Consider the following 57,671-nt stretch of genomic DNA (forward strand, 5'->3'; position numbering starts at 1 on the left):
GAAAAGCTAGCTCACGCTAGCTTTTTTTATTTTCCTCTCTCAATGTAAAACTTCGTTTGGTTGTCATATCTGAGTCCTTTTTCTCATACGTATGAACTAGTAATTGTTCCACACTTCATCTAGAAATAAACCTCTTTCCAAAAGGTATTACAAAAAGAGAGGTGACACATAATGGGTGTTATTGCTTATAACGAAGCAGATGTAAAGTTGTTAGCTAGACTGATGCGTGCTGAAGCCGAAGGAGAAGGGCAACAAGGAATGTTAATGGTCGGAAACGTTGGGGTAAATCGTGTCCGCGGAAATTGTTTAGACTTTAAAAGTATTCGTAATTTACGTCAAATGGTGTATCAAAATCCTGGTGGTTTTGAGGCAACACAAAAAGGATATTTTTATCAAAGAGCCCGTGAACAAGATATCGCCTTAGCAAGGCGAACTATTCAAGGACAACGTTTTTGGCCCGCTAACTTTGCCTTATGGTTCTTTAGACCTGAAGGTCCTTGTCCACCAACTTGGTATAACCAACAAAACTCTGGTCGCTTCAAAAAGCACTGCTTCTTCCAACCATCTGGTGAAGACTGTCCTAGCGTATATTAAGAGATGAAAATGAGGAGGGATTTTTGAATGGCACAGCAACAAAATCCGTACTATGGAACAGGTTTTTATCAACCATCTGGAACTTATGTCCAACCACAACAAATGACTCAACAACAACAGCAAGCAATGCAACAACAAACAGCTCAAGCTGCGCAAGCTCAATATGCAATTTCTCAAGGCATGTTACCTCTAGAGCAATCCTATATTGAAAATATCCTTCGTTTAAACAAAGGTAAGCAAGCTACAGTTGTAATGACTTATGAACGTGGCAGTTCCCTTGGTACACAATCTTATACAGGTATTATTGAAGCAGCCGGCCGTGACCATATCGTTATTAGTGAACCGCAATCAGGAAAACGCTATTTACTATTAATGATCTACTTAGATTACGTAGAATTTCCAGAAGAAATTACGTATTTACCTAGTCAACAAGCAACTTATACTCCAAGACCATAAAAAAAGCTGGCAAATGCCAGCTTTTGTTTTTTATAATCCTTTTACAACTGCAGTCCCTACTAGAATCCACGCCACAATAAACGCTACACCACCAAGAGGTGTAATTGGGCCAAAGAACTTAATGCCTGTCGTACTTAATGCATACAAACTACCTGAGAACATAATAATCCCAGCTACCATTAGCCAACCAGCAGTAGTTAAAAGTGATGATTGAACCTTATCCATCAATAAAGCAACTACGAATAATCCACCTGCATGAAACATCTGATATGTAACGCCTGTTTTCCAAACTTCTAACATTTTCGCAGAAATTTTATTTTCTAAACCGTGTGCTCCAAAGGCCCCTAACGCAACAGATAGCCCCGCTGCAATACAACCTAGTAAAAAGAAAATTTTCATCTTAATTCCCCTTTTTTACCTTTATCATAAGCAATTTTTTCATATAAGCCAAACGATTTAATTCTTAAAAATCAAATAAAGAATTACCATTTGCACCTTCTTCTTTTATATACACAGGTTCTCCAGAAACTGGTATAACTGGTTGAACTGTTGTTATAGGCTGTGATCCAATTACTTGCGATTGAATTTGCGGCTCCCTATACGTAGAAGATTCAACCTGTTCATCTAATAGTAAATCGCATAAAGCACGCACAACTAATAAATGTTCTTTTGACTTTTGTCCTTCGCTACTTTTTGCCTTCGCAATTTCATTCGCCATTTTATTTAAAATCTTGTCACTAGATATTTGCATTCCTTATCACCTCGTACTTTGTAATTCTTTCTCAAATTGTCCCAGTTTCTCTACTGAACCAAATACTATTATCATATCATGTTCTTGTAGTTTTTCCTGCCCTGTTGGATTATGTATAATATTCCCATTTCTTGAAATCGCTAATATCGTTACATCAAACTGATTCCTTACATTACTCTCTAGTAACGATTTACCGACTAGTATTGAATCTTTGCCAACTAGAATTTCTTCAATGACAAATGACTGTTCTACTCCATACAACACTGTATCAATATAATGAACGGTTAATGGATTTGCAATACCTTTTGCTATATGAATACCTGCCATACTAGATGGATTAATAACCTTATTTGCACCAGCACGCCTTAATTTCTCTTCAGTTTCTGGCTTTTCAGATCTCGCCACAATTTTAATCGTATCGTTTAATCCTCTTGCTGTTAATGTAATAAATACATTTTCGGCATCATTTGCAACAATAGCAACTAAACCAGCTGCTTTTAAAATTCCGGCATTATGTAATACTTGATCTTCCGTTGCATCTCCATGTACAAATAAAAGCTTTTCCTGCTCCAATATACTTTCATCTTTATCAACAACGACAAATGGAATGTTCTTTTCTTGCAATTCATGTACAACTTGAAGCCCCACTCTACCGCAACCACATACTATAATATGATTTTTCAACTGCGCTATTTGTTTATCCATCTTCTTCCTCCGTACTGCATGAAATAAATTCCCTTCAATAATCATAGCTGCCACTACCCCAATTGCATACGTAACAATACCTACACCAACAGGAATAATAAGGAGCGCAAATACTTTCCCTGCTTGCGTTACAGGAACAGCATCTCCGTATCCAACAGTCAATACAGTAATCATCGTCATCCAAAATGCTTGAAACAAACTAATCTCTTCAATTGTCATAAATCCTATCGTTCCTAGAATTACAACAAAAGTCATACATATAACTGCTATCCATAATTGCTTACGTGCATTCATACCGTGTTTCAACTCTTTTCTCTATCTACAATCTTTGCCAGTGGAAATAAAATACGTATATACTAGATACGGAATCTATGAAAGAGGTTGATATAATGAAGACATTTCTTTCCGCCTTACAATGGGCACTATTTATTTTAGCTGGAAGCCTTATTGTACCAATTAGTGTCGCAACTAGTTATGGTCTTGATGGCGCTGAAGCCATTGCATTCGTACAAAGAACATTATTTGTTCTAGGCTTTGCAGGTCTCTTGCAAGCTATATTTGGGCATAAACTTCCTATTCAAGAAGGTCCTGCTGGCCTTTGGTGGGGAATTTTCTCCCTTTACGCAAGTTTAGGCGTCGTATTATTTGGATCAAGCAATGAGACACTTAAAGTTCTTCAATATGCTTTCTTATTAAGCGGTATTATTTGTATTATTCTTAGCGTTTTTGGACTTATTGATAAACTCGTTCGCTATTTTACACCGACAGTCATTGGAACGTATTTATTTCTTCTTGTCGCGCAACTCAGTGGCTCCTTCTTAAAGGGAATGTTTGGCCTTGATGGAAAACATACAGAAGTACAACCTAACGTATTTATTCTTTCACTCATTGTTATTTTACTATCCTTTTTCATCATGAAGCTACCTATTATTGGACAATATTCCGTTCTTTTCAGTATCATATGCGGCTGGATATTATTCGCATGCTTCGGATTATCTAATCCAATAACACCAGTGACAGACATAATTCGTTTTCCGTCCTTATTTGTTTTCGGCATGCCTCGTGTTGAATGGAACATGGTAATTACGGTCATATTTGTTACACTCTTACTTCTAACAAATATGTTAGCAAGTATTCGCGTTGTACAAAAGGTTGTCTCTAAATATGAAGAAAATGCTGCATCAGATCGTTTTAAACAAGCCGGCATTATAACAGGAATCAACCAATTGCTAGGCGGCCTGTTTTCAGCTATTGGGCCTGTCGCTATTTCTGGATCAGCAGGTTTTATTGCAACGACTAATATTTATAAACGTCTCCCTTTTATATTAGGGTCAAGCTTTATTATTGTCGTTAGTATATTCCCAAAGATTACTTCATTCTTTGCAGCGATCCCTGTTGCAGTTGGTTATGCCGCTATTTATCCTGTATTCGCAAGCATGATTGGCCTCGCCTTTCGAGAATACGAAACTGTCCAGGATAAAGAACAATTATTTAAAGTAGCCGGTCTTTCAATCTTCACAGGAGTCGGAGTTATGTTTGTTCCAGCAGGAGCATATTCCACACTTCCACCATTTCTAGCATCGTTTTTAAGTAACGGTCTCGTTCTTGGATCTGTAATAGCCATTTTGCTAGAAATACTATTTTCTCGTTCCACAGCAAAACAAATATCGTAAATTGGAAAACTTCCATTATTGCACTCTACCTTTAGAGTTGTTACGATAAAATCAAACTTGAATCATTGGGGTTTTATCCATCCCCAATGATTATTAACCGATATTATGAGCAACACACTCATAATGATTTATCTACTTCTTTTCAAAGAGGTTTGATGTCTTACTATTATTCCTCAACATCTTCATGAACATGTATTTTGATTTCAATTAAAGAAAGGAATTTTCTATATGACTTATAAAATGATTGTTTTAGATTTAGATGATACTTTATTACGTGATGACCATACTATTTCACCTCGTACGAAAGAAGCGTTAATGACTGCACAAGAGCAAGGGGTAAAGGTTGTACTTGCTTCTGGACGTCCAACATTCGCAATGCGTACAATTGCAAAAGAATTACATTTAGAAGAGTACGGTAGCTTCATTCTTTCCTTTAATGGCGCAAAAATTATTAACTGTAAAACAGATGAAGAGTTATTCAGTAGTACGTTACCCCCTGAAATCGTTCACAGTCTATATGATATTAGTAAAGAAGAAAATGTATGGATTCACACATACATTGGCGACGATATTATCACTGAAAAAAACAACTCTTATACTGAAATTGAAGGTCAAATTACGGGTATGCCAATCGTAGAAGTAAATAACCTGAAAGAATCTGTACAACAACCAGTTGTAAAAGTATTGATGGTAGAAAATCCAGAGCATTTACAAACGGTAGAAGCAAAACTGCAAAAACAACTAGAAGGCCAATTAAGCGTGATGCGTTCGAAACCATTCTTCTTAGAATTTACTGAAGCCGGTGTTACAAAAGGAACGAGCTTAAACAAACTGATTCAAAAGCTTGGCATTAAGCGTGAAGAAGTTATCGCAATGGGCGATAGCTATAACGACCAAGCAATGATTGAATTTGCTGGTCTTGGTGTTGCAATGGGCAATGCACCTGATGATATTAAAGAAATTGCAAACTACGTAACAGATACAAATATGAATGATGGTGTCGCAAAAGTTGTAGAGAAATTCGTTTTAAAAACGGATGTACTTGTTTAATATTTTCATTCACAAAACCTATTTGAAGTCAAATACTTCAAATAGGTTTTTATTTAAATTCTCATGCTTTTGTGACTATATTTTGAACTTTGCACTATTCTCGTAGTGTAAACTTTCTTTTTGTATATAATGAAACAAAATAGACTATTTTATTTTGAAAAAGAATACAAATTTACTATATACAAGCATACGTTAAAGGAGGCTACTTTATGTTATCTACACCAATCGGACGATTAAGAGCAATTGGACTAGTTGAGGGTATTTCTTTCCTATTACTATTATTTGTAGCAATGCCATTGAAATATTTCGCAGGATTTGCAACAGCTGTTAAAATTACAGGTATGGCTCATGGTGTTCTGTTTATTCTATTCATCTTTGCAGTAATTCAAGTAACAATCGTACACCGTAAATCAATTTTATGGGCACTTGGAGCATTTGTTTCATCAGTTATCCCATTTGGTACTTTTGTACTAGATGCAAAATTAAAGAACGAACAACAATAATAAAAAGGTAGTTAACGACTGTTAACTACCTTTTCTATTTATAAATTTGGAATTTCCCAATCAATTTCTCTTTCTCCCATATTAGCTAAAATCGTATTTACTTTAGAGTATGGCTTACTACCAAAGAAACCACGTCTTGCCGATAATGGGCTTGGATGTACAGATTCGATAATATGATGATTCGGATTCGTAATTAACTTCTTCTTCGCCTGCGCATGGCGCCCCCACAATATGAAAACAACTGGCTTTGCACGTTCGTTCAACAGTTCAATCACACGATCTGTGAAGTGCTCCCATCCTTTTCCCTTATGAGAATTTGCTTCGCCTTGACGAACTGTTAATACAGTATTTAGTAGTAATACTCCTTGTTCTGCCCATTTTACTAAATAACCGTTATTCGGGATTTCATAACCATATTCATCTCGAAGTTCTTTATACATATTTAACAATGATGGTGGTGTTTTAACATCAGGTTGTACAGAAAAACTTAAACCATGCGCTTGATTCGGTCCATGATATGGATCTTGTCCTAAAATAACAACCTTTGTATTTTCATAACTTGTATACTGAAGAGCGTTAAAAATATCTTCTACCTTCGGATAAACAATATGCGTGCTGTACTCTTCTGTCAAAAAACTGGATAGAGTACGATAATACTCTTTCTCAAATTCTGGTGCCAATAATGGTCCCCAATCATTCTTTAAAACATTTTCCATACTGTCACTTCCTGTCTAATTAATTCAACATATCCTGTTTTGTAAATACTAAGAACGAAATAATAAGGGAAACAACTGCCCAAACAGTTAAATTCATCAAAGAAAATCCCATTGATAAGCCTTGTAATGCAGGTAATTTTCCTGATAAATAATCCGTTAATGATAAATTCACGCTAAAAATATATTTCGCACCTTCCCAAGATGTTGCGAACGAGCTTAAGATACCGCCTGCAATTAATGCAGCTAGCATAACGCCCATACCAGCTGGTGTATTACGAATTAAAACAGAGACCATAAATGATATAGTTCCGACAACGATAGCAACAAACCAGGCTAGTCCATACGCCATTAAGATGTATTGCCACTGCGGAATAAGATGCACAAAGTTCGTATTTAACGTTTCCTTATCAATGACGAATCCTGTTAAAACAGGTAAATTCCATCCCGAGTATCCAAATACAAGCCCTGATAATATGTAAGCAAACAAACCTACAAGAAACAGTATGAGCGAAATGAAAAATAACATCGTCACGTATTTACTAAGGAGTATTTTCCAGCGCCGAATCGGCCGCGTAAGTAACATCTTCATTGTCCCATCACTTCGTTCTCCTGAAACGATATCAATAGCGACAATCATTACGAGAAGCGGAATAAACAATGTAATTCCTTGTTCAATAAATGCTCTGACAAAAGTCGGTGCACCCGGTGCCATTGGGTTAATATCATGATCTAAATAATATTGTTGTTGCTCAACTCTTACCTTTAACCAATCACGCCATTCTTCTGGCAACCTAGAATTGTTCAACCGGTTCTGAGAATCAACAATTTGCTGTTGCAATGAAACCTTCCAATCAGTTGTACCGAGTCTTTTTTGTGTCGTTTCTATTTCACGATACTGCGCGTACACAAAAAGCGGGATCAAGATTGCTAAAATAAGCATGACAACAAAAATACGTTTCTTACGGTAAATCTTTTCTGATTCATTTAAAACTAGATTCGCAAATTCACGCATGCTGCTCACCCCTTGTGAGTTCAATAAATAAATCTTCTAGCGTAAATACAAGCTCCTTAACGCTATGTACATCTATTTCATTTTCTACAAATTTTTTATTCCAACTACTTATAGATGCAATATCCATGCGGCATAGTAATCGCTCGCCTTTTACACTCACTTCTCTTATTTCCTCGGCCGCTTCTAGCATATCTTTCGCCTTAGAAATTGGTGTAACAATCCATTCTACACGATCACTTGCTGTTTTAATTAATTCTTCAACCTTGGCAACTGTTATCATCTTTCCTTTATGAATAATAGCAACGCGATCGCATATCATTTGCACTTCACTTAGCAAGTGACTTGAAATAAACACGCTCATATTTTCTTCTTTCACAAGCTTATGTATAAATTCCCTAAGTTCTCTAATCCCTGCTGGATCTAAACCATTCGTTGGCTCATCTAATATAAGCAATTTAGGATTCCCAAGGAGCGCCTGTGCAATTCCAAGGCGTTGTTTCATACCAAGTGAGTACGTTTTTACCTTGTCATGAATTCTTTCATCTAAATGAACCATTTCAGCAATTTCAATAATACGTTCATCTGATATATCACCTAACATACGAGCAAATTGCTTTAAATTTTCCCATCCTGTTAAATATGTATACAACTCTGGGTTTTCAACGATACTCCCAATTTGACGCATCGCTTCTCTGAAATTTTCCTTAATCGAATAACCACCGATAGAAATCTTACCTTCTGTCGCCTTAATCAATCCGACTAACATTCGAATAGTAGTCGTCTTTCCAGCACCGTTTGGTCCTAGGAACCCGAACACTTCTCCTTGCTTTACATCAAAGGAAATATTCTCTACAAGAGTCTTGTTTCCAATTACCTTCTTCAAGTCTCGTACGGAAAGTATCGTCGTCATTTTACCCCTCCTTGTTCTAGTTTTAATTTACTTACAACATTTTGAACTAAACGTTCTGCCATATACGTATAACCTACTTCATTCGGATGAAAATGATCAGAGTATAATAAATCTTTCCCGCGGTTTTGGAATAAATCAAATGTCGGTGTAATATACACATTTTTATCGTTTAGCGCTAACTTCTCTAAAGATGCATTCCAGTCCACAACAATGTTTGAAGACCCTTTTAAATCTTCTACATCTTCAAAAGGATTGTATAAACCAAGCCAAAAAATCGGACTATCTGTATTTAATTTACGAATTTCTTCTATAATTTTCTTTGCTTCATTTTGAAACGTTTCTGTGTCAGGACGATACGTCTCTAAATCTATTTTCCCAAGCGATTCCCAGCCCGGGAACAAATCATTCCCACCAATCGTTAACACGATTACATCTGCTTGCTTAATTGAATATTGAGCGCCACTACTTTCAATTTGTTTTAATAAATCGGGCATTTTTGCACCACTAACTGCTAAATTTGTTAATGCAATTTTTTGCTTATAATCTTTTTGTAAATCCTCTTTCATTCGCCCAACATAGCCAATTCCTTCTTTATCACCAACGCCACGCGTTAATGAATCACCTAAACTAACGATTTGTAACGTTCCCGTTTTCTTTTTCTCTTTTGCCACTACATCGGTCTTTTTAATTAAATTTGAAGCTTTCGGATTTAATACATCATTTACACCTGAAACAAAGCCATATGCAAATAAACAGAAAGATGCAATTGTAATGAGTAGAATTACTTTTACTACTTTTGATCTCATATCAAAACCCCTTTTAGCCCTCATAGATTGTCCATAATTATACCAAACGAAATTTTGAAAAGCGATTTTCACACCTTCTCAATTATGTCGTTTCTCTATCTACTAACTCTGGTAATAACTCTATATGCTTCACATCTAATTTCTCTTCATTAATCTTTTCATATAATAATTCAAACGCTTTCATTCCAACGTTTTTACTAGAATGCGAAATCGTCGTTATACCCAATATATCTGCCACCTCTTGATCATCACACCCGATAATCGTAATATCCTCTGGAATACGAAATCCTTGTTTTTTTGCTTCTGTAACCATCCCCGCTGCAATATGGTTACAAGATACAAGGAACGCCGTCGGTTTTACTGACATATGAGCCCATTCTCTAATTACATTGCGTCCATCTTCCACTGTAAAACATCCCTCAAATTTCCAGGTCTCTAACGATGTTACGATACTCTGTTGAAGCGAATCTTCGTACGCCTTCTTTCGTCTTTGGCTATTAACGCTATTACTTCTTCCAATACAATATCCAATACGTGTATGACCGGCATCTATTAAACTTTTCATCCCACGTGAAAATACTTTGTAGTAATCGATATGGACACTTGAAATATACTTCGAATCTATTTCTTCACACATAACAATCGGGCCGAATTTCGTATATTCTTCAAGCTTCTCCTTACTATTTGTCCGAGAACAAATAATAACCCCATCAAGCTTTTTCATTTTTAACATATTTAAAATTTCTAGTTCTCTTTCTTCGCTATAATTTGTCTGGCAAAGCATCATATTATAATTATTCTTTGCTGTTTCTTTTGATATCCCCTCGATAATAGCACTATAATATTGATCATTTACGTGTGGCAATAAAACGCCAATTACATTCGTTTTTCCTTTCACTAAATGAATTGCATTCACGTTTTGCGTGTAATTTAATTCTTCTATAATTGCTAAAATTTCTTTTCGTTTCTGTTCATTTACGTACGGATGATTATTTAGTACACGTGAAACAGTTGAAACAGATACTCCAGCAAGTTCAGCAATCTTTCTTATATTTGTCATCTCATTTTCCCCTTCTCACAAAAATTCTCCCTTGACCTGGTAAGCTTTCCACAATATATCCTTTCCTAGCAAATACATGTAGAAAGGATATACAACTATGCTTCGATTCAAATTAGAATATATATTTTTCATTGGCGGTTTACTCATTCTTGCCATCGGTATTAATATGATGACAACAATTACTTCCTTTGGACTTAGTCCTTATGATTCCTTCTTTATTGCACTATATCAAAATTTTGGGATAAGCATTGGTTTTTGGATTTTCATGATTAACTTTGCCTTTACACTTATCGTACTCTTTTGGAATAAAAAACAAATTACAATCGGTACAATTGTAACGATGGTTCTTATTTCTCTTTTTGTTGATTGGATTGGTTCCATTACAACTATTATGGACGCTATCCGCTCTCTTCCAAAATATATAACACTTATTTGCGGAAATCTATTCGTTGGAGCTGGAATTGGTCTTTACGTCTCTACAAACCTTTGCGCGGCGCCTCAAGAAGCTTTCGTTTTAACGGTTGCTGAAAAGAAAAAATGGACGTTTAGAAGAACAGAGATTTCATTAGCCTTTTTATTTTTAACGTTAAGCTTTTTATTAGATGGACCTATCTATTTTGGAACAATCATCTTATCCTTTACAACAGGCTGGATTATCCAAGCATTTATTCAAGTTGGTACGCAGATTTTAAATAGAAAAGAGCCTATTAAGCAAGCTGCTTAATAGGCTCTTTCTGTTTTATGGTAAGAGATACTACTTAGCATCCCCTTCAATTCGATAGTTCGCTTTCAAACAATCGATTTCTTCATACCCTTGCAACGTATGTAGAATATAATCATAATCAGCAAGAGACGCACGATGCGTTACAATTACAATTTCAGCCTTTCCTTTCTCTTCAAGCGGCATTTGAATAATCTTTTCAAAGCTAACGCCACGCTCAGAGAACAATGAAGTAATTTTTGCAAATACACCAATTTCGTCTTTTACATGCAGTCTTAAAAACTTTTTCACGACAATTTCGTCTGGCTCTTTTAATACTTTTTGATATTGTGGGACTACAGCACTATTTCCTGTTACCCCTAATCTAATATTTTGCATTACAGCAACTAAATCCGAAACAACAGCTGTCGCTGTCGGTAAACTTCCTGCGCCTGGTCCATAAAACATCGTTTCTCCAACTGCTTCACCGTACACATACACAGCGTTATATTCATTTTGTACTGCCGCAAGAGGATGTGTATTTGGAAGTAAAGTTGGTTCAACTGTAACCTCCAATTTTTCACCATCTCGTTTTGCAAGACCGATTAATTTAATTGTATAACCTAAGCTCTTACTGTATTCAATATCTTCCTCTGTAATAGAGGTAATCCCTTTTACTTTCACATCTCCAAGCTCTACATTTGTAGAGAAACCGAGAGTAGCTAAAATCGTCATTTTTCTTGCTGCATCTAAACCTTCTACGTCTGATGTTGGATCTGCTTCTGCAAATCCAAGTTGTTGGGCTTCTTTTAACACGTCGTTATATGCTCTCCCTTCGTCTGACATTTTCGTCAAAATAAAATTTGTCGTTCCATTTACAATTCCCATTACTTTCGTAATAAGATCTGAAGAAAGTCCTTCTACGATACTGCGTAAAATTGGAATTCCCCCTGCCACACTCGCCTCATAGAATAAATCAGCCTTATTATCTTTTGCTGTCGCTAATAATTCAGCTCCATGTAATGCCATTAAGTCTTTATTTGCAGTTACAACATGCTTTCCACTTTTTAAAGCTCGTAAAATATATGATTTTGCATCATCAATGCCACCCATCACTTCGATGACAACATCAATATTTGGATTATCTAAAATTTCATTTGCATCTTGTGTTAATAGAGTAGAAGGTACCTCTACCTCTCTCTCTTTCTCAATGTTTTGCACTAATACTTTCGTTACCTTAACTGGACAACCTACTTGGTGTATGAGTCGTTCTTGATGATCCGTAATAATACGAACCACACCACTGCCAACTGTCCCAAGACCTAATAACCCAACTTGAATTTCTTTCATAGTACTGTCCACCCCTCAAAAATTGTGTTTAGATGAAATTATATGAGTAAAAAATCTGAAAAACAATGTATTTTGAACATTCGGAAAAATATAAGTTAATCTTTACAAGGAAAACGTTGCCACGTGTTACACAATCTTTCTTTACAATATATAAGGGGTTTCTTGATACACGTAATAATTCAACCAATTAGAAAACAATAAATTACCATGACTCCTCCACCTAACAAGCGGCTTTTCATCTGGATTATTATGTTTAAAATAGTTTTTTGGCACATCAATATTTAATCCCTTGTCACGATCTCGTTCGTATTCTTGTTTTAACGTCTCACAACTATATTCGCTATGTCCAAGGGCAAAAACTTGCCTTCCTTCTGGCCCAATAACAAGGTGAACACCTGCTTCTTCAGAGTTTGCTAACAATGTTAATTCTTTCACTTCTCTAATATCATTCTCTCGTACTTCTGTATGACGAGAATGCGGAGCAAAAAACAATTCATCAAATCCTTGTAACAATTTCACATGTTGCTCGCAAACCTCATGTTCAAATACACCGAACATTTTTTCCTTAAGGGGATACTTTGGAACACCATAATGATAGTACAAACCAGCCTGTGCCCCCCAGCAAATATGGAGCGTAGATGTTACATTCGTTTTTGAATACTCCATAATACGTTTAAGCTCTTCCCAATAATCTACTTCTTCAAAAGAAAGAGTTTCAACTGGTGCTCCTGTAATAATGAGCCCATCAAATTTTTCATTTTCAATATCACGAAACGTTTTATAAAAGCTCGTTAAATGGTCCTGCGCTACATTACGAGACAGATGTGATTCCATATGAAGTAAATGAACATCTAATTGCAACGGTGTGTTTCCAATTAAGCGAAGTAATTGTGCCTCTGTGTCTTGCTTCGTTGGCATTAAATTTAATATAGCAATTTTCAAAGCGCGTATATCTTGTGTTTCTGCTCGCTCCTTCGTCATTACAAAAATATTTTCTTTTTGCAACACTTTGCGAGCCGGTAAATCTTTATCAATTATGATCGGCATGTGTTTTGCCTCCAACTAGAGCTGCTTCCAAATCTGCAATAATATCAGAAACATCTTCTATACCAACCGATAAACGAATTAAATCAGATGTAACACCAGCTAAACGCTGATCTTCAGCATTTAATTGTCTATGCGTCGTACTAGCGGGATGTATAACGCAAGTTCGTGCATCAGCTACGTGCGTTACAAGAGTTGCTAGTTTTACATTTGCGATAAATTCTTTTGCTGCTTCTAATCCCCCTTTAATACCAAATGTTAAAACCCCACTAGCACCTTTTTTCAAATACTTTTGTGCTAACGAGTAATTTTCATTACTATCTAATCCCGGATAATTCACCCATTCAATACGTTCATGATTAGCAAGCCACTTAGCAACTGCCAGAGCATTTTCGCTATGACGCTCCATTCGTAAATGCAAAGTCTCTAAGCCAATATTGCTAATATATGCATTGAATGGGCTCATACAATTTCCATAATCTCTTAATAGTTGAACACGTGCTTTCACAATATATGCTGCTGCACCAAAGTTTTGAACGTAACTTACACCGTGATAACTTGGATCTGGTTCAACAAGCTCAGGATATTTTCCATTTGTCCAATCAAAGTTTCCACCGTCAATTACAATACCGCCTAAAGAGCTCGCATGCCCATCGATATATTTAGTCGTAGAATGAACAATAATATTTGCCCCATATTCAAACGCTTGGCATAAATAAGGAGTTGCTAATGTATTATCAACGATAAAAGGTACCTCTAATTCTTTAGCGGCAGCTGAAAATTCTTTGAAATTTAAAACATTCATCGCTGGATTTCCTAATGATTCTGCATAGATAAGTTTCGTCTTATCGTTAGCAAGTGCCGTAATTTCATCTGCCGTTAAATTTGGATTAAAGAACGTAACATCAATGCCAAGCTTACGTAAACTCACCCCAAATAAATTAAACGTTCCCCCGTAAACAGTTGAAGAGCAAAGTAAATGATCCCCACTACTACAAATATTTAAAACTGCGAGCATAATAGCTGCTTGCCCAGAAGCCGTTGCAACAGCTCCTACACCGCCTTCTAAATCTGATAACTTCTGCTCAAATGCGGCTAGAGTAGGGTTTCCAATACGCGTATAAATATATCCTTCTGCCTCTAAGTTAAATAGAGCTGCTAAATCATCCGAAGTATCGTATTTATACGTTGTGCTTTGATAAAGTGGTAAAACACGTGGTTCACCATTCTTTGGCGTATAGCCACCTTGCACACAAATCGTTCCTTTTCCCCATGATTCTCCCATCTCTCATTCTCCTTTCTTTTATACAAAATAAAAAACTGCCCCTTTCCTGAAAACAAGAAAGGAGCAGTTTGAAAACACGCTCTAAAGGCTCTTTCTTATCTCTCAGGATTACTACCTGCAGGATTTGGCACAATTCCGTTATACGGCTGTTGCCAAGGTTTCATCGGGCCTGTCCCTCCACCTTTTCTTGATAAGACTATGCAATTACCGTTGATTTTATAGCAATAATTTCCTAATGTCAAACAGTTTTTTCTGAATGTTCTAAAATAAATGTTAACAGTTTCATATAAAGCAACAAAAGAAATATATTCTAGTCTATTTCAAAAAAGACCTTTAAAAAACTCAAATCAGTCTATAAAATTAAATAAGTAATTTAACCTATAAATTCAAATTCTCTAAAATTCAGCCTATATGTTGAATAGGCGGTCCTCTCAAAAAGATACTATATATATTCAATCCATTTTCCACTAGTATATTTCACTTTTTCCCTACTGAGATTTACATAACGGAGGTATAACATGACAAATAAAAAAGATATGCAGTACATACTTGCTCTATATGGCATTCTTCTAGGATCTATAGTAGGAGCTACAGTCTGGTTATTTTTAGTCACAATAAATATTGGAATCCACTTTATTTGGAGATACTTGCCTGAAGTTCTCTCTTATCCCTCTTATTACACCCTTTGCGTAACAATAATTGGCGGGGTCCTCGTTGGTCTATCACAAAAATATTTCGGTATATATCCACGCCTTATGCCTGAAGTGATGACTGAATATAAAAAAACTGGTCGAATCGAATATCGCTTTGTCCATCAGGCTACTTTAACAGCGATTATTGTTTTGATTTTCGGAGCTAGTCTTGGTCCAGAAGCCGCACTAGTTGGAATTATAGGCGGACTGTGCACATGGGTAGGGGATCGCTTTAAATTTGCCTTAAAGGGTATGAATGAGCTAACCGAGATTGGAATTGGCGCTACTTTAAGTGTCATTTTTAACGCACCATTATTCGGTTATTTAGCACCGAATGAAAATGAGGGGGAACAAATTGCTGCTTTTTCTAAAGGAAAAAAGGCAATTGTATACTTAGCTACTACTTTCGCAGGTTTTTCTGTTTATTTACTACTGAGTAAACTCGATAATCGTGGATCCTTTATTGTTGATTTCGGGGAAGGTGCACTTTCTTTCAATGAATGGATCGCATTTCTTCCACTTGCTAGTATCGGTGCTATAGTTGGTTTCTTTTATTTCAAGTTAGAATTCACATTAGAGAAGTTAATTCACCCTTTTAGGGAATACAAGCTGACACTCGGAATTATCGGTGGCATTTTATTAGGAATTGCAGGAACTTTTCTTCCGTACACATTATTTTCAGGGGAACATCAATTAAAAGAGTTAGTTGTTGAATGGAGCCATTTATCTTTTTGGATACTAATTCTTTCAGGGATTTTAAAGTTGTGTATTACTGCCGTTTGTTTGAACACAGGGTGGCGGGGTGGACATATATTCCCAATTATATTTTCCGGATCAAGTATTGGATACGCTATAGCATCTATTCTTCCTATAGATCCAGTAGCATCCGTTGCTATCGTAACGACAGCAATTTCGAGCTATGCGTTACGAAAGCCAATAGCTATAACATTACTATTACTTATGTTTTTCCCGCTTAATTTACTATTGCCAATGCTTGGTGCAGCTGCTATCGGGAATGCCTTTCCACTCCCAAAACATAACGAAAATACAAATTAACAAAAATAGACATTGGAGACGCAAGCTCCACTGTCTATTTTTTTATTACACATGCTGCTTTAATAACGCTTCTAACTCCTCAAAATTATGCACTTCATATGTCGGTATAATCCCACTATCATTTAACTTCCTTTCTGGATTAAACCAACAAGTATCAATTCCCGCTACATATCCACCTTTAATATCCGCGCTTAACGAATCCCCAATAATCAGCCCTTCTTCAGGTGCAAAGTTAGGAATCCGTTCAAAAACATAATCAAAATACTCTTTCATCGGCTTTTGAAAACCTGTATCTTCCGAAACAAAAACATCTTTAAACAATGAATGTAACCCTGCATTACGCAAACGTTTATCTTGCGTCTTAGAAACACCATTTGTCACTATATACAACTCATACTCCCCTTGAATTTGATTTATAAATTCAAACGCACCTTGCATGAGTTGATTTCCTTCTTCTAAGTAGTTACGGTAATTATTTTCGAATAATATTCCATCTACTTCTTCTCCATACTCTTTAAACAACAGAGAGAATCGTGTATTTACAACTTCATTGCGTGATAGTTCCCCTTTTTCAAAAGCATCCCAAAGACCTTTATTTATTTTTTTATAACGAGCCTCTATCTCGTCTGTTAAAGGGATTCCCTTCTCTTCAAAAAGCACCCGTAAAGCCACTTTTTCAGCCTTTTGGAAATCTAATAATGTATCATCTACATCAAATAGCAATGTTTTATATTTTTTCATAAACTCATCACACTCTCTTTTCTACAAAAACAAATTTACATAAATCGTATCATTCCTTCTTGTAAAGATAATAGGAGATATCTCATACTATAAATAGGGGTGAAAATATGAAAATCAGCAAAAATGAGGAAGAAATTTATCAATACATGCAAATCCATCAATTCCATACCCTATTTTCATTTCATGTCTTGCCATATGTAGAGCTACATTCTTTTCAAACGAAAGAGATGATATGTAGCGAAGGAAATACTCTCCCTTATCTCTATTACTTAATTTCTGGGAAGGCAAAAATATATATGAGTCATAAAAACGGGAAGGTTTCATTAATTAATTTTATTCAAGCACCATCTTTTATCGGGGAATTAGGATTAATAGGAGTAGAAAATATTACTAAGTCCGTTGAAGTACTAGAAGATTGTGTTTGTTTGGCACTTCCTCTTAAAGATTGTCAGCAACTTTTATTACAAGATGCAACGTTTTTACAGCACTTATGCAAATTTATTGGAGAAAAGACAATTACTCGCACTGAAAATTACGCAAAAAACTATAGTTATCCTTTTGAAAATCGATTAGCTGCTTTTATTTTATTAACAGAACAAAATAATTGTTATATAGAAAAGCATACTGAGGCCTCGGAATATTTAAATGTCAGCTACCGTCATCTTTTATATGTATTAAATCAGTTTTGCCAACAAAATTACTTAAAAAAAGACGGAAGAACCTATTACATACGAGATCGAATTCAATTAAAAAAACTTGCTGATGAACTAAAAATATAAAAAAAGCAGCATTAACGTTTACATGTTAATGCTGCTTTTTCGAGTGACGATTATAATTTTAATTAAAATTTACTTGCTACTTTAGCTGCTTCTTCAAGACCTGTAGCAATGATTTCTTCCGCTTTATCTGGGAATTGGTTATGTCCTTCAATAATTACTGTTTCCATGTTTATTGCGCCGAAGAAGCCCATCATACTTGCTACATATTTAACAGCCATTTCTACCTCAGCTGCTGGACCTTCTGAATATACGCCGCCTCGTGCATTTAATAATGCAATCTTCTTATCACCGATTAGGCCAACTGGACCCTCTGGCGTGTATTTGAACGTTTTACCAGCACGGTTTAAATAATCAATATATGTGTGTAGCACTGCTGGAATCGTTAAGTTCCATAATGGGAAGCCGAAAACAACTTTATCAGCTTCTAGGAATTGATTTAAATACTTATCAGCAACTGCTACTGCTTTTGCCTCTTCTTCTGTTAAATCAAATCCTTTACCTGCCTTGAATGTACCATTGATCATGTCTACACCTACATATGGTAATTCTTCTTTATATAAATCCAGTTCTACTACTGTATCATTTGGGTGTGCTTCTTTATAGTTTGCTAAAAATGCCTCATATAATTTTACACTAACTGCTTGTTCCGCTGGACGGTTGTTTGCTTTAACGAATAAAACTGTTTCCATTATTTCTTCCTCCTAGTACTCACTCTTATGTTGTTATATGCTTTCAAAAAAGGTATCCCTTGTAATTGTTGTTTTGTTGCTTACAAATATATTTTATCTTTATATCAAGACAATTTCGTCCTCACATAGACGTATTTTTCCATAAAAAAAGTCCACCTTCTAAAGGCGAACTAGGTCTTACGACTTTTGTCTTATACAATTCCATTTTTCACTGCATATAACGCCGCTTGTGTACGATCGGATAAATTTAATTTACTCAAAATGCTACTTACATGCGCCTTAACTGTCTTTTCTGTAATAACTAACACAGATGCAATTTCCTTATTGCTCATCCCTTTTGCTAATAGTTGCAACACCTCATTTTCTCTCGCTGTTAGCACATCTACTTGAATAGAAGGTTCTTCTTCCTTTTCTTCTACAGGTAATGTTTGAGAGAGAAGAGCATTTGCTATATCCGGATGTAATTGAATATTACCTTTATATGCACTTCGAATAGCCTCAACAAGCTGATCCGGTTCTACATCTTTTAAAATATACCCACTTGCTCCAGCCCTTAATGCAGGTAACACATGCGCCTGATCAGAAAAGCTAGTTAACACAATTACTTTCACATTTGGATACTCTTTTTTAATATATGCCGTTGCCTCAACACCATCCATTTCAGGCATATATAAATCCATTAATATAACATCAGGATTTGTTTCTCCTACTTTCACTAACGCTTCTTTCCCATTATTCGCTTCTCCAACTAAATCTAAATCTTCCTGTGTGCTTAAGAAAAACGCTAATCCTTTTAAAACGACTGTATGATCATCAACTAACAATACTTTTATTTTCACAAACTTCCCTCATTTTCACATCATAATGGTACATTTACTTTTACGCTCGTTCGTTTATTACTACTTACAATTTTAATTGTTCCACCAACTAATTCTACTCTTTCACGCATCGTAGTCATACCTAGTGATTTCTTTTCTTTTATATTCTTTTCCACAAAGCCCTTTCCTTGATCAACTATTTCTAATGATACATTTTTCTCATTCACTGTAAAATAAATCGTCGCTTCTTTTACACCTGCATGCTTACTTACATTGTTCAGTGCTTCTTGGCCAATGCGCCATAAAGCTTCTTCTACTACACGATGTAAATCACGAACACCCGTAACTTGCTCCCTAATTTTCAGTCCCAAATTTTCACCGTACTGCTTTAGAGCTGGCAATAATCCTTTTTCTAATCCTGCTGGACGAAGCTGCCAAATTAATGTCCTCATTTCTTTCAAAGCTCCTTGTGCAAGTTCACGCATCTCATACAAAGATTGATCTACCTTTTCATTTTTACCTTTTAAAACTGCCTCGGCGCCTTTTGTCATAAAGGTTAATGAAAATAATTTTTGCGAAACAGAATCATGTAAATCTCTTGCTAATCGGTTTCTTTCTTCCATTCGTACAAGTTCACGGCGCTGCTCGTTTAACCTCAAATTCTCTATTATTAACGAAACATGGTTTGATAGCGCTTGAATTACATCTATTGTATTAGCATCAAACTCTCCATTATTCAAGCTAACACATAAAACACCAAATATATGGTTTTGAATATGTATTGGCGTAGCAATAACAGTTTGATTTAGATGCACATTATGCCCTATTTGATGTTTTATTAGAACTGGTTCATCTTGCTCTAACGCCTTGTTGGCCGCCTCTTTTACATCCTCTTGTAACTCTTCCTGAACGTAAGACGCTCGCAGAGATAATTCTTTTTCCTCCCTAATAAAAAGCGCTACTTGATTCCATTGAAATACTTCACCTACGTGATTTACCACCTTTTCAGGTAATACATTAAACTTATGAATCGTTTTTAAATCTTGAATGAAACGCTCTAATTTCACATAATAATGTGCTCTTCTTTTTTCATTTTCATATAATTTTGTTCGCTTTAAAGCCGTACCAATTTGGAAAGCAACCGATTGGAGTAATACTAATTCTTCTTCCGAAAAATGTGTTTTACCTGGACTTGCAACATTTAACAACCCAAATTTTTCTCCTCCAGCTTTTAAAGGAACCGTAGCATGATGAAGAATGCCCTCCGTATCTCCCCAATTATATTCAATTGCATTATTAATTCTTTTACATTCAATAATATTAACGGCTCTCTCTAATTTCCCATCTACAAAACCTCGTAAACACCAACACTCACCTTCGCACATCGGGCGTTTATTTTCATATGTAAGTGCCTCTGGTAATTGGTAATCAATCAACTTCGTATACTTCCCATTTTCATCTGCAAGAAAAATCCATCCTGTCGTTAAGCCTGTCACACTTAGTAATTTCTCTAGGACAGCTTGCAATACATGATACGTATCATTTGATGTATTTAATGTTTCTGCAATTTCCTTTAATATAACTAATTCATTTGTACGATTATCTCGAAACATACTCATTCTCCTGCATACAAGATTTTAAATAGCTCTTAAAATAAATCATCTACTTTTCACTTTGTACTTATTCGTAACATTGATATAATGGTGAAAACATAGTTTTCATTATATCACTTGAGGGGGCTTTCATAATGACATTAAATAAAGCACTTACTATCGCTGGTTCTGACACAAGTGGCGGTGCTGGTATACAAGCAGATTTAAAAACATTCCAAGAACTTGGCGTATACGGAATGACATCTCTTACAACAATCGTAACGATGGATCCACATAACGGTTGGGCACATAACGTATTTCCAATCCCAGCTTCTACATTAAAACCACAATTAGAAACAACAATTGAAGGTGTTGGCGTAGATGCTTTAAAAACAGGTATGCTTGGATCGGTAGAAATTATTGAAATGGTTGCAGAAACAATCGAAAAGCACAATTTCAAAAATGTAGTAGTTGACCCTGTTATGGTATGTAAAGGTGCAGATGAAGCATTACATCCTGAAACGAACGATTGCTTACGTGACGTTCTTGTGCCAAAGGCATTAGTTGTAACGCCAAACTTATTTGAAGCTTACCAATTAAGCGGTGTGAAAATTAATTCTCTTGAGGACATGAAAGAAGCAGCGAAGAAAATCCACGCTTTAGGTGCCAAATACGTACTAATTAAAGGCGGAAGCAAACTTGGTACGGAAACTGCAATCGACGTCCTATATGATGGAGAAACATTCGAACTTCTAGAATCAGAAAAAATCGATACAACCAATACACACGGTGCAGGTTGTACATATTCTGCTGCAATTACAGCAGAACTTGCAAAAGGAAAACCTGTGAAAGAAGCAGTAAAAACTGCTAAAGAATTCATCACAGCTGCTATTCGTTACTCATTCAAAATTAACGAATACGTAGGTCCAACTCACCATGGTGCATATCGTAAATTCGTTGTATCAAAAGAACTTGTCTAATATGTAAATAAAAAACACTCACAAGGTTCATACATTGACTCTGTGAGTGTTTTTTATAAGCTTTATGTCTTCTGGTCATCTTATCTTTAAGATGCAGAGCTGACCTTATTTCTACCATTTCGTTTCGAGTAGTATAACGCATCATCCACCGCTTGAATAAATTGCTCCGATGACCCTTCATACTCTGAAACCCCTACCGAAACCGTAATTTTTATTTTTGTTCCATCTAACAATTGAAATGGGTGACTTTCAACAGCTGTACGAATTTGCTCGCCCATACAAATTCCGTAAGCTAATCCCTTATTCGGTATCAAAAGCGCAAACTCCTCTCCACCCTTTCGAAAAGCCAAATCTGGAAATTGTGAAGTTTCTCGTAAAATACATCCTACTTGTTTTAACACTTCGTCCCCTGCAGGATGCCCGTACGTATCATTTACATACTTAAAGTGATCAATATCTATAAGTAGTAAACAAAGCGAATCATTTTTCATGTTCTTATTACTAATATGACGATTCATCTCTAAATCAAACTGTCTTACGTTTCCTAAACCTGTCAATGCATCTATCGTTGCGTATTGTTTCATCTTTTGAAATAACTCATTGGATTGTAAAACATAGTTTGTACTTACGAATGTTATGTAACCTGTAGTAATACTTGAAATTAAATATAGTACAACTACAGATATATCATTAAATAATATATACATCGGTACTATCAAAATAGAAAGGCAGTATACGTGTAACCATACTAACTTTAACGTAATCGAAGTTTGTATTCTTGCAATAAAGATAACACCAATTCCACTTAGTAAAATTGTATAGCAAGCCAATTCAGAAGCTAAAGAGTACTCAGTAAAAATTAGCCGAGTAATTAAAATTATAGTAACTGTTATACTACTAGCTACCGGACCTCCAACTATAATTGCCAAAATAACGGCTAAATAACGTAAATCCAACATAATATCTTCAATGTGTACACCAAAATGCATTAACAGTACACCTAATATTCCAGTAAAAATACCGATTACACACTTCTGCAAAAAAGAGAATCCTTCTTTTAACGGCTTATCTCTTAAAAGCTGACCTCCAACAAAAATAAAGGAAATAATAATTGTTGTATTTACAAATAAGTCCCTTAACATAAAATAATCTCCCTACTTTTCCATCTATCCCCTTCCTCACTTTATTGTATACGAAATCCCTATAATTCCCAAAGTTTTTGTTTATTTTTTTTGCTGTTCCACGTGAAACAGCAAAAAAAATAAAAAGGGCGAAAACCCGCCCTTTTTCATTAACAACAGCGTGATATTTTTCCACCCTTTGCGTTAAATCTTGCTTCTTGTGCCTCAGCAAAAAACTGCTTTTGACATACAATCTCTTCTTCTGGATGATGCTTTTTCATATGCTCTACGTATATTTCATAACTTGGTACCCCAACGAGCAAACTAATAAAGCGCTTCCTTTCCCCCCATACTTGCCACAGCTTTTTAAGCATAGTTCCTCGACTCACTTTCATCTCTAGGAATATATGGTGCCTCTTTTAACGGCATTGGCTTATTTCTTAATACTTGTATCCAAATTCGAAGTGCTGAAATTAACACAGCGATTACAACTATCATAAAAATCCCACAAAGCGCTGCATCGATATAATCATTAAAAATAATTTGCTTCATTTGAGCAACATTTTTAGCTGGTGCTAACACTTTCCCTTCATCTAGCGCTCCCTGAAACACCTTCGCGTGAGATAGAAATCCGATTTTAGGATTTTCATGAAATAGCTTTTGATAACCCGCTGTCATTGTTACAATAAGCAATCCCACAGTTGGAATAAGTGTTACCCAAACGTACGCCTTTTTCCCCATTTTGAACAAAATTGTCGTTCCAAGTAATAATGCGATACCCGCTAACATTTGATTTGCAATACCGAAAAGTGGCCATAATGTATTAATTCCACCGAGCGGATCTATTACCCCTTGGTATAGGAAATATCCCCACCCTAATACACATAACGTTGTAGCTATTACATTCGCTAATGTAGAATCTGTTTTCGCAAAAGGCTTATATACATGCCCTAAAATATCTTGAATCATAAATCGTCCTACACGAGTTCCTGCGTCAATCGTTGTTAAAATAAATAGGGCTTCAAAAAGAATGGCAAAATGATACCAGAATGCCATCATCGCCGTTCCACCTATTACTTGCGAGAAAATATATGCCATACCTATTGCTAACGTCGGTGCGCCACCTGTACGTGATAAAATTGTTTGCTCTCCAACATTTACAGCAAGTTCTTTTAATTCATTTGGTGTAATAGCAAATCCCCATGAAGAAATAACTTGAGCTGCCTGCGATACATCCGTACCAATAAGTGCCGCCGGACTATTAATCGCAAAATAAGTTCCTGGCGTTAATACACAAGCTGCAATCATTGCCATCGCTGCTACAAACGACTCCATTAACATTGCTCCGTAACCAATTGGCTGTGCATGTCCCTCTTGCTCAATCATTTTTGGAGTTGTACCAGATGAAACGAGAGCATGGAATCCAGAGACCGCACCACAGGCAATCGTAATAAATAAGAACGGGAATAAATTACCAGAGAAAACAGGACCAGTTCCATCAATAAATTGCGAAACTGCTGGCATTTGTAAATTGGGTGCTACAATTAAAATACCTATCGCCAATCCAACGATTGTTCCAACTTTTAAAAATGTACTTAAATAATCACGTGGTGCTAATAGCATCCAAACTGGTAATGCAGATGCGATAAATCCATATACAATAAGCATAATAGCAATTGTTTCACCACTAAATGTGAACATACTTGCAAGTGTTGGGTTTTCTGCTACATACTGTCCTCCAATAAGAGATAAAATAAGTAGGATAATACCAATTACTGACCCTTCTCCAACACGACCAGGCCTAATATAGCGCATATAAACTCCCATTAAAATAGCGATAGGAATCGTTGCTGCTATTGTAAACATTCCCCAAGGACTTCCGATCAGTGCCTTTACTACGACTAACGCTAATACTGCTAATAAAATAATCATAATTCCTAAAATACCTATCATTGCAATTAGTCCTGTAACAGGTCCAATCTCATCCTTAATCATTTCTCCTAACGATTTACCATTACGTCTCATCGAAGCAAATAAAATGACAAAATCTTGGACAGCCCCCGCAACAACTACCCCAACAATAATCCAAATGGTCCCTGGTAAATATCCCATTTGTGCTGCTAAAATCGGTCCTACTAAAGGTCCCGCCCCAGCAATCGCTGCAAAGTGATGTCCAAATAATACCCACTTATTTGTCGGAACATAGTCTTTCCCATCGTTTAATGTATGGGCTGGTGTTTGCCGATTATCATCTAAATTAAAAACCTTTCTCGCTATAAATCTACTATAAAAACGATAAGCAACCGCATATACACATACGGCAGCTACTAAGAGCCATACAGCATTAATGGTTTCACCTTGTGATAAAGCTATTACCCCAAAAGCACCTGCTCCTACTGCTGTAATAACGCCCCAAAGTAAGATCGATTTCAATGTCTTCACATACAATTCCCCCAATACTATTTCTTAGTGGAGATTGTACTAAATTTTCTGAATATTTAACTTGAATCCTCCTTATCATGAAGGATTTTCAGTTTATCATGTTAAAATACTCTCATTACCTACTATAATTCAATGTTATTTCGAAGGCGTTTTACATAATTACGACTGACTGGAATCGGTTGCTCATCATACCTATCTAAATACAAATTATACGTTCCATTATAATAAGGTTTCAGTTCTTTTACATATGACATATTAATTAAATAGCTTTTATGCACACGTAAAAAATCATATGCATTTAGCTTATTTTCTAATTCCTGAAGTGTATATGTTGAAATATACTGATTATTCGTTGTGTAAATTGAAACAGTTTTATTTTCTTTATTTTTACTTACATATACGATATCTTCTGGAAGCATATATCGTATACCTTCTTGACTTTCTATCGGTAGTTTCCGCAAATAACTCTTTGCTTTCTCACCTTGTTCTTTACCTATTTTATATAAAAGAAATTGTAAATCTTCTTCACGAAATGGTCGTAATAAATAATAAAATGCTTGGAAACGAAAAGCTGTAATAGATTCCTCTATGTTTTCACCTACAAAAATAAATTTTGTATAGCAATTTATTTCTCGTAATAAACTTGCATATTCAAAACCAGTACCATCTAGTAATTTGGAACTTAAAAAAACAAAGTCTGGTATATGTTTTTTCATCATAAATAAAGATTCTGTTCCTGTCTTTGCTTCAAAACATTCTACATTTCTCATATTTTCAGTGAATTTTTCAGCTAACTCTCTTCTCTCTTCTGCCTCTTCCATGATCAGTAAAATTTTCATTTCTTCAACCACCTAATTCTTTGTCCATATGTCCTGCTGTATACATTCGCTTTTATAAGAAATAATCCCTTTTTCTTACTATACCATTATTTATCTAAAAAAACAGAAAAAAGGAAACCCCTTCGGTTTCCTCTCCCCCTTTATCCTACATTAACTGCCTAGAAAGAGCCGAGTAGTGTAGGGTAATAAACGATCAGGCATACATTTAAAATTTCACTTTATACTAATTCTCGTTGCTTCGTTTCTTGTCCAAGTATTACTACAGCGAATACACCAATTAAAATTGATCCGCAGAAAATCGTAAATATTAATGATAGTGAAGCTTCTGAGGCAACTAAATACCCCACTAATAGTGGCCCAAGAATACCACCAATACGCCCAAATGCTGCTGCCATTCCTGCACCTGTACCACGAATAACGGTTGGATACTGCTCAGGTGTATAGGCGTATAATGCTCCCCAAGCACCTAAGTTAAAGAAGGATAGTAACATACCTGCCACGATTAATACTGTTAATGAATCCGCAACCCCAAACAAATAGGCACTGCAAGCTGTCCCGATTAAATACGTAACCAAAACAAATTTACGACCGAGACGTTCAATAAACCAAGCAGCAGTGAAATATCCTGGAAGTTGAGCTAATGTCATAATAAGTACGTATTGGAAACTTTTTATTAAACTAAATCCTTTTAGCACCATTACACTCGGTAACCAAAGGAACATTCCATAATAGGAAAAGACAACACAAAACCATAGAATCCATAGCATAATTGTTGCTTTACGATATTCCCCAGACCAAACTGATTTTATATTTTCAATAACAGATGGTCTTTTTTCAACTTTTTGAAACCTTGGGGAATCCGGTAAATTCCATCTTAAATATAAAGCATATAGTGCTGGAACTGCACTCAATACCATCGCAACTTCCCAACCATATTTCGGAATAACAAAATACGAGATAAGAGCTGCAATTAACCATCCACCTGCCCAAAAACTTTCTAATAACACAACAATTTTCCCACGCTCATGTGCTTCAACACTCTCTGATACTAGTGTAGAGGCAACCGGAAGCTCTCCGCCAAGCCCCATACCAATTACAAAGCGTAAAACGAGAAACATCGCGAGTGTCGTCGTTAACGCAGTTAAACCACTACCGATAGAAAATAATAATAATGTAATAATAAAGACTGATTTTCGCCCTATTTTATCTGATAGTATCCCAAAAATAAGCGCTCCTACTGCCATACCGATTGAGTTAATACTACCTATCCAGCCCATTTCCTGGCTCGTTAATCCCCAATCCTTTTGCAAGGCTACCATTACAAATGAAAGCATTCCAACATCCATTGCATCAAATAGCCATCCAAGCCCAGCTATACCAAGTAGTTTGCGCTTCGAAATTTCTTTTACCTTACCCACTAGAAGTCCTCCTCACACAGGTGTCTTTACACATCATTTTACATGTGTGAATTGTATAAGTAAAATACTTTTGTGTAAAAAATTTCTCCTTCATCATTCCCAAAAAGTAAAACGTCTATCCCGATTGGTGAGGGCTAATAATCAGTAGGAATGCCTCACTGATTAAAGTTTCAATTTATTAAAAATGAACAAATAAAAAAAGCAGCGATATTTCGCTACTTTTTCGAACGCATTACTTCTTTTAAAAATTCCGCTAATACTAACTGACGACGCCAGCGTGTTGGATTACTGCATAATCTATAAAACCACTCTAAATGAATCGCTTGAATCCATTTTGGTGCACGTTTTACTTCTCCAGCCCATACGTCTAAACTTCCACCCACTCCAACAGCCATTTTCGTTTCTAAACGATGCTTATTGTTTTGGATAAAGTTCTCTTGTCTCGGGAAACCGAGTGCAACAAGTAATAAATCTGGTTTTGCTTCTTGAATGCGAGAAATAATATTCTCTTCGTCTTCTTGTTTAAAATAACCATCTTGTGTACCGGCGATGGATACAGCTGAATATGTCTTTGTTAAATGATCTGCTGCAGCTTGTACAACATGCGGCTTTGCACCTAATAAGAAAACAGATACTGGTTTACTATCTTCTGATAACTTCGCAAGTAAATTACACATTAAATCAAAACCTGCTACACGCTCTTTTAAAGGTGTACCAAGCATACCACTTGCCTTTACAACCCCAATACCATCAGGTGTAATTAAATCTGTATTCAATAATGTTTGATAGAACTTTTCATCCTTTTTTGCGCACATAACAATTTCAGGATTTGCTGTTACTACCTGAAACGTATGAGTTCGTTCCGCTTCTAGTTGTTCTTTTAAATATTGGACCGTTTCATCCATTGTCATTGTAGAAAAAGGAACGCCTAGAATATCAACTGTTTGTACTGCCATAGTTAACTATCCTCTCTATCATTACAAGTTTTTCGCTATTAATTGCTTATATGTTTCTTTTGTATCTTCATATAGTTTTTGAAGTGAGAAGTTCATAGTAGCATGCTCATAAATATGTTTACCCATTGCTGCTAATTCTCCAGTTTTCCACTTATCATACGCTTCTTCTAAAGCTAATGCTAATGCCTTTCCATCACCTGTTGGCACAATCCATCCGTAAGTTTCATCTACGATTAATGGCTCAATTTCTCCAGCCCTAGTCACAATTGATGGTACGCGTTGGTTTGCCGCTTCTAATAAAACTAGTGGGAACCCTTCACTATGGGAAGTTAATAAATTTACATGTGACGACGCAAATAATTGTTTTACATCTTGACGATGTCCTAAAAACTCTATTTTATCGTTAATCCCTTTTTCAGTAGCTAATGACTTTAGATTTTCTTCTAATGGGCCATCGCCAACTAATAATACTTTAATTTTCTCTAATTTTGTTTGTTGTAACGCATCGAATAAAACTTCATGTCCTTTGACAGGATGTAATCGTGCTACTTGGATTGCCGTAAATACATCTTCATCAATATTGAACATTTCTTTTTTATTATAGCCTTCTGCTTTTTCCTGATCGTATTCAATTCCATTATAAATAACATGCATCTTGTCATTTGAAATGCCTAGTGCTGCCAAGCTTTTTTTCAATCTATTTGTTACAACGAAAAATAAGTCTATATTTTTTAAGGCTTTCGAATTTAATTTCGTAAAAATCCAACCTTTTAAGCCCTGTTTAGTAAAGTCTTGAAATGGATCACTATGAATAGTCGTTACCCATTTTGCCTTTATTCTCTTTTTCATTAAAGAAACATAGAAATTAGCCCTAGGACCATGCGTATGAACTACATCAAATTTTTCTTTATTAATAAATTCACTTATATTCTTTAAAATGGATAAATCATAGCGCGATGTTTGTGAAAACACATGGACTTTTATACCTAACTCCCTTGCTTCCTTCGCAACAATTCCATCTTCAAATACTGCTAATTCTACTTCACCAGTTGGAAACTGATCGAGAAGTGAAATAATATGTGTTTTCCCTCCCCCATCTTCTGCTCCTGCATTCATATGCAATATTCTCATATTTTTTCCTCCTTTAAATCCTCGCTACGTTTCCATCTATTTTTATTTTACTGTACTAAAAAATAAAAGCTAACAAAAGTTAGCTTTTATTTTTATCATTCAATTTCTAGGTCTACTATTAGATAAGCTAACACCACTACAAAGTAAATCCCAACTCCTGGTGCTGTTAAAATATGTCCTGCAATATAAGCAATACCTAACGCTAACAATAAGCTTGCTGAAATCATTCCATATTTTATATTAAATATGTCCTTAAATCTCGTAGCAAATGCTAGTAAAATTCTTAGCCCGTAATAAATAAATGGAATCATTAGTAATACAAAGCCAATAATACCGAAATCATAAAACCAATCATGGAAGTCCATTTCAATTAGTTTTGGATCTGGTTGCTTTTGTTCATTGTATTTAAAGTTACCTGCATAACCCATTCCTAATAACTTTTGTGACATTGGCGCTTCTTTAAAGAACTGCTTATGTCTTTCTTCATATACTTGACGTCCACTGAAAATAAGATTTTCTTGATTTTCTTTCTTTTGCTCTTTCTCAAGCTCTTTCTTAACTTCCTCTTCTATCTTCGCCTTTTCTTCTGGCTTTTCACCTTTATGATGCTTTTCTTCTTTTGCTTTAAGTTCTTGTTCTTTTTTTAGCTTCTCTTTAATTTCTTTTTCTTTTTGACCTTGCTGTGCTACATTTTGCTCTGATAAATAATTATTGTGAATACCCATATTTTGTGCTAATGGCGTTTGTTTAAACGTTCCAACTACACCAGCTAATAGGACAATAGCGATTACTGCATTAAGCGCAAGGGATTTTTTGTTCGGATTTTTTCTATCAAATAATAATTGTAGTACAATGATCCCGATTGCTGCCGCTAACGTAGCACCAATTGAGCCCATTCCTACTTTTGTACCAACTTGAATTAGTGAATAAATCATTAAAAGTGATGGAATCCAATATAAAATGTGTTTCCAGCTCTTCGTTTTTTGAATAGAATATAGTACTACAATAGGGAAAATAATAGCTAAGATTGAACCTAGTTCATTCCCTGCATAGAACCAACCTCGAGAACCAACCTTCATCCATTCATAGCTACCAAAGTCAGTAGATGTTGAAATAGAAATAACCATAATTGCATTAATGATTAATGTAGAATATACAATACTATTTCGAACCTTATCACTAATATTAACTGTCTTTTTCAATGATTTTAAAGCTAAAATGTATGATCCCAGCATTATATATATATATAATGCTTTCGCAACAAATTTAACCTCTTCACCAAGTACAATAGGATTTTTAACTAGTTTGTTATTAATAAATCCTATTCCTAAAACGCCGGCTAATAATATAAGATAAATTAGAAACTTTCTATTTTCCTTCTCTTTTGCCTGAATTAAAATGTAAATACCACCAACAGCCATAATAAGGAATCTTACTAAAATTCCAACAGTAGCATTTGACTTTAATAAAGTGATGCTAAGAGACGTTAATAAATCTAAAACAGGCTGTAAAATAATAAAAAAGAGCAAAAAATGCTCAAATCTGACCCTAGCTTGATTTGCTAACATTCCAAGACCTCCATACAAAATCTTAACATTATCTTTTAATCATAATTTTTATCTTCAAAACACACCTAGCAATTATAACATAACTCATATTTAAATTGAGAACTTATTTTTATGCCGAAACTAACCAAATCCAACTTAAGTAGTACTAGAAAACATTATCCTTTAGCTATCCTTCCCTATCTCTATAAAAACTATCTAACACTCTTCCACTTATTATCAGCATTATAGTAACATTTGTTAATTTACTTATAAATATATAAAATTTAATAATTACATACAAACACCCACTCAGCTATCCTACAACTAAAGATTAACCTTGCTTCGTTTTCTCCTAAGCATTTTCAAACGCTTTCTTTATGTATTTTATCCGTTTTTATACATGTAACGAAAAGTAATTGTTATTTCCAATACTTTAGTGTATATTTTTTCTCTGGAACATCTTTAAGAGAAAGGGATTAAGGCCATGTTATTAATCGATATATTTACGTTTCTTGGCATTATCGCCGCTGCCATTTCTGGTACATTAGTTGGTTTAAAAAAAGATTTAGATTTATTTGGTGTCCTTTGTTTAGCTGTAGCTACTGCGCTCGGCGGCGGTATTATTCGTGATATCATGATTGGTAACCTGCCCCCTGTTGCATTTGTAAAACCCATTTACTTTTTCGTAAGTGTATTATCAGCACTATTTACTTGTATGTTTTTTGAGCGCATCAATAAACTTCAAGTCGTTATTATGCTTTCTGATGCTGTTGGCTTAGGCGTTTTTACAGCTATTGGTGCAAATGCGGCAATGTCACATCATGTTGACGCCTCATTTCTAGTTGTTTCAATGGGAGTCATTACAGGTATTGGAGGCGGTATTTTGCGTGACATTTGTGCTCAAGATATCCCTTACGTATTCCGAAAAGAGATTTACGCAATCGCTTCTATCTTAGGAGCAATTAGCTTCCTAATCACACACGCTATGGGGGCGCACGTATTAGCTTTCTATGTTTGTTTATTAGTAACATTCGTTATTCGTGTCGTCACTGTAATATATAATGTGCATTTCCCTGTTTTCTTTAAAACACATGCTAAAATTAATAAAGGCCATTAAGAGAATTCTAGATAGAATTCTCTTAATTTATATACTATTCAACGAACTAATATAGAGTAATTATATATAAGCATATATAATTACTCTATATTAGTTTTAAAATTGAAAACGTTTTATATACAGGGGGAAGAATGATGCTTGGGGTTTTCAAAAAAAATATTAATAAAACAAATGCCAGTATAATCGAATTAAGTAAGGACCAACAGATAACTTTTAATGTACCTACTAATTCTGAATTGAAAATTCAAATGGATATGCTACATATTTCAAAAGAAGATTTACAAGTTGTAAAAATACTACAGCCTTTTATTTATGCAGAAATTGATTGGATTACTGAAAAATTCTATGCCAACATTACAAAACAACCTAATTTAATTACTATTATTGAACGTTACAGCTCTATTCCAAAACTAAAACAAACTTTAAAAACACATATTAAAGAATTATTCAGCGGCAATATGCATGAAGATTTTATTGAACAGCGTGTTAGAATTGCCAAAAGACATGTGCAAATTGGTTTACATCGAAAATGGTATACAGCTGCTTATCAAGAATTATTCCGCTCTATCATGAAGATTTTGCAAACAAAAATAACAACAATCGATGATTTTTCCTATTCTATAAATGTTATAAATAAATTATTCACTCTTGAACAAGAACTTGTTCTTGCAGCTTATGAATCTGAATATGAAAGAATACAAAAAGAGCATGAGAAAGAAAAAGAACTAACTGCTATGACAATTACGCATATCGCAACAGAACTAGCTGCTGTATCTGAAAAAACAAGCTCTTCTATTCAAAAACTAACCACCAAATCTGAAACTATTGTAGAGATTGCTAAAACAGGTACATCATTAGCTACAACATCTGAAGAAAAAGCGAATAAAGGAAAAGAACAATTAAACCAGCAAAACAAACGAATGGGATCTATTCAAATGAATATGGAAACGATTATTACAGATACTCATGAACTCCTCAATATTTCTAACAAAATTAATGAAATCATAGATATTGTTAAATCGATTGCGGAGCAAACCAATTTACTCGCACTAAATGCTGCTATCGAGTCTGCACGTGCTGGAGAATTTGGGAAGGGGTTTTCTGTTGTTGCTGGTGAAATCCGAAAATTATCAGAGCAAACGAAAGAATCTATATTTAACGTTACAAAGCTCGTCGAAAAAACAAATGAACAAATTACCCGTGTCTCGTCTTCCGTGAAACAAATTAGCTCTCTCGTATCGGAAGGAACGGATAGTATGTCAGCAACAGATCGATACTTCCAAGAAATTGTAAAAGATATGTCTAACTCAAAAGAACAGAATAAGAAAATTGAACATGAGCTACAAGCTATTTCACAAGTAATGAAAGGAATTCAAGATGATTCCTCACAAATGGCTCTAACAGCCGATAATTTGCAACTAGAATTAAATCGATAAGATGAAATTTAGTAGTCAGGCATACTTTCCATCTGTACTGACTACTAAATTTCATCTTCCATCAAAAAAAGAATCCAGAATGGATTCTTTTTATTTTCTGAAAAATATTTTTTGACAATACACATAACTCATATAAACACCAAAGCTCTGCAAAATAAACAATGCCGGCATAATTACATTATAATATGCCATATCTACTTGGAAGAGCCTTAACAATACGTAGCCACTAATTAAAAATAAGAACAACATATATCCCTCATTTTGTTGTTTCTTAATAAGGAAGTGTAATAGAGCTATAGTCATAAACAATGTTACGGCTATATATATCAGTTTTTCACATTTGAAAAGAATAGAATTTATCCCCTCATCTGAAAACTGATTTATCATCGGCTCTAAAAGTTTAAATCTTTCTCCCTCAATCTCTTTTAACTTTTGATCAATATGCTCTGTTACACTTTGATTTTTCGATATTTTTTCCTCATGTTTCTTTTTTCCAATTAAGACAGATTGAACATACGTCTCATTCGAAATCGTATATTGTGACAATCCCATTGCCTTAATTCCATAATTCACACCAAAATGAGTACTATAAAATAGAATAAGTATCCCTACCATCTTTAGTAACACTTTTTGTTTCGTTGCTGATTGAGACACTTCAATTAATAATACATATACAGTGATAAAAATAGGAAGAAATAATCCTATCGGGAAAATCATATTACTAAATGCAAATAAAACCGCTGAAAACACCCACATATAAGGATGATCTAACCCTTTATATAAAAGTATGTAACAAGCAAAATAAAATAAAAATATTGCAAGTGACTCAGGAGTTAATACGGAACTCAGCAATATATTTGGAATATACAGAGCATAAAATATAGAAGCAATACGACCGCATTCTTCTCCAAAAACCATTGCCGCAATACGATAAATAAAAAATGCGGTTCCTGCGCAAAATAACACATTAAATAGTTGTAAAGCGAATAATGTATCACCGAATATACGAATGATTACTGACTCATATATAATAAAAGGCAAATGAGTTACAGTCCCTATATTATTACCAATTGCAATCTGCTTTGCAGACTCATACATCACTTTCATATCACCAATTATTGGAGCATCTACAAATAACAGCATACTAAGCCTCACAACTATAGATATACTTATAAGAAAAATAAGAAATTGTTTATCTGTAAAACGATATTGTAGAATTGATGCCACTAACAAAATAAGTATGACGAAAATTGCCAATATGATTGTTACACTTGTTGTACTTCCTCCAAAGAATTGCTTACTTGTCTCAAATGCTACCCAACAACTATAAACGAAAAATGCGAGCATCGCACCGATCGTAATTTTATTGAAGAAAGATGAAAAATTTGTTTGTATATGATTCATATGTCCATTGCACCTCTATTTCCATTCATAACAAAATGATTCTATCATGAATGGGTACACGGCTGATAGGGAATTTCTATGACGAATACATAGTCATTACTTTTTACTTGCAATGTAAGCGAATCCTCTTTTACACTACATTTTAGATAAAATAAATTTTCTTTCAGTTACATGAATACAAATACAGAAGTTTAAATAATCCTCTTTTGGAATACACTTTACTTCATTAAATATCTAATATGAGTACTCCACTTACACATATTATTCTGATTGAAAACAGACTATAGGGGCTGAATATATGGAAAAGAAATTCATGCGAGAATCTAAAGCAATTAAGACAACACGTGTTTTTCCTAACGATTTAAATAATCACCAAACACTTTTTGGAGGGAAATTATTAGCAGAAATTGATAGTATTGCTTCAATTGCGGCTGCAAGACATAGTCGTAAACATTGCGTAACAGCATCTATTGATTCAGTTGATTTTTTAACTCCAATTCACCAAGCTGATTCTGTTTGTTATGAAGCATTTGTATGTTATACAGGGAAATCTTCAATGGAAGTTTTCGTAAAAGTAATCGCAGAAAATTTATTAGCAGGCGAGCGTAGAATTGCTGCTACTTGCTTCATTACATTTGTAGCAATAAAAGATGGAAAACCTTCGTCCGTACCACAAGTACTCCCTGAAACTGAAGAAGAACATTGGTTACACACAACCGGTTTAGAACGCGCGGAAAACCGAAAAAAGGGACGTTTAAAAAGTAAAGAGATGGCTGAGGTTTTAACTTTAAGTAAGCCTTGGAATATTTAATACAATCTTTTCATCATACATGCACAGGTTCTTCCTTGCATGTATTTTTTTATACAAAATATCACCTCTTACCATTTTATTCTCAATCTTTTCTCCTAAATCATGCATCAGCTTTTCCTTTATTTTGTTATACTGTTAATGGTATATTAAATAAAGTTCGTTTAAAAATAACCATAATATGATTAAGTATATAAGGGATGGTGCGGTAATGACTATTGAAGTACCAATTTCAATACCAAAAACGTTAATTATTATTCCAGCGTATAACGAGGAAGAAGCAATTGCAGATACATTAACAAGATTATTAAAACTAAAACAGCATTTTACAGGATTAAGCATTTGCGTTATTAATGATGGATCACACGATAAAACAGCTCAAATCGTAAAAGATTTTCCTGTTCACCTTGTGAATTTACCATATAACCTAGGTATTGGCTCAGCTGTACAAACTGGATATAAATACGCATATGAGAACGGATATGAGATTGCGATTCAGTTCGATGCTGATGGACAACATAATCCAGATGATTTATATAAAATTATAAAGCCTATTGCTGAAGATGAATGCGATATGGTGCTAGGGTCACGTTTTACAGAAAAAACAGCCTATAAAGGTAGTATTTCTAGAAGGATCGGTATTTTTTATTTTACTGCTCTATTGAAAGTACTAACAAAACAAACATTTATGGATCCAACTTCTGGATATCGTGCTATCAATCGAGAAGTAATTAAAATTTTTGCACACAACTATCCAAAAGATTATCCAGAACCAGAAGTTCTTATTCATTTAAAAAAGAAAAAACTTCGCATTAATGAAATATCTGTAAATATGCAAGAACGACAAGGTGGACAATCTTCCATCACACCTTTTAAATCTGCATATTACATGATTAAAGTAAGTCTTGCTATATTGATGCAAAAAATCGTGAAAGGTTGATAATAAATGCCTATAATTACCTTTTCATTCATCTTTATTTTATTATTATTATTATTAATTATTAATTCCATTCGCCGTGGAACTTTAGAAACGAAATATGCTATTTTATGGATTTTAGTTTGTATTGCAATGGCTATTTTAAGTTCTACTGATAAACTTATAAACTGGATTGGAAAACTATTAAAAGTAGAATATCCCCCTTCCATTTTATTCTTATTTGGACTATTATTCTGTTTCATCTTAATTTTCGACCTAACAAGAAAAATTTCTAAACAACATCATCAACTTGTAACATTAACGCAAGATTATGCGTTACTAAAGCAAAAATTAAATGCAACTAAGCCAGACAAAGACTAACCTAACATTTCAAAGTTAATATAAAAAACCTCTTAATTTATTTCAAAAATTAAGAGGTTTTTTTATTCTCAATAATAATTTATTCGCCTTCACAATCGTTACAATAAATACATCCTACTTACTAATAAGTTAAAATGGTATGAATAAGAATTTATATGCAATAGACATGTTAAAGCTGTTTGAAATACGAGAATTAACCATAAGAATCTCACTTCCCGCCACCTTTTTAATAGAAAGTTGATTTACAAAGTTTATATGCGTTAAACTTATACAGATGTTCTTGTAATCTTCTCCCTTTCAAAGGGCTTGTATATATGGTGCAAGACATAAAAAACTTGAGGAGATAAAAATTCTATGATGGAACAAAAGCAACTTGTTTCTGTTGTCATACCTCTGTATAACACGGAAAAATATATTGAAGAAACGATACAGTCAATACTAGATCAAACATATAAAAACATTGAAATTGTAATTGTAGATGATGGAAGTAAAGATCAGTCACCTCCTATCGTGAAAAACCTTGCCGAAAAATATCCAGGGCAAGTAAAATACGTTCATCAAAAAAACCAAGGTGTTTCGGTAGCTCGTAATACAGGTATCGAAAGTGCTAGTGGAGAATATGTCGCTTTCCTTGATAGTGATGACTTATGGCATCCAACTAAAATTGAGAAGCAAGTCGAAAGTATGCATAAAAACAACATGGACGCGTGCTATTGTGGTTATATGAATTTCTACGAAGAAACAGGCGAGAAGGTTGAACATACAACAAACTTTATTAAAGGCGATATGGCAAAAGCATTCCTAACACATCAAGTTGTTGCTCAAACAAGTACTTGGATTTTCAAACGATCCATCGTAATGGATCATAACATTCGTTTTACACCAGGATGTAGTTGGGGCGAAGACTTGGAGTTTTTATTTAAGCTTATGAGTGTAACAAATGTATGTTATGTCGATGAATACTTAACATATTATAGAATCTTATCAGAAGGAAATCTTTCTTCTAAGTATAAAGATTATGAATTAAAAACAACAAAAGAGCTGGAAGTATTCAATCGTATGAAGGACTGGGTACATAATAAATCCCAAGATTTCATTACAAAAGATTCTCAGTCACTTATTGAAATTCTTGAGACTTATTTATTCCCTTATACGGTTATCAATAATGCTTGTATATACATTAAAGAAAACTCTCAATTAAATAATGCCCAAGTTCAATTAATCAAAAAAGATATAAAGAGATATTGCCGTAAAATCTATTCAAAAAATGGAAAGCGTAGTAAAAAGCTATATGCAATGCTTTGGTTTGTACGAATTAAATTTCTGTTTTCTTAAACCGAAAATATAACGATACTCTCTCTTGCTGTGAACAAATCAAATTTACAAATAGGACAAGCTAACCGGGTCCTAAAGAATAGAAAGGTCCTTTCTCATGAAAACAAATAAAATTCTAAAAAACGCATCCTACCTCTTTGTAGGAAACATTACTGTCCGCTTTGTACTGGCCATTGCAACAATTCTCTTTGCAAGATATGTTTCTCCAGAGGATTACGGTATGTTTACAACTGCATTAGCAGTTTCAGCTGTTATTTGTTACTTTACAGATGCAGGTTTGACACATACGTTTATGCGTGAAGGAACGAGAAGCGATGCTAATATTAGTGTACTAATAAGTAGTTATTTACGTATTCGTTTAATATTAGCTATCGTAATTTCTGTACTCTTCGCCATTTTTGCCCAGTTCTTCTATCCCGATGCTTACTTACGTGCGATGGTATATTGGGTTGTTCTACCGACAATGTTCGGAGCAACTTTACAAGGTGTTGGAATGGCTTACTTCCAAGTAACAGAACGCATGCAATTTACAGCTATTATTTCTGTACTACAAGGTGTAACAGCTGCTGCTGCCTTATTACTAGGAATGTCTTTTCAATGGTCACTTATGATGGTTGCTGCTATGTACGGGGTATCTAGTCTTGTAACAGGTGTTATCGCCTTTATAATGACAATACGCTATACGAAAGTCCATAAGGGTTGGGATAAAGGTATTTTAGATCAACTACTTATTTTCACAATCAATGGAATCATCATTATGCTCTTACCACAATTGGGGCCTATTATATTAGAAAAGGTTTCAACATATAATCAAGTTGGATTCTTTGGTGCTGCATCTAAAATACCTGCTGTACTATATCAAATACCTGGAGTAATTGCAGCTGCCTTTTATCCAAGGCTTTTTGCTTTTGGTAATGAGAAAAACATTGAAGAACATAGAAAATTATCAAGTTTTGAATTAAAACTTATGTCTTTTTTAGGAATGGGAATTTCTATCCCCTTTATTGCTGATCCAAGTTTCTGGATTATTAGTTTATTAGGAGAAAAGTACGCTCCCGCCGGTGACGCTCTTGCTATTTTAGCGTTTATGGTTATTTTACAATCAATTAACTATCCACTAGCCGACAATTTAACAACAATTGGCCAGCAATGGAAACGTGCAACAACAATGACTATTGGATTAGTTGTTGCCATCATAGGTTATATTGTATTAGGTAGTAAATATGGAATGATGGGGGCAGCTGTCGCAGCTATCCTTACCGAAATTACACTATTAATCGGATTTACCCTCTTTATTCGTAAAGGCATGCAACTATTAGTTAAAGGAATTATATTTAATTCCTTAGCCTTTATTATTAGTTACGGTATATACCGAATTGCATTAATCAGCTTACCGCCACTAATTGCTTTAACTCTTACTGGTATACTATACGGTATGATCGGCATTGTAATTGATCCTCAAATACGTGGATTCGTTTTAGGGTTTATAAAACAAAAATTAGGTAAAAAGGTAGTATAAAGTTAAGTTCCTTTTCAAAATCATGAAAAGGAACTTAACTTCTTTATTTACATCTGTTTTTCATATGTATAATTGTTTCTTTTAACCCATCATAATAAGAAGTTTTTGGTAACTCTCCAATACATTTCTCATATTTCTCCCCGCTTAATACAACTGGTTTTTCCGTCAAATATAGCATTTCCACAAATTCTTTCATCTGCTTATCAAACAGACCAATGAACTGGATTATTCCTCTTTTTACAGTTATTATTCGTTTAGTATATCCCGTTAATTCCCGTATGTGCTGAATCATTTCCTCACCTGTAATGACACCATAACCTGGTATGTTCCAATTTTGTCCATAGGCCTCATCATGTGAAGCTAATTCAACCATTGCTTTTGCACCATCTGGTGTGAAAATATATTCACGGGCAATCTTTTTATCTCCAACAAAGCTAGACATTTTATTTGCAAGTATTGCCTTTAATGTATGATGGACAAGTGTGCTTTCTGCATTTGGACCATAAAAGTCTGGGAAATGAGCAATAAACATTCGTACATTAGCTTGTTTTGCCATCTCTTCAAGTTGTAAACGAATCTTCCCTTTTTTTGTGTGTGGTCTCTTTTTAGCATCTTCTTTTACAAGCCCTTCCCCTTGCCTTCCATACGCATAAATATTATCAACTATTCCTAGTTTGATACCGTAATGTTTCGATACCTCTAATATGTTTATCAATAATTTCTCTTGCTGTTTCTCCCAATCTGAATACGGAATATTTACAGCATGAAATATAATATCAACATCTTTAGCAGCATTCATTATATCCTCTTGTATAAATACATCGCCTGCTACAACTTCTACATGTTTGTTCCCAGAAAATAATGCACCTAATCTCTCCTTATTTCTTGCAAAAGCAACTACATGAATCCCTCGGCCACATAATTCGTTTACAATTGCATAACCCATTGAACCAGAAGCACCTAATACTAAAGCCTTTTTCATTATAAATCCCCTCCTAAATTAATTAACCACCGTTCAATTAATGTTAAAAAGAAAATCACTTACATAAGAAGCGATTTTGAAATAAACTCTACATGTACTTTAGCCAAACCTTGTAGTTCTTCAAACGTTTGACCACTTCGGCAATAATGTGCTACAAATCCATGTAATGATAAAAAAACAGACCATATTATTATCGCATTTAATTTCCCATCACATAAAGAAGAAATAACCTTCGCAAATTTTTCATAGCTAACATTAGGACTATTTTCCAAACACTCTTTTAATTCGGCATCTTTAATTAAAAACATAATTTCATAGTGACTCTGATTTCTTAGACCAAATTCAATAAAACCGAATAAAACCGCTTTTAGTTGCTCTTCTCTCGATAATTTTTGATTACAAATTTCATCTAACTTTTTATTTAATAATTGAAAATCCTGTTCCACCATTGCGTAAAATAGCTCTGCTTTGTTTTTAAAATGATAATAAATCGAACCATGGCTATATCCAAGTTCTGTTGCAATTTTGCGCATTGAAGTATGTTGATATCCTTTTGCTATAAATAGCCCCCTAGCTACATTCATAATCATTTCTCTTGTTAGTTCTTGTTTAACTGCTTTCCTTGGCGACATATTTCATACCTCACACATTTAATTAACCACTGTTCAATTATATTATATATTTTCAGAAAATTAATGCAACCCTTTTTGAAAAAATATACATTTTGAAATGATGGCATTATATGAAAGAATTTAGTATCATGATTCAAGGTACTATTTCAAGTTGGACGGAGGATACTATGAGCTTATTAACAGTTGAAAAATTAGGACATACATTTGGCGATCGTACATTATTTAAAGATGTATCTATGCGATTATTAGCAGGTGAGCACGTTGGATTAGTTGGTGCAAACGGTGTTGGTAAATCAACATTCATGAATATCATTACTGGTCAGCTTATTCATGACGAAGGTCGTGTAGAATGGACACCTGGCACACATTACGGTTACTTAGATCAGCATACGGTTTTAACGCCTGGACGTACAATTCGTGATGTACTAGCGGATGCATTTTTACCGTTATTCGAAAAGGAAACAGCTTTAAATGAAGTTACAGAAAAAATGGGAACTGCTACACCAGAAGAACTAGAAGAACTTCTTGAACAAATGGCAGAAATACAAGATGCACTTGAAGCAGGTGGTTTCTATTTACTAGATATGAAAATTGAAGAGGCTGCACGTGGTCTTGGAATTGATGCTATTGGTTTAGATCGTGATGTTTCAGCACTAAGTGGTGGACAACGTACAAAAGTGTTGCTTGCAAAGCTATTACTTGAACAACCAGAAGTGTTATTGCTTGATGAACCTACTAACTATTTAGACGTTGAACATATTCATTGGTTAACAACTTATTTAAAAGAATATCCACATGCATTCTTATTAATTTCTCATGATACAGAATTTATGAACAAATGTGTTGATGTTATTTTCCATCTAGAATTCACAAAAATGACACGCTATACAGCGACATATGAAAAATTCCTAGAACTAGCAGAAATCAATAAAAATCAACATATAAACGCTTATGAAAAACAGCGCGAGTTTATCAAAAAGCAAGAAGACTTCATTGCAAAGAACAAAGCTCGTTATTCAACAACAGGTCGTGCAAAAAGTCGTCAAAAGCAACTTGATCGCATGGAGCTTATTGATCGCCCGGAAACAGCAATTAAACCTGAATTCTCATTTAAAGAAAGTCGTGCAAGTAGTCGCTTCGTCTTTGAAGGTGAAAATGTAGAAATCGGATATACACATCCGCTACTACCAAAGCTATCAATGACAATCGAACGTGGTGAAAAAATTGCTATTGTCGGATGCAACGGTGTTGGTAAATCAACGCTACTAAAAACAATCTTAGGTAAAATTAAACCTTTAAGCGGGAAAACAAGCCTTGGGGACTTCTTAGTGCCTGCATACTTTGAGCAAGAGGTTAAAGCTGATAATATAACACCAATTGATGATGTATGGAATACATTCCCTGGCCTAGACCAACATCAAATTCGTGCGATGTTAGCAAAATGCGGATTAAAAAATGAACATATTTCTCGCCCATTAAGTCAATTAAGTGGTGGAGAACAAGCAAAAGTTCGTTTATGTAAACTAATGGGTGAAGAAAGTAACTGGCTACTATTTGATGAGCCAACAAACCATCTTGATGTTACAGCAAAAGAAGAACTTAAGAAGGCTATGAAAGCATATAAAGGAACAATCCTCCTTGTATGTCACGAACCGGACTTCTATGAAGATTGGATTACAAAAGTTTGGAATGTAGAAGAATGGTCTCAAAATAAAAATTAATAGATATAAGATTTTTATCCATATTTTATGCTATACTATACTTTGCGTGACAACACCTTGTTCTGTTGTCACGTTTTTTATAGAGTAAGATTTTATTAATGCTGGGGGCTATATTATGCTTTTTAATTCTTTTGAATTTATGCTTTTATTCTTGCCTATAGCAGTAATTGGATATTTCCTATTGCAAAAAGTTAACGAAAATTTCGCGAAACTTTTTTTAGTAGGTATGTCCCTTTACTTTTATGCATATTTTGAGGTGAAATACCTATTGCTAATAGGAGTTTCATTATTTACAAACGCATTTATAGGCCAACAAATTATACAAAAAATTAATCAAAAAACCCGAAAAGTATTTTTAATAGTTGGTTTAGTATTTAACATATCATTACTGGGATACTTTAAATACTCTGATTTCTTCTTAGATAATATAAATACCCTATTTGGAACTGATATACCTTTATTAAAGTTATTACTGCCTTTAGGCATTAGTTTTATTACCTTCCAAAAGATAGGTTTTTTAGTAGATTGCTATAAGAGGGAATTAACAAATTTTAATTTTATTGATTTTTGCTTGTTCGTAACGTTTTTCCCGCAACTTATTGCAGGACCCATTGTCCATCATAGTAAGGTCCTCCCTCAATTTCAAGATGAATCTAAAAGAAGTCCGAATATTGAAAATGTTTCAAAAGGACTTTACATATTCGGAATTGGTCTTACTAAAAAAGTAGTAATTGCTGATTCGCTAGCACAATGGGCTGATTTTGGCTTTAGCAATGTAAATCAACTATCTACGACCGATGCATGGGTTTCATCACTTGCATATACATTACAACTGTATTTTGATTTTAGTGGATATTGTGATATGGCAATAGGTGCAGCGTTGTTATTCAACATTATACTACCAATTAACTTCTTTTCTCCTTATAAATCTTTAAGTATTCAAGATTTTTGGAGACGTTGGCATATGACATTAGGACGATTTTTCACTCAATATGTATATATTCCATTAGGTGGGAGTCGAAAAGGGCAAATTCGTACTTATTTAAATTTATTTACAATTTTTCTTATAAGTGGAATTTGGCATGGCGCTGGATGGACGTTTGTTATTTGGGGCGTTTTACACGGATTAGCTATTGTAATACATCGATTATTTAAAAACTTAGGTGGAAAAATGCCTAAATTAATTGCTTGGATTTTAACAATGGGATTTGTACATGTAACATGGGTGTTCTTCAGAGCTAGTTCTGTAGAAGATGCATTAACTATGTTAAATCGCATGTTCAACGTAAATTACTTACACATCCAAACAGCACTTATTCAATTCCGTCCAGAAACATTAACTGGTGTGTCTATAATGGATAATTTAATTTATTCAATTTGTAATTTATTCCCGTTCCAAGTGACTGGTGATCATTTTAACTTCCAAACTATTTTATACCTAGCAATTGGAATCGCTATTGTATTATTTACAAAAAATTCTATAGAAAAATTAGAATCTTTCCATCCAAAACCGATTTATGCTTTTGCATTAGCTAGCATGTTTATACTTTCTTTGATGTATTTAAATCGTGTAAGTTCATTCTTATACTTTAATTTCTAATAACCGTAGGTGAAAAATATGTATAAACGTTTTATATGTTGGTTTATTATATTCCTTTTCATTTTCTCTGGAATAGTTTGCTCTATTGTTTATAAGCTTGACCCATTGTATGTATATAAATTTAAGAAGAACGATTATTTTTATGCTACTGAACGCTATCAAATGCCTGGACTTATTAGACATATGGATTATGATACCTTATTTGTAGGAACTTCTATGGGAAGAAATTTCCTTGAACCTGACGCTAATAAATTACTTCATACTACCAGCTTTAATGGCTCTCTTCCAGGTTCAACAGCTAGGGAACAAAATATGACAGCCCAGTTAGCTACTCATTCAAGAACTGTTAAAAATGTTATTTGGGAGCTTAATTTATATTCATTCTCTGGAAAACCTGAATGGGTATCAGAAGGTGCTTCACCATTTCCAACTTACATGTATGATACAAATAAGTTAAATGATATCCAATATTTAATTAGCCCGTATTCTCGAAAAGTAGCATTACAGAATATGAAATTAAAATTAGATCCAACAAAATCTCCACAGGATCCCCATTGGCTATACAAATTTGGAGATGAAGAGCCAAAATTCCCAGTAGATATAGCTAAAAGGGTTATTGACGGAACACCCCATCAATCAATCAGCGATGGTTGGTATCATGAACAAATGCTTAAATCTTTTGATTCTAATATTATTGAACTTGTAAAACAAAACCCGGAAGTACAGTTTACATTTTTCTATGCGCCATATCCAGTAACATATCACGTAGTTATGGATAAAAACGACTCAAAGCATACAAAGGAAAATATGTTATTTAAAAAAGAAGTATACACTAAATTAGCACAACTAAAAAATGTAAAACTCTATGATTTCCAAGATCAAAAAGAAGTTACGTATAATCTTTCTAATTATATGTCTGATCAAACGCATTATTACAGATATATAAATGATTGGATTGTAAAACAATTAGCAACAACTGAACCGATTACTAATAAACAAGATTACGAACAAAGATTAACTAACTTCTCTAATGAAATACGGAATTTCGATACTTCTAAGCTAGTGAATTCAGATGAAAGACCTAAATAATAAAAAAGGTAACAATGAAAACTATCATTGTTACCTTTTTATATTGTAATACCCCATAAGTCTCAAGCGGAATTCTTTTAAAGTTGGATATATCTCTAAATTAGATAACATCCCTTGAATAACCGGGATCCTTGGATTAGACAATCTCATTTCCGCCTCTAAAACATCTAATGTTACTAGCAGCTCATCGTCCTCTAATTGATCAGCTAGAGTGCGCTTAAATCCAATAATTTCTTTTAAAAAATGCTCTTTAACCTGTTCCTTAATGAGCTCTGATTTACAAAGAAATTCTCCAAGCTTTTCTTCATGTAAAATAGGCTCTTCCGAAGACCCTACCAAGCCATCTACTAGATTATCTACTCTTTTTAAAATAAAAGCAGAGACGTAAGATAAATCAATTTCTGTTGCTTGTAAAATAATTAATTCTAAATACCCACGGCATATGCCTTCCACCATAATTACTAAATCCAATAAATATGGCATAATCTTTTTACCATAAATGGACAATAAACTATTTCGATAAAATGCATGAGACTCTAACTTCATCCGCACCATAAATTCTTCCACTTCTTTATTAAACGGAATCGCATTTTCTCTCGCATGCATAATAATAAACTCTTTATGCTTTTGTATATCATTAAACTGACAATGTAATTGTTTTGCAAATTTTTCACGTGGTAACAAAGACTCTTGCTCAATATCCAGCATTTTCTTTTGAATTTTGTCATAATAATATCGAAGTGTCGCTAATAAAAGCTCATCTTTTGATTTAAAATATAAGTAAAAAGCTCCCTTAGATATACCACTAGCTGTCACAATTTCCTGCACTGATGTCGCATTTACACCCTTAGTAGCAAATAACTTCATAGCCGATTCTATAATTAAACGCTCTTTTTCTTTCATATCTTCTCTCCTAAATTTAATCTCGCATCTTATTATGGATTTATTATACCATCTCTTTTTATTGACGATTGACCAAACGGTCAGTTATATTATGTATTAGACTGACCAGTTGGTCAATATAATAAAAAGGGAGCGCAAACATGAACAAAATCATCAATTTCTCGTTAAAAAATAAGTTCGCAGTTTGGCTACTAACCATTATTGTTACTATTGCAGGGATCTACTCTGGACTCAATATGAAGCTGGAAACAATTCCTGATATTACAACACCGATTGTGACAGTAACTACGGTCTATCCTGGTGCTACACCAGAAGAAGTAGCTGATAAAGTTTCAAAGCCGATGGAAGAACAACTACAAAATTTAAGCGGTGTTAACGTTGTGAGCTCATCATCTTTTCAAAACGCATCTTCTATTCAAGTAGAATACGATTTTGATAAAAATATGGAAAAAGCAGAAACGGAAATTAAAGAGGCTCTCACGAATGTGAAACTCCCAGAAGGTGTTAAAGATCCTAAAGTTTCACGAGTAAACTTCAATGCTTTTCCTGTTATTTCGTTAAGCGTAGCAAGCAAGAATGAATCTTTAGCTACCTTAACTGAAAATGTAGAGAAAAATGTTGTACCAGGATTAAAAGGACTTGATGGTGTTGCATCTGTTCAAATTGCAGGTCAACAAGTAGATGAAGTACAGCTCGTCTTCAAGAAAGATAAAATGAAAGAATTAGGACTAAGTGAAGATACTGTAAAAAATGTGATTAAGGGATCGGACGTATCTTTACCACTTGGCTTATACACGTTTAAAGACACGGAAAAATCAGTTGTTGTAGATGGCAATATTACAACAATTAAAGCGTTAAAAGAAATCAAAATCCCAGCTATACCTTCATCACCTAACGGTCAAGGTAGTCAAAATGCTGGCGCTGGTGCACAAACGCCGCAAATGAATCCAGCTGCTATGAACGGAATTCCAACAGTTACATTAGACGAAATTGCTGACATTAAAGAAGTTGGGAAAGCAGAATCCATTTCTCGAACAAATGGAAAAGAAGCAATTGGAATTCAAATTGTGAAGGCCTCTGATGCAAATACAGTTGATGCTGTAAATGCAGTAAAAGATAAAGTAAAAGATCTTGAGAAAAAATATAAAGATTTAGAGATCATTTCAACATTCGACCAAGGTGCACCTATTGAAAAATCAGTTGAAACAATGCTGAGCAAAGCAATTTTCGGCGCTATCTTTGCGATTGTTATTATTATGCTGTTCCTACGAAATATTCGAACAACGTTAATCTCTGTCGTTTCAATACCACTTTCTTTATTAATTGCTGTTTTAGTCATAAAGCAAATGGATATTACGCTTAACATTATGACGCTTGGAGCAATGACAGTGGCTATAGGCCGTGTTGTTGATGACTCAATTGTTGTTATTGAAAATATTTACCGACGTATGTCGTTATCAGAAGAGAAATTGCGCGGAAAAGATTTAATTCGTGAAGCTACGAAAGAAATGTTTATCCCGATTATGTCTTCTACCATTGTGACAATCGCTGTATTCTTACCTCTAGGACTTGTAAAAGGTATGATTGGTGAAATGTTCTTACCATTTGCCTTAACTATCGTCTTCGCTTTATTAGCGTCGTTACTAGTGGCTGTTACAATCGTACCGATGCTAGCTCACTCTTTATTTAAGAAAGAGAGTATGAGGGAAAAAGAAGTACATCATGAAGAAAAACCAAGTAAATTAGCAAATGGTTATAAACGCATACTTGCATGGGCTTTAAATCACAAAATTATTACATCAAGTATCGCTGTCCTTCTATTGGTTGGTAGTCTTGCACTTGTACCAGTTATCGGTGTAAGTTTCTTACCTTCTGAAGAAGAAAAAATGATTATTGCAACATATAATCCTGAACCAGGTCAAACGTTAGAAGACGTTGAAAAAATTGCAACAAAAGCTGAGAAGCACTTCCAAGATAATAAAGACGTCAAAACAATTCAGTTCTCATTAGGTGGAGAGAATCCAATGAGTCCTGGTCAATCAAACCAAGCAATGTTCTTCGTGCAATATGATAACGACACGAAAAACTTCGAAAAAGAGAAAGAACAAGTCGTTAAAGATTTACAGAAGATGTCTGGCAAAGGCGAATGGAAAAACCAAGACTTCGGAGCAAGTGGCGGTAGTAATGAAATTAAACTATACGTTTACGGAGATAGCTCAGAAGACATTAAGCCTGTCGTAAAAGATATTCAAAATATCATGAAGAAAAATAAAGACTTAAAAGATATAGATTCTAGTATTGCAAAAACATATGCAGAGTACACTTTAGTCGCAGATCAAGAAAAGCTGAGTAAAATGGGCTTAACGGCTGCTCAAATTGGAATGGGACTTTCTAATCAACATGATCGACCTGTTTTGACAACAATTAAAAAAGACGGTAAAGATATCAATGTATATGTAGAAGCTGAAAAACAAAATTATGAAACAATCGATGACTTAACAAATCGTAAAATTACAACACCACTCGGTAATGAAGTAGCTGTGAAAGATGTTATGACTGTAAAAGAAGGCGAAACATCGAATACAGTAACACACCGAGATGGCCGTGTTTATGCAGAGGTTAGTGCAAAATTAACATCTGATGACGTTTCAAAAGCATCTGCTGCAGTCCAAAAAGAAGTAGATAAAATGGATCTTCCTTCTGGTGTAGATGTTTCTATGGGCGGTGTTACTAAAGATATTCAAGAATCATTCAAGCAACTTGGCCTAGCGATGTTAGCGGCAATTGCCATTGTATACTTCGTTCTTGTCGTTACATTTGGCGGTGCCCTTGCACCATTCGCAATTCTATTCTCGCTACCATTCACAATTATTGGGGCTCTTGTTGCCTTATTAATCTCTGGTGAAACATTAAGTGTATCTGCAATGATTGGGGCGCTTATGTTAATCGGTATCGTTGTAACAAACGCAATCGTGCTTATCGACCGCGTTATTCATAAAGAAAATGAAGGTTTATCAACACGTGAAGCTTTATTAGAAGCTGGTGCAACACGCCTTCGTCCGATTTTAATGACTGCAATTGCAACAATCGGTGCTCTTATCCCGCTTGCATTAGGATTTGAAGGTAGTGGCTTAATTTCTAAAGGACTTGGTGTAACAGTAATTGGTGGATTAACAAGTTCAACGTTATTAACACTTCTTATTGTTCCAATCGTTTATGAAGTATTAAGCAAGTTCAAAAAGCAAAAAGCAAAATAACAAAAAAATAACCTCGCTAACTGCGAGGTTATTTTTTATTTCCAAACAAGATTAGGAAATCGCCATAGCCTTCTTTCTCTAATTCCTCTTTTGGAATAAATCGAAGAGCTGCGGAATTAATACAGTAACGAAGGCCATTTGGTCCTGGACCGTCTGGAAATACGTGCCCAAGATGTGAGTCTCCTTCTTTACTTCTCACTTCTGTACGTGTCATATTATGACTCACATCCATCTTTTCTTTCACACTTGCTGACATAACTGGTTTTGTAAAACTAGGCCATCCACATCCACTATCAAATTTGTCTAGAGAAGTAAACAGCGGCTCACCTGAAACGATGTCTACATAAAGACCTTCCTCTTTATGGTTCCAATACTCATTTCGAAATGGTGGTTCTGTACCATTTTCCTGTGTTACATAAAACTGCATCTCATTGAGTTTTTCTTTTAAATGAGCATTATCCTTTGGCCAATGTTGCTTAATAAAAGCATCTCGTCCTGAGCCTTTACGATATAACTCATAGCGGAATGTGTTTTTCTTATGATATCCTTGGTGATATTCTTCAGCTGGATAAAATGTAGCTGCTGGTAATATTTTTGTCGCAATTGGTTTTGAAAAGCGTCCACTCTGCTCAAGCTCTTCTTTTGAGGCCTCAGCTTTTTTATGTTGTTCTTCATTATGATAAAAAATCACCGTTTCATAAGACTGCCCGCGGTCGTGGAATTGTCCCCCAATATCAGTCGGATCAATTTGTCTCCAATATATATTTAACAATTCCTCATACGGCATTTTATTTGCATCAAATGTAATTTGTACTGCTTCATAATGTCCTGTTGTTTCTGAGCACACTTCTTTATACGTTGGGTCCTCTTTATGACCGCCTGTATAACCTGAAACAACCTGTATAATTCCCTCCATCTCTTCAAATGGAGAAACCATACACCAGAAACACCCTCCAGCAAATGTAGCCAATTCTACCTTTTCATTTACAGCCATTACTTCACCCCTATTCTATATTCTCCTTACAGTATGGCATAAGAAACATAATGTTATAAAAGAAAAAGCATCGAACATCGATGCTTTTTCTCTACTTCACTTTATTTTTTTCCAACATCCTTCTCAATTTCATCACTTGTCACGTCTAAAACATCTAGTAAGAAAATGAAGATTGGAATACCGATAATCAGTCCCCATACACCTAAGAAGTGCTCTGAGAAAATTAATACCATAAAAGTATAGAAAATCGGTAAATTTGTTTTTTGCGACATAAACTTCGGATTTAATACGTAACTTTCAAGCGCATGAATCACTGTTACGATAACTAAAATATAAACAACGTACATAATACCGCCAATATTGTAAGCAATCATACAAAGTGGGAATAACGAAATGATAACCCCCGCTACTGGAATTAATCCAAGCAAGAAAATCATTAATGCTAAACCTAATAATTGCGGGAATCCTAATATCCATAGTGCAATCACGGATAAAACACAGTTAACAACTGCAATTAAAAATTGTGCTTCGATTACTTTTCCGAATGAACGTGCAAATTTCTTACCGAAGTACTCAATTTCAGTATAGAAAATTGCAAGCCTGCTTTCTTTAAACTTTGCAGTAAAACCAACAATACGAGATTTTTCTAGTAAGAAAAACAAACTCAAAATTAAAGAAAGTAAAACTTGAAGACCAAATTTACCAACATTCGTAATTGATTTATACAAAATGTCTACGCCTTGTCCTACATATTTAGAAAGCTCCATATGATTGACAGCATTAACTGCATACTTAATTAGTTCACTATCTGGTGGGTTTCTTAAAAATACATTGAATTGGTAAATCAATTGTGAAATTTGTATCGTTAATACTGGTAAATATTTAAATAGCGTAATAGCAATTCCACCAATTAACATTACATATAGAAATGCTATAATAATTTTTCGATTAATAGGCATGAAATGATCTAATTTGCGGGAAATAAACTTTTGGAATCGATCCATTAAATACGTGAGAATAAACGTAATTAATATTAAATTCAACATACTTTGCAGCCCGTATAACACGAGAGCAAGTATTACTAATACGAGTAACCTCTGAAATCCTTTGCTTTGAAACAGGTTTTTTATTTGCATAATCGACGAATACTCTCTCCTGTCCTATAAACTAAAACGTTAATAAGTAGATTTCTCTCTCTTTTCTACTTTTAATTATTCATTCATATTAAGATTTTTATAAACTCATTATATGCCTACCTTAACAGGTATATAGTAGCTTACTTCTTATTTTACAATACAATGACCTAATTCAAAACGTATTCTACATAGTATTAATGAAGATTTAAGGAAACTTACATTTTTTTAAATAGGTCTTACCACTACTGTAACATAAAAAGCAAGCTATCAGTAGAAATCTGTCCTACAAATAGCTTGCTTTTCTTATTTTTTAAGTAAGTTTTACTATCCAATGAATGGCATGAACATCGGGATGACAACTACTGTTACAACCCCAACTACCGTTACAGCGATACTTGCCATCGCTGCCTCTACCTCACCCATTTCAATTCCTACTGCAACTCCTAGTGCATGGCCCGCTGTTCCAAGTGCTAAACCTTTTGCAATCGGATGTTTCACTCTAAATGTTTTTAAGAATAATGCTCCTAATGCGTATACGATAACTGCGTTGAAAATAACCGCAAACGATGTAATTGCAGGAATACCACCAATACTTTCTGAAATTGGTAACGCAATTGCTGTTGTTGCTGCTTGTGGTAGCATTGAATTCATTACTGCTGTATCTAAACCGATTGCTTTTGCAACAATGAACACGACAATTACTGAACAAATAGATCCAACCACGATAGCTGATAAAATTTTCCACCAATATTTTTTCAACTTATCAACTTGTTTATATAGCGGGATAGCGAATGCAATTGTTGCTGGCTCTAAGAAGAAACTAATCATTTTTCCACCAGTATTATATTCTTCAAAAGTAAAGTTACCTACCTTTAGAAAGACAATCCCTAATACCATCGCTACGAATAATGGTGTAAATAGGAAGAACCCTTTTGAATGCTTGAATAATAATGTTCCGATTCCGTATGCGATTAATGAAACGACGATTCCGAAATATGGAGTCATTGTGCTTGCCATGTTCATTACCTCCTAACAATATATAAATTCAATGGTTACGCAACCTTTCCGTGCTTGCGTCCTTTATTTACTATTTTCAATTCTTTTGTATCTTCTGTTTCTTTTTCATCTTTTCCTAAAATGAATTGTGCAAATAATCCTGTTACAGCGAGTAAAATAACTGTTGCTACAACAATTACAGTTAAAATTTGTACAAAGTATTGCCCCATTACACCAAGAGAATTAATAACTGAAATACCCGATGGGACGAAAAGGAATCCGATAATGCCGGTTAAAGCTGTTCCAAGTGATTCAACTTGCTCCAATTTAATTACTTTTAAACATAATAGACTAAATAAAATAACTAACCCGATTACCGATGAAGGCATTGGAATTGGTAAATGCGTTGCAATAATATTTGAAATTAACATAATAGCTGAGAATATAAATGCTTGTGATAAGAAACTATATACTTTTTTCGTACTCATTTTGGCCACCTCTTTCGATTTGGTACCTTTATTGTATAGGACATAAACACTAAAGTAAGCGTTTACATAACAGAACGTCAAATATACAGAATCAGTTACAAATATAAAAGGATGAAATACAAAAGCTGCTTCTTAAATACGAAGCAGCTTCTTGAGTTCTTTTGCATATGTACGGCTAACAGGTACTTTCGATCCTTCTTTCATGATTAAATTATAAGTAGAATTGAACCATGGCTGAATTTCAGTAATATGATTAATATTCGCAATAAAGCTACGATGGATGCGCATGAAGCTTGCTTGTGGTAACTTCTTCTCTAAAATTACAAGTGTATCATGTGTTACATACGTTTCCCTCATTGTTTTTACTGTTACTTTCCCATCTACAAGCCCTACATATATAATGTCTTCAATATTCACAAGTACGATTGATTCTTCAATTGGTAATGCTAATTTATGCATCTCTGCTGCTACATCTGTCCCCTTTATTTCGTGCTTCGTTTCTATTTGCGCTTGTTTTTGTTTTTTATACTTCTTTAATGTTTGCACAATACGTTCTTCATCAAATGGTTTTAAAATGTAGTCTAACGCATCTACTTCAAATGCTTGCAGCGCATATTGATCATAGGCAGTAGCAAATACAATTGCAGGTGGATTTTTCATCTTCTTTAATATATTCGCGATTTCAAATCCGTTATCATCGGATAATTGAATATCTAAAAACACAATATCTGGTCTACTTTGCATTAATTCTTCTAATGCGTCTTCCACACAATCAGCCTCACCAACTATCTCAACTTCTTTCGTTCTCTCTAATAAATACTTTAGTTCATCACGTGCTAACATTTCATCGTCAACTACTAATACTTTTAACACCCGGCTCTTCCTCCCCTACTTTTTTTGGAATAATAAAGGTAATCTCCGTCCCTTTATTTAATTCACTTTCGATATGAAGCATCGTTTCTTTCCCAAATAACCCAATAAGACGTTCATTAATATTATATAAAGCTGTTCCAGTCCCTTTCTTTGATGAAACTACCATCTTTCCTAATTGTTCTAAACGTTCTTCCTCAATTCCCTGTCCATTATCTTTTACTTCAAAGTGAACCATACCCTCTTTTTCAAAAACATGCACTTCCACTTCGCATATTGGTTGCTTCTTCGGAAAAGCATGTCGCAGTGCATTTTCAACCAATAGTTGAAGAACAAATGGTGGTACTAAAGTTGTCTTTAGCTCATCCTCAATATACATCTTTACCTCATACTTATTTGGGAACCTTGCTTGTTCTAGTGATAAGTATGCCTGTACGTGGTTTAATTCTTGTTCTAGCGGAATCAATAACTGACGTGCCCCTTGCAAATTACAACGAAAATACACGCTCAGCTGTAATAGTAACTTCCTTGCTTTTTCTACATCTGTTCGGCATAAAGCTGATACTGTATTAATCGCATTAAATAAAAAGTGCGGGTTAATTTGCGCTTGTAATGCTTTTATCTCCGCATCTTGAAGTAATTTACTTTGCAACTCAGCTTCTCCTAACTCTAACTGCGTGGAGAATATCTTTGCTAACCCTTCTGCTAATTCTTCTTCAACGCGACTTAACTGGTTAGAATTTTTGAAATACAGTTTTAATGTACCTATCGTATTTCCATGTGAAGTTAGTGGAATAACAATAGCGGCTTGTAAGGGACAGCTTTCATGTTGGCAATTAATAACCTCACGTGATTTCGCCTTCATTATTTGCCCTGTATGTAAAACCTCTTTTGATAAACCAGTTATTAAACTATGTGAAGGAATATGGTGATCTGATGCTAATCCAACGTGCGATAATATTTTCTCTGTATCTGTTAAAGATACCGCATCCGTTCCTGTAAAGCGGTGAATAATTTGTGCCACATGCTTACACGATTCTTCTGTTAAACCTTGACGAAAATACGGTAACGTTTTATCAGCAATACGCAATACTTTATGAGTCTGAAGTGCTTTTGCATTCTCCTCCTGACGCAAAATAGCTTGTATCATAGAAAGTAAAATAAAACTTCCAAAACTATTTACAAGAATCATCGGTATCGCTATTGTTTTCACAACGCTAATTCCATCCTCTATAATTAATAAAATCATAACCATTTCTAAAGATACGATAAAAACACTTAAAACTGCTGAAAACTTAGGAGTAATTGTACGATTATATTTTTTGAAAATATATCCGATATAACCAGTTATAATCCCCGCTAAAATAGAAGAGATTGCGCAGCTTAGCGCTGTCGTACCACCAAGCATATAACGATGAATACCAGCAATAAACCCTACTCCAACCCCTACGATAGGGCCACCAAGTAAGCCACTAATACCAACACCCATAATACGCGTATTCGCAATTGTACTTGACGAAGAAACACCTTGTAACCAATTTTCATTCATAATCGTATTTCCTGCTATTTCAATCCCAGTGTAATTGCTTACAATTGTAAATACCGAAAAAATACAAATAAGCTTAAGCTTATCTACATAGCCATCCTGTTTATGAAGGAGACGTCTGAAAGTTTTAATATGAGAGAGTAAAAATCCTAAAATAACTATAAGTCCGACTCGTTCAATCATCATGAGTACTAAATTTAGCATCTTTGATTCATTCCTTTTTATTTAGTTAGTTTTATTATGGGAAAATAATGAAGTCGGCGTCAAGAAGAACGAAATATTTTTTGAAATATTTTACACATAATAACTTCCTCTTTATTTGACAATACAATAGAAGAGTGCTAAAAATAAAGTAATATAATACAGTCCTTTAACCCAACCCCGTGAGGTTGAGAAGGAAGTCGGAATACAATATACGTATGTTCTTTTTTGGGGATACGTATGCTTTTTTGGCCTTCTCATCATATCAGGTGAGAAGGCCTTTTGTTATTCTTCCATAGCGACTGTAGAAAATAAGGAGGAGTAATAATGAACGTCACTACTGATGTACAACAAATAACAGAGGAGACGAAAGCGAAAAGATATAAAACATTATTTGGTTCTGCGCTAGGATATGCAGCAGAAGGTTTAGATATGTTGCTATTATCTTTCGTACTTGTCTATATTTTAAAAGAGTTTCACTTAAGTCCTGTTGAAGGTGGAAACTTAACATTAGCTACCACAATAGGGATGTTAATTGGTTCTTATTTATTTGGATTTATTGCTGATTTATTTGGACGTATTCGTACAATGGCCTTCACAATCTTACTGTTTTCACTAGCAACCGCACTCATTTATTTCGCAACAGACTACTGGCAATTATTAATTCTTCGCTTTTTAGTTGGAATGGGAGTTGGTGGTGAATTCGGAATCGGAATGGCCATTGTAACAGAAACATGGTCTAAAGAAATGCGCGCTAAAGCGACATCTGTTGTTGCACTTGGATGGCAATTTGGTGTACTGGTTGCTTCACTCCTTCCAGCATTTATTGTCCCGCATTTTGGATGGAGAGCCGTTTTCTTATTTGGATTAATTCCAGCTTTACTAGCTGTCTATGTCCGTAAAAGTTTAAGTGAACCGAAAATA

Annotated in this window: 54 protein-coding genes, 1 pseudogene and 1 riboswitch (1 of these 56 running past the window's edge); of the genes and pseudogenes, 22 read left to right on the top strand and 33 right to left on the bottom strand. The window is 34.6% G+C overall.

Translation table 11 applies throughout. The annotated features are described in order from the left end of the window. The first annotated feature begins 171 nt into the window (after positions 1-171). Together cwlJ and gerQ are read left to right on the top strand one after the other, a co-directional pair. Positions 172-594 (top strand): cell wall hydrolase CwlJ, encoded by a 423-nt coding sequence (gene cwlJ, locus OXT04_RS23025; RefSeq protein ID WP_000538155.1) that lies wholly within the window; start codon positions 172-174, stop codon positions 592-594. Between the two features lie 27 nt (positions 595-621). Beyond that, a complete protein-coding gene (gene gerQ, locus OXT04_RS23030) occupies positions 622-1,050 on the top strand; it encodes a spore coat protein GerQ (RefSeq protein ID WP_000068652.1) in 429 nt (142 codons plus the stop codon). 30 nt (positions 1,051-1,080) lie between these two features. On the opposite strand, the gene OXT04_RS23035 is transcribed toward gerQ, so the two are convergent. From OXT04_RS23035 to OXT04_RS23045, 3 genes are all read right to left on the bottom strand, one after another. Then, a complete protein-coding gene (locus OXT04_RS23035) occupies positions 1,081-1,449 on the bottom strand; it encodes a DUF423 domain-containing protein (RefSeq protein WP_000688315.1) in 369 nt (122 codons plus the stop codon). Positions 1,450-1,513: 64 nt separating this feature from the next. After that, positions 1,514-1,801, bottom strand: a complete 288-nt coding sequence (locus OXT04_RS23040; RefSeq protein WP_001167346.1) for a YwdI family protein — start codon at positions 1,799-1,801, stop codon at positions 1,514-1,516. Positions 1,802-1,807: 6 nt separating this feature from the next. Then, complete coding sequence (locus OXT04_RS23045) at positions 1,808-2,800, bottom strand: potassium channel family protein (RefSeq protein WP_000993985.1); 993 nt, start codon at positions 2,798-2,800, stop codon at positions 1,808-1,810. A gap of 95 nt (positions 2,801-2,895) precedes the next feature. On the opposite strand from OXT04_RS23045, the gene OXT04_RS23050 reads away from it, so the two are divergent. The 3 genes from OXT04_RS23050 (at position 2,896) to OXT04_RS23060 (ending at position 5,732) form a co-directional block, all read left to right on the top strand. Next, positions 2,896-4,179, top strand: coding sequence for a purine/pyrimidine permease (locus OXT04_RS23050; RefSeq protein ID WP_267417863.1), 1,284 nt, complete (start codon positions 2,896-2,898; stop codon positions 4,177-4,179). A gap of 228 nt (positions 4,180-4,407) precedes the next feature. Further along, positions 4,408-5,229, top strand: coding sequence for a Cof-type HAD-IIB family hydrolase (locus OXT04_RS23055; protein ID WP_072940143.1), 822 nt, complete (start codon positions 4,408-4,410; stop codon positions 5,227-5,229). A 209-nt stretch (positions 5,230-5,438) separates the two neighbouring features. Further along, a complete protein-coding gene (locus OXT04_RS23060; protein ID WP_000953396.1) occupies positions 5,439-5,732 on the top strand; it encodes a DUF3817 domain-containing protein in 294 nt (97 codons plus the stop codon). 38 nt (positions 5,733-5,770) lie between these two features. Here the strand turns inward: OXT04_RS23060 and OXT04_RS23065 are convergent, their stop codons facing one another. Genes OXT04_RS23065 through OXT04_RS23085 form a run of 5 tightly spaced genes read right to left on the bottom strand, consistent with a single transcriptional unit; the run spans position 5,771 to position 10,236 of the window. Next, complete coding sequence (locus OXT04_RS23065) at positions 5,771-6,448, bottom strand: uracil-DNA glycosylase (RefSeq protein ID WP_072940146.1); 678 nt, start codon at positions 6,446-6,448, stop codon at positions 5,771-5,773. 19 nt (positions 6,449-6,467) lie between these two features. After that, positions 6,468-7,460, bottom strand: coding sequence for an ABC transporter permease subunit (locus OXT04_RS23070; RefSeq protein WP_001206475.1), 993 nt, complete (start codon positions 7,458-7,460; stop codon positions 6,468-6,470). Next, a complete protein-coding gene (locus tag OXT04_RS23075) occupies positions 7,453-8,370 on the bottom strand; it encodes an ABC transporter ATP-binding protein (RefSeq protein ID WP_000207730.1) in 918 nt (305 codons plus the stop codon). The genes OXT04_RS23070 and OXT04_RS23075 overlap by 8 nt, the downstream gene beginning before the upstream one ends. Further along, on the bottom strand, positions 8,367-9,248 hold the full coding sequence (locus tag OXT04_RS23080) for an SGNH/GDSL hydrolase family protein (protein WP_002094210.1): 882 nt from the start codon (positions 9,246-9,248) through the stop codon (positions 8,367-8,369). Before OXT04_RS23080 ends, OXT04_RS23075 begins: the two co-directional genes overlap by 4 nt. 10 nt (positions 9,249-9,258) lie before the next feature. Beyond that, on the bottom strand, positions 9,259-10,236 hold the full coding sequence (locus OXT04_RS23085; protein ID WP_098570451.1) for a LacI family DNA-binding transcriptional regulator: 978 nt from the start codon (positions 10,234-10,236) through the stop codon (positions 9,259-9,261). A gap of 97 nt (positions 10,237-10,333) precedes the next feature. Between OXT04_RS23085 and OXT04_RS23090 the strand changes: the two genes are divergently transcribed. Then, complete coding sequence (locus OXT04_RS23090) at positions 10,334-10,960, top strand: YczE/YyaS/YitT family protein (protein ID WP_000943411.1); 627 nt, start codon at positions 10,334-10,336, stop codon at positions 10,958-10,960. A gap of 30 nt (positions 10,961-10,990) precedes the next feature. On the opposite strand, the gene OXT04_RS23095 is transcribed toward OXT04_RS23090, so the two are convergent. The 3 genes from OXT04_RS23095 to OXT04_RS23105 all read right to left on the bottom strand — a co-directional run bounded on the left by OXT04_RS23095 (position 10,991) and on the right by OXT04_RS23105 (position 14,615). Beyond that, the gene (locus tag OXT04_RS23095) at positions 10,991-12,286 is read right to left on the bottom strand and encodes a homoserine dehydrogenase (protein ID WP_097821992.1); all 1,296 of its coding nucleotides are present in this window, start codon (positions 12,284-12,286) and stop codon (positions 10,991-10,993) included. Between the two features lie 141 nt (positions 12,287-12,427). Continuing rightward, positions 12,428-13,333: a homoserine O-acetyltransferase MetA gene (metA, locus tag OXT04_RS23100; RefSeq protein ID WP_001121531.1), complete on the bottom strand. Its 906-nt coding sequence runs from the start codon at positions 13,331-13,333 to the stop codon at positions 12,428-12,430. Then, on the bottom strand, positions 13,317-14,615 hold the full coding sequence (locus OXT04_RS23105; protein WP_000504786.1) for a bifunctional O-acetylhomoserine aminocarboxypropyltransferase/cysteine synthase: 1,299 nt from the start codon (positions 14,613-14,615) through the stop codon (positions 13,317-13,319). Before OXT04_RS23105 ends, metA begins: the two co-directional genes overlap by 17 nt. Positions 14,616-14,707: 92 nt before the next feature. Next, positions 14,708-14,812, bottom strand: a riboswitch (SAM riboswitch). 321 nt (positions 14,813-15,133) lie between these two features. Between OXT04_RS23105 and OXT04_RS23110 the strand changes: the two genes are divergently transcribed. Next, complete coding sequence (locus OXT04_RS23110) at positions 15,134-16,363, top strand: chloride channel protein (protein ID WP_267417871.1); 1,230 nt, start codon at positions 15,134-15,136, stop codon at positions 16,361-16,363. Between the two features lie 45 nt (positions 16,364-16,408). Here the strand turns inward: OXT04_RS23110 and OXT04_RS23115 are convergent, their stop codons facing one another. Next, positions 16,409-17,104 (bottom strand): YjjG family noncanonical pyrimidine nucleotidase, encoded by a 696-nt coding sequence (locus OXT04_RS23115; RefSeq protein ID WP_000760188.1) that lies wholly within the window; start codon positions 17,102-17,104, stop codon positions 16,409-16,411. Between the two features lie 107 nt (positions 17,105-17,211). On the opposite strand from OXT04_RS23115, the gene OXT04_RS23120 reads away from it, so the two are divergent. Then, positions 17,212-17,883 carry a transcriptional regulator YeiL gene (locus OXT04_RS23120; RefSeq protein WP_000703310.1) on the top strand — a complete coding sequence of 224 codons (672 nt, stop codon included), beginning with the start codon at positions 17,212-17,214 and terminating at the stop codon, positions 17,881-17,883. A gap of 62 nt (positions 17,884-17,945) precedes the next feature. On the opposite strand, the gene OXT04_RS23125 is transcribed toward OXT04_RS23120, so the two are convergent. The 3 genes from OXT04_RS23125 to OXT04_RS23135 form a co-directional block, all read right to left on the bottom strand. Then, positions 17,946-18,572, bottom strand: a complete 627-nt coding sequence (locus OXT04_RS23125; RefSeq protein ID WP_098236377.1) for an FMN-dependent NADH-azoreductase — start codon at positions 18,570-18,572, stop codon at positions 17,946-17,948. Positions 18,573-18,763: 191 nt separating this feature from the next. After that, positions 18,764-19,411, bottom strand: a complete 648-nt coding sequence (locus tag OXT04_RS23130; RefSeq protein ID WP_071713913.1) for a response regulator — start codon at positions 19,409-19,411, stop codon at positions 18,764-18,766. A 20-nt stretch (positions 19,412-19,431) separates the two neighbouring features. Then, a complete protein-coding gene (locus OXT04_RS23135) occupies positions 19,432-21,003 on the bottom strand; it encodes a GAF domain-containing sensor histidine kinase (protein ID WP_098236378.1) in 1,572 nt (523 codons plus the stop codon). Between the two features lie 134 nt (positions 21,004-21,137). Between OXT04_RS23135 and pdxK the strand changes: the two genes are divergently transcribed. Continuing rightward, positions 21,138-21,962 carry a pyridoxine/pyridoxal/pyridoxamine kinase gene (gene pdxK, locus OXT04_RS23140; RefSeq protein WP_000174259.1) on the top strand — a complete coding sequence of 275 codons (825 nt, stop codon included), beginning with the start codon at positions 21,138-21,140 and terminating at the stop codon, positions 21,960-21,962. Between the two features lie 86 nt (positions 21,963-22,048). On the opposite strand, the gene OXT04_RS23145 is transcribed toward pdxK, so the two are convergent. From OXT04_RS23145 to OXT04_RS23180, 8 genes are all read right to left on the bottom strand, one after another. Beyond that, complete coding sequence (locus OXT04_RS23145; RefSeq protein WP_098570453.1) at positions 22,049-23,104, bottom strand: GGDEF domain-containing protein; 1,056 nt, start codon at positions 23,102-23,104, stop codon at positions 22,049-22,051. 149 nt (positions 23,105-23,253) lie between these two features. Next, on the bottom strand, positions 23,254-23,457 hold the full coding sequence (locus OXT04_RS23150) for a YbdD/YjiX family protein (protein ID WP_000914502.1): 204 nt from the start codon (positions 23,455-23,457) through the stop codon (positions 23,254-23,256). Further along, positions 23,450-25,525 carry a carbon starvation protein CstA gene (cstA, locus tag OXT04_RS23155; protein WP_000854308.1) on the bottom strand — a complete coding sequence of 692 codons (2,076 nt, stop codon included), beginning with the start codon at positions 25,523-25,525 and terminating at the stop codon, positions 23,450-23,452. Before cstA ends, OXT04_RS23150 begins: the two co-directional genes overlap by 8 nt. Positions 25,526-25,647: 122 nt before the next feature. Next, entirely contained in the window at positions 25,648-26,364 is a 717-nt protein-coding gene (locus tag OXT04_RS23160; RefSeq protein ID WP_098570455.1) for a LytR/AlgR family response regulator transcription factor, read from the bottom strand. A gap of 218 nt (positions 26,365-26,582) precedes the next feature. Further along, on the bottom strand, positions 26,583-27,782 hold the full coding sequence (locus tag OXT04_RS23165) for an MFS transporter (RefSeq protein WP_000521106.1): 1,200 nt from the start codon (positions 27,780-27,782) through the stop codon (positions 26,583-26,585). Between the two features lie 215 nt (positions 27,783-27,997). Next, positions 27,998-28,738: a WecB/TagA/CpsF family glycosyltransferase gene (locus OXT04_RS23170; RefSeq protein ID WP_000290751.1), complete on the bottom strand. Its 741-nt coding sequence runs from the start codon at positions 28,736-28,738 to the stop codon at positions 27,998-28,000. A gap of 21 nt (positions 28,739-28,759) precedes the next feature. Further along, positions 28,760-29,869: a glycosyltransferase family 4 protein gene (locus OXT04_RS23175; RefSeq protein WP_089172056.1), complete on the bottom strand. Its 1,110-nt coding sequence runs from the start codon at positions 29,867-29,869 to the stop codon at positions 28,760-28,762. Between the two features lie 95 nt (positions 29,870-29,964). Further along, a complete protein-coding gene (locus OXT04_RS23180) occupies positions 29,965-31,437 on the bottom strand; it encodes an O-antigen ligase family protein (RefSeq protein WP_048564312.1) in 1,473 nt (490 codons plus the stop codon). Positions 31,438-31,900: 463 nt separating this feature from the next. Here OXT04_RS23180 and OXT04_RS23185 point away from each other — a divergent pair, with 463 nt between their 5' ends. The 3 genes and pseudogenes from OXT04_RS23185 (at position 31,901) to OXT04_RS29960 (ending at position 33,969) form a co-directional block, all read left to right on the top strand. Next, positions 31,901-32,533, top strand: a complete 633-nt coding sequence (locus tag OXT04_RS23185) for a trimeric intracellular cation channel family protein (RefSeq protein WP_000924371.1) — start codon at positions 31,901-31,903, stop codon at positions 32,531-32,533. Between the two features lie 134 nt (positions 32,534-32,667). Further along, positions 32,668-33,213 (top strand): annotated as a pseudogene (locus tag OXT04_RS29955) (protoglobin family protein); the annotation flags it as partial. A 54-nt stretch (positions 33,214-33,267) separates the two neighbouring features. After that, on the top strand, positions 33,268-33,969 hold the full coding sequence (locus OXT04_RS29960) for a methyl-accepting chemotaxis protein (RefSeq protein WP_370451657.1): 702 nt from the start codon (positions 33,268-33,270) through the stop codon (positions 33,967-33,969). 90 nt (positions 33,970-34,059) lie between these two features. Here OXT04_RS29960 and OXT04_RS23195 read toward each other — a convergent pair whose 3' ends face one another. Beyond that, on the bottom strand, positions 34,060-35,373 hold the full coding sequence (locus OXT04_RS23195; RefSeq protein ID WP_097821998.1) for an ArnT family glycosyltransferase: 1,314 nt from the start codon (positions 35,371-35,373) through the stop codon (positions 34,060-34,062). A gap of 298 nt (positions 35,374-35,671) precedes the next feature. Here OXT04_RS23195 and OXT04_RS23200 point away from each other — a divergent pair, with 298 nt between their 5' ends. The 5 genes from OXT04_RS23200 (at position 35,672) to OXT04_RS23220 (ending at position 40,332) form a co-directional block, all read left to right on the top strand. Then, on the top strand, positions 35,672-36,184 hold the full coding sequence (locus OXT04_RS23200) for an acyl-CoA thioesterase (protein ID WP_000412120.1): 513 nt from the start codon (positions 35,672-35,674) through the stop codon (positions 36,182-36,184). Positions 36,185-36,392: 208 nt separating this feature from the next. Next, positions 36,393-37,121 (top strand): glycosyltransferase family 2 protein, encoded by a 729-nt coding sequence (locus OXT04_RS23205; RefSeq protein ID WP_097821999.1) that lies wholly within the window; start codon positions 36,393-36,395, stop codon positions 37,119-37,121. A 6-nt stretch (positions 37,122-37,127) separates the two neighbouring features. After that, positions 37,128-37,478: a DUF2304 domain-containing protein gene (locus OXT04_RS23210; protein ID WP_023523610.1), complete on the top strand. Its 351-nt coding sequence runs from the start codon at positions 37,128-37,130 to the stop codon at positions 37,476-37,478. 354 nt (positions 37,479-37,832) lie between these two features. Next, the gene (locus tag OXT04_RS23215; protein WP_097913135.1) at positions 37,833-38,813 is read left to right on the top strand and encodes a glycosyltransferase family 2 protein; all 981 of its coding nucleotides are present in this window, start codon (positions 37,833-37,835) and stop codon (positions 38,811-38,813) included. A 97-nt stretch (positions 38,814-38,910) separates the two neighbouring features. Beyond that, on the top strand, positions 38,911-40,332 hold the full coding sequence (locus tag OXT04_RS23220) for a flippase (RefSeq protein WP_023523612.1): 1,422 nt from the start codon (positions 38,911-38,913) through the stop codon (positions 40,330-40,332). A 43-nt stretch (positions 40,333-40,375) separates the two neighbouring features. Here the strand turns inward: OXT04_RS23220 and OXT04_RS23225 are convergent, their stop codons facing one another. Together OXT04_RS23225 and OXT04_RS23230 are read right to left on the bottom strand one after the other, a co-directional pair. After that, positions 40,376-41,314, bottom strand: coding sequence for an NAD-dependent epimerase/dehydratase family protein (locus tag OXT04_RS23225; protein ID WP_097822000.1), 939 nt, complete (start codon positions 41,312-41,314; stop codon positions 40,376-40,378). Positions 41,315-41,373: 59 nt separating this feature from the next. Beyond that, positions 41,374-41,946 (bottom strand): TetR/AcrR family transcriptional regulator, encoded by a 573-nt coding sequence (locus OXT04_RS23230; RefSeq protein WP_023523614.1) that lies wholly within the window; start codon positions 41,944-41,946, stop codon positions 41,374-41,376. Between the two features lie 167 nt (positions 41,947-42,113). On the opposite strand from OXT04_RS23230, the gene OXT04_RS23235 reads away from it, so the two are divergent. The 3 genes from OXT04_RS23235 to OXT04_RS23245 all read left to right on the top strand — a co-directional run bounded on the left by OXT04_RS23235 (position 42,114) and on the right by OXT04_RS23245 (position 46,356). Further along, positions 42,114-43,667 carry an ABC-F family ATP-binding cassette domain-containing protein gene (locus tag OXT04_RS23235; RefSeq protein ID WP_048564342.1) on the top strand — a complete coding sequence of 518 codons (1,554 nt, stop codon included), beginning with the start codon at positions 42,114-42,116 and terminating at the stop codon, positions 43,665-43,667. Between the two features lie 115 nt (positions 43,668-43,782). After that, positions 43,783-45,267 carry an MBOAT family O-acyltransferase gene (locus OXT04_RS23240; protein WP_098570401.1) on the top strand — a complete coding sequence of 495 codons (1,485 nt, stop codon included), beginning with the start codon at positions 43,783-43,785 and terminating at the stop codon, positions 45,265-45,267. Positions 45,268-45,285: 18 nt separating this feature from the next. Beyond that, positions 45,286-46,356, top strand: coding sequence for a hypothetical protein (locus OXT04_RS23245; protein WP_089172063.1), 1,071 nt, complete (start codon positions 45,286-45,288; stop codon positions 46,354-46,356). Positions 46,357-46,386: 30 nt separating this feature from the next. Here the strand turns inward: OXT04_RS23245 and OXT04_RS23250 are convergent, their stop codons facing one another. Then, the gene (locus OXT04_RS23250) at positions 46,387-47,259 is read right to left on the bottom strand and encodes a TetR/AcrR family transcriptional regulator (RefSeq protein ID WP_267417916.1); all 873 of its coding nucleotides are present in this window, start codon (positions 47,257-47,259) and stop codon (positions 46,387-46,389) included. A gap of 140 nt (positions 47,260-47,399) precedes the next feature. Here OXT04_RS23250 and OXT04_RS23255 point away from each other — a divergent pair, with 140 nt between their 5' ends. Continuing rightward, entirely contained in the window at positions 47,400-50,516 is a 3,117-nt protein-coding gene (locus OXT04_RS23255) for an efflux RND transporter permease subunit (RefSeq protein ID WP_267417918.1), read from the top strand. 28 nt (positions 50,517-50,544) lie between these two features. Here the strand turns inward: OXT04_RS23255 and msrB are convergent, their stop codons facing one another. The 6 genes from msrB to lytS form a co-directional block, all read right to left on the bottom strand. Next, the gene (msrB, locus tag OXT04_RS23260) at positions 50,545-51,510 is read right to left on the bottom strand and encodes a peptide-methionine (R)-S-oxide reductase MsrB (RefSeq protein ID WP_000290179.1); all 966 of its coding nucleotides are present in this window, start codon (positions 51,508-51,510) and stop codon (positions 50,545-50,547) included. Between the two features lie 101 nt (positions 51,511-51,611). Further along, on the bottom strand, positions 51,612-52,646 hold the full coding sequence (locus tag OXT04_RS23265) for an AI-2E family transporter (protein WP_097924439.1): 1,035 nt from the start codon (positions 52,644-52,646) through the stop codon (positions 51,612-51,614). A gap of 324 nt (positions 52,647-52,970) precedes the next feature. Then, positions 52,971-53,663, bottom strand: a complete 693-nt coding sequence (lrgB, locus tag OXT04_RS23270; protein ID WP_000168863.1) for an antiholin-like protein LrgB — start codon at positions 53,661-53,663, stop codon at positions 52,971-52,973. Positions 53,664-53,698: 35 nt separating this feature from the next. Further along, positions 53,699-54,130, bottom strand: a complete 432-nt coding sequence (lrgA, locus tag OXT04_RS23275; RefSeq protein WP_053563271.1) for an antiholin-like murein hydrolase modulator LrgA — start codon at positions 54,128-54,130, stop codon at positions 53,699-53,701. Between the two features lie 132 nt (positions 54,131-54,262). After that, positions 54,263-55,003 carry a LytR/AlgR family response regulator transcription factor gene (locus tag OXT04_RS23280; protein ID WP_000921848.1) on the bottom strand — a complete coding sequence of 247 codons (741 nt, stop codon included), beginning with the start codon at positions 55,001-55,003 and terminating at the stop codon, positions 54,263-54,265. After that, positions 54,981-56,750, bottom strand: coding sequence for a two-component system sensor histidine kinase LytS (gene lytS / locus OXT04_RS23285; protein WP_065229625.1), 1,770 nt, complete (start codon positions 56,748-56,750; stop codon positions 54,981-54,983). The genes OXT04_RS23280 and lytS overlap by 23 nt, the downstream gene beginning before the upstream one ends. Positions 56,751-57,074: 324 nt before the next feature. On the opposite strand from lytS, the gene OXT04_RS23290 reads away from it, so the two are divergent. Further along, on the top strand, positions 57,075-57,671 hold the 5' portion of the coding sequence (locus tag OXT04_RS23290) for an MFS transporter (RefSeq protein ID WP_267417925.1). It continues 702 nt past the right edge of the window; 597 of the gene's 1,299 nt are visible here — the first part of the coding sequence; it begins with the start codon at positions 57,075-57,077; its stop codon lies beyond the right edge, outside the window.

The organism is Bacillus sp. GC_Bacil_1 (genome assembly GCF_026540675.1).
GTDB classification, from domain to species: domain Bacteria; phylum Bacillota; class Bacilli; order Bacillales; family Bacillaceae_G; genus Bacillus_A; species Bacillus_A cereus.

Excerpts from the sequence above, each read along its gene's own strand:
- OXT04_RS23060 (WP_000953396.1), top strand. The coding sequence starts at position 5,439 with ATGTTATCTACACCAATCGGACGATTAAGAGCAATTGGACTAGTTGAG.
- cwlJ (WP_000538155.1), top strand. The coding sequence starts at position 172 with ATGGGTGTTATTGCTTATAACGAAGCAGATGTAAAGTTGTTAGCTAGA.
- OXT04_RS23035 (WP_000688315.1), bottom strand. The coding sequence starts at position 1,449 with ATGAAAATTTTCTTTTTACTAGGTTGTATTGCAGCGGGGCTATCTGTT.
- OXT04_RS23200 (WP_000412120.1), top strand. The coding sequence starts at position 35,672 with ATGGAAAAGAAATTCATGCGAGAATCTAAAGCAATTAAGACAACACGT.
- OXT04_RS23235 (WP_048564342.1), top strand. The coding sequence starts at position 42,114 with ATGAGCTTATTAACAGTTGAAAAATTAGGACATACATTTGGCGATCGT.
- OXT04_RS23090 (WP_000943411.1), top strand. The coding sequence starts at position 10,334 with ATGCTTCGATTCAAATTAGAATATATATTTTTCATTGGCGGTTTACTC.
- OXT04_RS23050 (WP_267417863.1), top strand. The coding sequence starts at position 2,896 with ATGAAGACATTTCTTTCCGCCTTACAATGGGCACTATTTATTTTAGCT.
- OXT04_RS23210 (WP_023523610.1), top strand. The coding sequence starts at position 37,128 with ATGCCTATAATTACCTTTTCATTCATCTTTATTTTATTATTATTATTA.
- OXT04_RS23110 (WP_267417871.1), top strand. The coding sequence starts at position 15,134 with ATGACAAATAAAAAAGATATGCAGTACATACTTGCTCTATATGGCATT.
- metA (WP_001121531.1), bottom strand. The coding sequence starts at position 13,333 with ATGCCGATCATAATTGATAAAGATTTACCGGCTCGCAAAGTGTTGCAA.
- OXT04_RS23135 (WP_098236378.1), bottom strand. The coding sequence starts at position 21,003 with ATGTTTCGAGATAATCGTACAAATGAATTAGTTATATTAAAGGAAATT.
- lrgA (WP_053563271.1), bottom strand. The coding sequence starts at position 54,130 with ATGAGTACGAAAAAAGTATATAGTTTCTTATCACAAGCATTTATATTC.
- OXT04_RS23055 (WP_072940143.1), top strand. The coding sequence starts at position 4,408 with ATGACTTATAAAATGATTGTTTTAGATTTAGATGATACTTTATTACGT.
- OXT04_RS23170 (WP_000290751.1), bottom strand. The coding sequence starts at position 28,738 with ATGGCAGTACAAACAGTTGATATTCTAGGCGTTCCTTTTTCTACAATG.
- OXT04_RS23065 (WP_072940146.1), bottom strand. The coding sequence starts at position 6,448 with ATGGAAAATGTTTTAAAGAATGATTGGGGACCATTATTGGCACCAGAA.
- OXT04_RS23070 (WP_001206475.1), bottom strand. The coding sequence starts at position 7,460 with ATGCGTGAATTTGCGAATCTAGTTTTAAATGAATCAGAAAAGATTTAC.
- OXT04_RS29960 (WP_370451657.1), top strand. The coding sequence starts at position 33,268 with ATGACAATTACGCATATCGCAACAGAACTAGCTGCTGTATCTGAAAAA.
- OXT04_RS23075 (WP_000207730.1), bottom strand. The coding sequence starts at position 8,370 with ATGACGACGATACTTTCCGTACGAGACTTGAAGAAGGTAATTGGAAAC.
- OXT04_RS23125 (WP_098236377.1), bottom strand. The coding sequence starts at position 18,572 with ATGGAAACAGTTTTATTCGTTAAAGCAAACAACCGTCCAGCGGAACAA.
- OXT04_RS23045 (WP_000993985.1), bottom strand. The coding sequence starts at position 2,800 with ATGAATGCACGTAAGCAATTATGGATAGCAGTTATATGTATGACTTTT.
- OXT04_RS23255 (WP_267417918.1), top strand. The coding sequence starts at position 47,400 with ATGAACAAAATCATCAATTTCTCGTTAAAAAATAAGTTCGCAGTTTGG.
- lytS (WP_065229625.1), bottom strand. The coding sequence starts at position 56,750 with ATGCTAAATTTAGTACTCATGATGATTGAACGAGTCGGACTTATAGTT.
- OXT04_RS23265 (WP_097924439.1), bottom strand. The coding sequence starts at position 52,646 with ATGCAAATAAAAAACCTGTTTCAAAGCAAAGGATTTCAGAGGTTACTC.
- OXT04_RS23095 (WP_097821992.1), bottom strand. The coding sequence starts at position 12,286 with ATGAAAGAAATTCAAGTTGGGTTATTAGGTCTTGGGACAGTTGGCAGT.
- gerQ (WP_000068652.1), top strand. The coding sequence starts at position 622 with ATGGCACAGCAACAAAATCCGTACTATGGAACAGGTTTTTATCAACCA.
- OXT04_RS23145 (WP_098570453.1), bottom strand. The coding sequence starts at position 23,104 with ATGTTAAGGGACTTATTTGTAAATACAACAATTATTATTTCCTTTATT.
- OXT04_RS23185 (WP_000924371.1), top strand. The coding sequence starts at position 31,901 with ATGTTATTAATCGATATATTTACGTTTCTTGGCATTATCGCCGCTGCC.
- OXT04_RS23105 (WP_000504786.1), bottom strand. The coding sequence starts at position 14,615 with ATGGGAGAATCATGGGGAAAAGGAACGATTTGTGTGCAAGGTGGCTAT.
- OXT04_RS23160 (WP_098570455.1), bottom strand. The coding sequence starts at position 26,364 with ATGAAAATTTTACTGATCATGGAAGAGGCAGAAGAGAGAAGAGAGTTA.
- OXT04_RS23240 (WP_098570401.1), top strand. The coding sequence starts at position 43,783 with ATGCTTTTTAATTCTTTTGAATTTATGCTTTTATTCTTGCCTATAGCA.
- msrB (WP_000290179.1), bottom strand. The coding sequence starts at position 51,510 with ATGGCTGTAAATGAAAAGGTAGAATTGGCTACATTTGCTGGAGGGTGT.
- OXT04_RS23180 (WP_048564312.1), bottom strand. The coding sequence starts at position 31,437 with ATGTTAGCAAATCAAGCTAGGGTCAGATTTGAGCATTTTTTGCTCTTT.
- OXT04_RS23195 (WP_097821998.1), bottom strand. The coding sequence starts at position 35,373 with ATGAATCATATACAAACAAATTTTTCATCTTTCTTCAATAAAATTACG.
- lrgB (WP_000168863.1), bottom strand. The coding sequence starts at position 53,663 with ATGGCAAGCACAATGACTCCATATTTCGGAATCGTCGTTTCATTAATC.
- OXT04_RS23225 (WP_097822000.1), bottom strand. The coding sequence starts at position 41,314 with ATGAAAAAGGCTTTAGTATTAGGTGCTTCTGGTTCAATGGGTTATGCA.
- OXT04_RS23085 (WP_098570451.1), bottom strand. The coding sequence starts at position 10,236 with ATGACAAATATAAGAAAGATTGCTGAACTTGCTGGAGTATCTGTTTCA.
- OXT04_RS23150 (WP_000914502.1), bottom strand. The coding sequence starts at position 23,457 with ATGCTTAAAAAGCTGTGGCAAGTATGGGGGGAAAGGAAGCGCTTTATT.
- OXT04_RS23205 (WP_097821999.1), top strand. The coding sequence starts at position 36,393 with ATGACTATTGAAGTACCAATTTCAATACCAAAAACGTTAATTATTATT.
- OXT04_RS23250 (WP_267417916.1), bottom strand. The coding sequence starts at position 47,259 with ATGAAAGAAAAAGAGCGTTTAATTATAGAATCGGCTATGAAGTTATTT.
- OXT04_RS23245 (WP_089172063.1), top strand. The coding sequence starts at position 45,286 with ATGTATAAACGTTTTATATGTTGGTTTATTATATTCCTTTTCATTTTC.
- OXT04_RS23175 (WP_089172056.1), bottom strand. The coding sequence starts at position 29,869 with ATGAGAATATTGCATATGAATGCAGGAGCAGAAGATGGGGGAGGGAAA.
- OXT04_RS23230 (WP_023523614.1), bottom strand. The coding sequence starts at position 41,946 with ATGTCGCCAAGGAAAGCAGTTAAACAAGAACTAACAAGAGAAATGATT.
- OXT04_RS23220 (WP_023523612.1), top strand. The coding sequence starts at position 38,911 with ATGAAAACAAATAAAATTCTAAAAAACGCATCCTACCTCTTTGTAGGA.
- OXT04_RS23215 (WP_097913135.1), top strand. The coding sequence starts at position 37,833 with ATGATGGAACAAAAGCAACTTGTTTCTGTTGTCATACCTCTGTATAAC.
- OXT04_RS23040 (WP_001167346.1), bottom strand. The coding sequence starts at position 1,801 with ATGCAAATATCTAGTGACAAGATTTTAAATAAAATGGCGAATGAAATT.
- OXT04_RS23115 (WP_000760188.1), bottom strand. The coding sequence starts at position 17,104 with ATGAAAAAATATAAAACATTGCTATTTGATGTAGATGATACATTATTA.
- pdxK (WP_000174259.1), top strand. The coding sequence starts at position 21,138 with ATGACATTAAATAAAGCACTTACTATCGCTGGTTCTGACACAAGTGGC.
- OXT04_RS23120 (WP_000703310.1), top strand. The coding sequence starts at position 17,212 with ATGAAAATCAGCAAAAATGAGGAAGAAATTTATCAATACATGCAAATC.